General features: G+C 68.9%; 58 protein-coding genes (1 of these 58 only partly in view). 27 read left to right on the forward strand and 31 right to left on the reverse strand.

The window, feature by feature from the left end:
- The coding region (locus tag ABZX92_RS16785; protein ID WP_355559536.1) for a DUF2530 domain-containing protein at positions 1 to 251 on the reverse strand (251 nt) is incomplete at its 3' end.
- Here ABZX92_RS16785 and ABZX92_RS16790 point away from each other — a divergent pair.
- Genes ABZX92_RS16790 through ABZX92_RS16800 form a run of 3 tightly spaced genes read left to right on the forward strand, consistent with a single transcriptional unit; the run spans position 169 to position 3,389 of the window.
- On the forward strand, positions 169 to 1,602 hold the full coding sequence (locus ABZX92_RS16790; RefSeq protein WP_355559539.1) for an NCS2 family permease: 1,434 nt from the start codon (positions 169 to 171) through the stop codon (positions 1,600 to 1,602). The two genes, ABZX92_RS16785 and ABZX92_RS16790, sit on opposite strands and share 83 nt — an antisense overlap.
- A gap of 40 nt (positions 1,603 to 1,642) precedes the next feature.
- Entirely contained in the window at positions 1,643 to 2,068 is a 426-nt protein-coding gene (locus tag ABZX92_RS16795) for a MarR family transcriptional regulator (protein WP_355559542.1), read from the forward strand.
- A gap of 58 nt (positions 2,069 to 2,126) precedes the next feature.
- Positions 2,127 to 3,389 carry an MFS transporter gene (locus tag ABZX92_RS16800; protein WP_355559545.1) on the forward strand — a complete coding sequence of 421 codons (1,263 nt, stop codon included), beginning with the start codon at positions 2,127 to 2,129 and terminating at the stop codon, positions 3,387 to 3,389.
- On the opposite strand, the gene ABZX92_RS16805 is transcribed toward ABZX92_RS16800, so the two are convergent.
- Both ABZX92_RS16805 and ABZX92_RS16810 read right to left on the reverse strand, forming a co-directional pair.
- On the reverse strand, positions 3,355 to 6,129 hold the full coding sequence (locus ABZX92_RS16805; protein ID WP_355559547.1) for a hypothetical protein: 2,775 nt from the start codon (positions 6,127 to 6,129) through the stop codon (positions 3,355 to 3,357). The genes ABZX92_RS16800 and ABZX92_RS16805 overlap by 35 nt on opposite strands.
- Positions 6,126 to 6,863, reverse strand: coding sequence for a DUF3027 domain-containing protein (locus tag ABZX92_RS16810; protein WP_355559550.1), 738 nt, complete (start codon positions 6,861 to 6,863; stop codon positions 6,126 to 6,128). Before ABZX92_RS16810 ends, ABZX92_RS16805 begins: the two co-directional genes overlap by 4 nt.
- A 57-nt stretch (positions 6,864 to 6,920) precedes the next feature.
- Between ABZX92_RS16810 and ABZX92_RS16815 the strand changes: the two genes are divergently transcribed.
- From ABZX92_RS16815 to ABZX92_RS16825, 3 genes are read left to right on the forward strand one after another with little or no spacing between them, the layout of a single operon-like run.
- Positions 6,921 to 7,676 (forward strand): glutaminyl-peptide cyclotransferase, encoded by a 756-nt coding sequence (locus ABZX92_RS16815; protein WP_355559552.1) that lies wholly within the window; start codon positions 6,921 to 6,923, stop codon positions 7,674 to 7,676.
- A gap of 4 nt (positions 7,677 to 7,680) precedes the next feature.
- On the forward strand, positions 7,681 to 9,195 hold the full coding sequence (locus ABZX92_RS16820; protein WP_355559555.1) for an MFS transporter: 1,515 nt from the start codon (positions 7,681 to 7,683) through the stop codon (positions 9,193 to 9,195).
- 10 nt (positions 9,196 to 9,205) lie between these two features.
- The gene (locus ABZX92_RS16825) at positions 9,206 to 9,661 is read left to right on the forward strand and encodes a DUF2771 family protein (protein WP_355559558.1); all 456 of its coding nucleotides are present in this window, start codon (positions 9,206 to 9,208) and stop codon (positions 9,659 to 9,661) included.
- Between the two features lie 65 nt (positions 9,662 to 9,726).
- Here the strand turns inward: ABZX92_RS16825 and ABZX92_RS16830 are convergent, their stop codons facing one another.
- Together ABZX92_RS16830 and ABZX92_RS16835 are read right to left on the reverse strand one after the other, a co-directional pair.
- A complete protein-coding gene (locus ABZX92_RS16830) occupies positions 9,727 to 10,311 on the reverse strand; it encodes an HD family hydrolase (RefSeq protein ID WP_355559561.1) in 585 nt (194 codons plus the stop codon).
- Positions 10,312 to 10,324: 13 nt separating this feature from the next.
- A complete protein-coding gene (locus ABZX92_RS16835; RefSeq protein ID WP_355559563.1) occupies positions 10,325 to 10,714 on the reverse strand; it encodes a cold-shock protein in 390 nt (129 codons plus the stop codon).
- A gap of 124 nt (positions 10,715 to 10,838) precedes the next feature.
- Here ABZX92_RS16835 and ABZX92_RS16840 point away from each other — a divergent pair, with 124 nt between their 5' ends.
- On the forward strand, positions 10,839 to 11,042 hold the full coding sequence (locus tag ABZX92_RS16840; protein WP_355559566.1) for a hypothetical protein: 204 nt from the start codon (positions 10,839 to 10,841) through the stop codon (positions 11,040 to 11,042).
- Here ABZX92_RS16840 and ABZX92_RS16845 read toward each other — a convergent pair.
- A complete protein-coding gene (locus tag ABZX92_RS16845) occupies positions 11,014 to 11,631 on the reverse strand; it encodes an HAD hydrolase-like protein (RefSeq protein WP_355559569.1) in 618 nt (205 codons plus the stop codon). The two genes, ABZX92_RS16840 and ABZX92_RS16845, sit on opposite strands and share 29 nt — an antisense overlap.
- A 52-nt stretch (positions 11,632 to 11,683) precedes the next feature.
- On the opposite strand from ABZX92_RS16845, the gene ABZX92_RS16850 reads away from it, so the two are divergent.
- A complete protein-coding gene (locus tag ABZX92_RS16850) occupies positions 11,684 to 12,226 on the forward strand; it encodes a TetR family transcriptional regulator (RefSeq protein ID WP_355559571.1) in 543 nt (180 codons plus the stop codon).
- Positions 12,227 to 12,263: 37 nt separating this feature from the next.
- Positions 12,264 to 13,469, forward strand: a complete 1,206-nt coding sequence (locus ABZX92_RS16855) for an Nramp family divalent metal transporter (RefSeq protein ID WP_355559574.1) — start codon at positions 12,264 to 12,266, stop codon at positions 13,467 to 13,469.
- Here ABZX92_RS16855 and ABZX92_RS16860 read toward each other — a convergent pair.
- Positions 13,448 to 14,407 (reverse strand): Gfo/Idh/MocA family oxidoreductase, encoded by a 960-nt coding sequence (locus ABZX92_RS16860; protein ID WP_355559576.1) that lies wholly within the window; start codon positions 14,405 to 14,407, stop codon positions 13,448 to 13,450. The two genes, ABZX92_RS16855 and ABZX92_RS16860, sit on opposite strands and share 22 nt — an antisense overlap.
- Before the next feature lie 22 nt (positions 14,408 to 14,429).
- On the opposite strand from ABZX92_RS16860, the gene ABZX92_RS16865 reads away from it, so the two are divergent.
- The gene (locus tag ABZX92_RS16865) at positions 14,430 to 14,804 is read left to right on the forward strand and encodes a YccF domain-containing protein (protein ID WP_355559579.1); all 375 of its coding nucleotides are present in this window, start codon (positions 14,430 to 14,432) and stop codon (positions 14,802 to 14,804) included.
- Between the two features lie 59 nt (positions 14,805 to 14,863).
- Here the strand turns inward: ABZX92_RS16865 and ABZX92_RS16870 are convergent, their stop codons facing one another.
- Complete coding sequence (locus ABZX92_RS16870; RefSeq protein WP_355559581.1) at positions 14,864 to 15,256, reverse strand: VOC family protein; 393 nt, start codon at positions 15,254 to 15,256, stop codon at positions 14,864 to 14,866.
- Between the two features lie 165 nt (positions 15,257 to 15,421).
- Here ABZX92_RS16870 and ABZX92_RS16875 point away from each other — a divergent pair, with 165 nt between their 5' ends.
- Positions 15,422 to 15,904, forward strand: coding sequence for a hypothetical protein (locus ABZX92_RS16875; RefSeq protein ID WP_355559584.1), 483 nt, complete (start codon positions 15,422 to 15,424; stop codon positions 15,902 to 15,904).
- Here ABZX92_RS16875 and ABZX92_RS16880 read toward each other — a convergent pair.
- The 3 genes from ABZX92_RS16880 to ABZX92_RS16890 all read right to left on the reverse strand — a co-directional run bounded on the left by ABZX92_RS16880 (position 15,901) and on the right by ABZX92_RS16890 (position 19,251).
- A complete protein-coding gene (locus tag ABZX92_RS16880) occupies positions 15,901 to 17,496 on the reverse strand; it encodes an AMP-binding protein (protein ID WP_355559586.1) in 1,596 nt (531 codons plus the stop codon). The two genes, ABZX92_RS16875 and ABZX92_RS16880, sit on opposite strands and share 4 nt — an antisense overlap.
- Before the next feature lie 14 nt (positions 17,497 to 17,510).
- A complete protein-coding gene (locus ABZX92_RS16885; protein WP_355559698.1) occupies positions 17,511 to 18,296 on the reverse strand; it encodes a metallophosphoesterase in 786 nt (261 codons plus the stop codon).
- 70 nt (positions 18,297 to 18,366) lie between these two features.
- Positions 18,367 to 19,251 (reverse strand): NmrA/HSCARG family protein, encoded by an 885-nt coding sequence (locus ABZX92_RS16890; RefSeq protein WP_355559589.1) that lies wholly within the window; start codon positions 19,249 to 19,251, stop codon positions 18,367 to 18,369.
- Positions 19,252 to 19,334: 83 nt separating this feature from the next.
- Between ABZX92_RS16890 and soxR the strand changes: the two genes are divergently transcribed.
- Complete coding sequence (gene soxR / locus ABZX92_RS16895; RefSeq protein WP_355559592.1) at positions 19,335 to 19,823, forward strand: redox-sensitive transcriptional activator SoxR; 489 nt, start codon at positions 19,335 to 19,337, stop codon at positions 19,821 to 19,823.
- Here soxR and ABZX92_RS16900 read toward each other — a convergent pair.
- Both ABZX92_RS16900 and ABZX92_RS16905 read right to left on the reverse strand, forming a co-directional pair.
- Positions 19,793 to 20,581, reverse strand: coding sequence for an HAD-IIA family hydrolase (locus tag ABZX92_RS16900; protein ID WP_231114570.1), 789 nt, complete (start codon positions 20,579 to 20,581; stop codon positions 19,793 to 19,795). The two genes, soxR and ABZX92_RS16900, sit on opposite strands and share 31 nt — an antisense overlap.
- Before the next feature lie 4 nt (positions 20,582 to 20,585).
- Positions 20,586 to 21,032, reverse strand: a complete 447-nt coding sequence (locus ABZX92_RS16905) for a MarR family transcriptional regulator (RefSeq protein WP_355559595.1) — start codon at positions 21,030 to 21,032, stop codon at positions 20,586 to 20,588.
- A 115-nt stretch (positions 21,033 to 21,147) separates the two neighbouring features.
- On the opposite strand from ABZX92_RS16905, the gene moaA reads away from it, so the two are divergent.
- On the forward strand, positions 21,148 to 22,206 hold the full coding sequence (gene moaA, locus ABZX92_RS16910; RefSeq protein WP_355559598.1) for a GTP 3',8-cyclase MoaA: 1,059 nt from the start codon (positions 21,148 to 21,150) through the stop codon (positions 22,204 to 22,206).
- Positions 22,207 to 22,217: 11 nt separating this feature from the next.
- Positions 22,218 to 22,466 (forward strand): MoaD/ThiS family protein, encoded by a 249-nt coding sequence (locus ABZX92_RS16915; RefSeq protein ID WP_355559601.1) that lies wholly within the window; start codon positions 22,218 to 22,220, stop codon positions 22,464 to 22,466.
- On the opposite strand, the gene ABZX92_RS16920 is transcribed toward ABZX92_RS16915, so the two are convergent.
- Positions 22,430 to 24,817, reverse strand: coding sequence for a tetratricopeptide repeat protein (locus ABZX92_RS16920; RefSeq protein WP_355559604.1), 2,388 nt, complete (start codon positions 24,815 to 24,817; stop codon positions 22,430 to 22,432). The genes ABZX92_RS16915 and ABZX92_RS16920 overlap by 37 nt on opposite strands.
- A gap of 11 nt (positions 24,818 to 24,828) precedes the next feature.
- Entirely contained in the window at positions 24,829 to 27,447 is a 2,619-nt protein-coding gene (locus ABZX92_RS16925) for a tetratricopeptide repeat protein (RefSeq protein ID WP_355559606.1), read from the reverse strand.
- A 543-nt stretch (positions 27,448 to 27,990) separates the two neighbouring features.
- On the opposite strand from ABZX92_RS16925, the gene ABZX92_RS16930 reads away from it, so the two are divergent.
- Complete coding sequence (locus ABZX92_RS16930; RefSeq protein WP_355559609.1) at positions 27,991 to 28,632, forward strand: transglycosylase family protein; 642 nt, start codon at positions 27,991 to 27,993, stop codon at positions 28,630 to 28,632.
- 105 nt (positions 28,633 to 28,737) lie between these two features.
- On the opposite strand, the gene ABZX92_RS16935 is transcribed toward ABZX92_RS16930, so the two are convergent.
- From ABZX92_RS16935 to ABZX92_RS16955, 5 genes are all read right to left on the reverse strand, one after another.
- The gene (locus ABZX92_RS16935; RefSeq protein ID WP_355559612.1) at positions 28,738 to 29,163 is read right to left on the reverse strand and encodes a molybdenum cofactor biosynthesis protein MoaE; all 426 of its coding nucleotides are present in this window, start codon (positions 29,161 to 29,163) and stop codon (positions 28,738 to 28,740) included.
- Positions 29,160 to 29,630 (reverse strand): MogA/MoaB family molybdenum cofactor biosynthesis protein, encoded by a 471-nt coding sequence (locus ABZX92_RS16940; RefSeq protein WP_355559614.1) that lies wholly within the window; start codon positions 29,628 to 29,630, stop codon positions 29,160 to 29,162. The genes ABZX92_RS16935 and ABZX92_RS16940 overlap by 4 nt, the downstream gene beginning before the upstream one ends.
- Entirely contained in the window at positions 29,627 to 30,100 is a 474-nt protein-coding gene (moaC, locus tag ABZX92_RS16945; RefSeq protein ID WP_045312878.1) for a cyclic pyranopterin monophosphate synthase MoaC, read from the reverse strand. Before moaC ends, ABZX92_RS16940 begins: the two co-directional genes overlap by 4 nt.
- A 47-nt stretch (positions 30,101 to 30,147) precedes the next feature.
- Positions 30,148 to 31,530, reverse strand: a complete 1,383-nt coding sequence (locus ABZX92_RS16950; protein WP_355559617.1) for an NAD-dependent malic enzyme — start codon at positions 31,528 to 31,530, stop codon at positions 30,148 to 30,150.
- A 190-nt stretch (positions 31,531 to 31,720) separates the two neighbouring features.
- The gene (locus ABZX92_RS16955) at positions 31,721 to 31,906 is read right to left on the reverse strand and encodes a hypothetical protein (protein ID WP_045312904.1); all 186 of its coding nucleotides are present in this window, start codon (positions 31,904 to 31,906) and stop codon (positions 31,721 to 31,723) included.
- 85 nt (positions 31,907 to 31,991) lie between these two features.
- Between ABZX92_RS16955 and ABZX92_RS16960 the strand changes: the two genes are divergently transcribed.
- Entirely contained in the window at positions 31,992 to 34,244 is a 2,253-nt protein-coding gene (locus ABZX92_RS16960; protein ID WP_355559622.1) for a helicase-associated domain-containing protein, read from the forward strand.
- A 117-nt stretch (positions 34,245 to 34,361) separates the two neighbouring features.
- Complete coding sequence (locus ABZX92_RS16965) at positions 34,362 to 35,015, forward strand: hypothetical protein (RefSeq protein WP_355559624.1); 654 nt, start codon at positions 34,362 to 34,364, stop codon at positions 35,013 to 35,015.
- A 143-nt stretch (positions 35,016 to 35,158) separates the two neighbouring features.
- On the opposite strand, the gene ABZX92_RS16970 is transcribed toward ABZX92_RS16965, so the two are convergent.
- From ABZX92_RS16970 to ABZX92_RS16985, 4 genes are read right to left on the reverse strand one after another with little or no spacing between them, the layout of a single operon-like run.
- The gene (locus ABZX92_RS16970) at positions 35,159 to 35,764 is read right to left on the reverse strand and encodes an ATP/GTP-binding protein (RefSeq protein WP_093605474.1); all 606 of its coding nucleotides are present in this window, start codon (positions 35,762 to 35,764) and stop codon (positions 35,159 to 35,161) included.
- Complete coding sequence (locus ABZX92_RS16975; protein WP_355559626.1) at positions 35,745 to 36,491, reverse strand: DUF742 domain-containing protein; 747 nt, start codon at positions 36,489 to 36,491, stop codon at positions 35,745 to 35,747. The genes ABZX92_RS16970 and ABZX92_RS16975 overlap by 20 nt, the downstream gene beginning before the upstream one ends.
- A 30-nt stretch (positions 36,492 to 36,521) precedes the next feature.
- Positions 36,522 to 36,941: a roadblock/LC7 domain-containing protein gene (locus ABZX92_RS16980; RefSeq protein ID WP_030470879.1), complete on the reverse strand. Its 420-nt coding sequence runs from the start codon at positions 36,939 to 36,941 to the stop codon at positions 36,522 to 36,524.
- Positions 36,938 to 40,282: a nitrate- and nitrite sensing domain-containing protein gene (locus ABZX92_RS16985; protein ID WP_355559629.1), complete on the reverse strand. Its 3,345-nt coding sequence runs from the start codon at positions 40,280 to 40,282 to the stop codon at positions 36,938 to 36,940. Before ABZX92_RS16985 ends, ABZX92_RS16980 begins: the two co-directional genes overlap by 4 nt.
- Positions 40,283 to 40,765: 483 nt before the next feature.
- Between ABZX92_RS16985 and ABZX92_RS16990 the strand changes: the two genes are divergently transcribed.
- A complete protein-coding gene (locus ABZX92_RS16990) occupies positions 40,766 to 41,743 on the forward strand; it encodes an ABC transporter substrate-binding protein (protein WP_355559632.1) in 978 nt (325 codons plus the stop codon).
- Positions 41,744 to 41,810: 67 nt separating this feature from the next.
- Here ABZX92_RS16990 and ABZX92_RS16995 read toward each other — a convergent pair whose 3' ends face one another.
- The 4 genes from ABZX92_RS16995 to ABZX92_RS17010 form a co-directional block, all read right to left on the reverse strand.
- Positions 41,811 to 42,623: a hypothetical protein gene (locus ABZX92_RS16995; RefSeq protein ID WP_355559635.1), complete on the reverse strand. Its 813-nt coding sequence runs from the start codon at positions 42,621 to 42,623 to the stop codon at positions 41,811 to 41,813.
- A 218-nt stretch (positions 42,624 to 42,841) separates the two neighbouring features.
- Positions 42,842 to 43,348: a hypothetical protein gene (locus ABZX92_RS17000; protein ID WP_355559638.1), complete on the reverse strand. Its 507-nt coding sequence runs from the start codon at positions 43,346 to 43,348 to the stop codon at positions 42,842 to 42,844.
- Between the two features lie 67 nt (positions 43,349 to 43,415).
- Positions 43,416 to 43,895 carry a hypothetical protein gene (locus ABZX92_RS17005; protein ID WP_355559641.1) on the reverse strand — a complete coding sequence of 160 codons (480 nt, stop codon included), beginning with the start codon at positions 43,893 to 43,895 and terminating at the stop codon, positions 43,416 to 43,418.
- A gap of 50 nt (positions 43,896 to 43,945) precedes the next feature.
- A complete protein-coding gene (locus ABZX92_RS17010; protein ID WP_355559643.1) occupies positions 43,946 to 44,671 on the reverse strand; it encodes a hypothetical protein in 726 nt (241 codons plus the stop codon).
- A 109-nt stretch (positions 44,672 to 44,780) separates the two neighbouring features.
- On the opposite strand from ABZX92_RS17010, the gene ABZX92_RS17015 reads away from it, so the two are divergent.
- Complete coding sequence (locus ABZX92_RS17015; protein WP_045312869.1) at positions 44,781 to 46,421, forward strand: DNA repair helicase XPB; 1,641 nt, start codon at positions 44,781 to 44,783, stop codon at positions 46,419 to 46,421.
- On the forward strand, positions 46,418 to 46,846 hold the full coding sequence (locus ABZX92_RS17020; RefSeq protein ID WP_355559647.1) for a hypothetical protein: 429 nt from the start codon (positions 46,418 to 46,420) through the stop codon (positions 46,844 to 46,846). Before ABZX92_RS17015 ends, ABZX92_RS17020 begins: the two co-directional genes overlap by 4 nt.
- A 48-nt stretch (positions 46,847 to 46,894) precedes the next feature.
- On the opposite strand, the gene ABZX92_RS17025 is transcribed toward ABZX92_RS17020, so the two are convergent.
- Together ABZX92_RS17025 and ABZX92_RS17030 are read right to left on the reverse strand one after the other, a co-directional pair.
- Positions 46,895 to 47,536, reverse strand: coding sequence for a phosphonatase-like hydrolase (locus ABZX92_RS17025; RefSeq protein WP_355559650.1), 642 nt, complete (start codon positions 47,534 to 47,536; stop codon positions 46,895 to 46,897).
- Positions 47,533 to 48,279, reverse strand: coding sequence for a GntR family transcriptional regulator (locus tag ABZX92_RS17030; protein WP_355559653.1), 747 nt, complete (start codon positions 48,277 to 48,279; stop codon positions 47,533 to 47,535). The genes ABZX92_RS17025 and ABZX92_RS17030 overlap by 4 nt, the downstream gene beginning before the upstream one ends.
- Positions 48,280 to 48,375: 96 nt before the next feature.
- On the opposite strand from ABZX92_RS17030, the gene ABZX92_RS17035 reads away from it, so the two are divergent.
- The 4 genes from ABZX92_RS17035 to phnE are packed head-to-tail and all read left to right on the forward strand — an operon-like array spanning position 48,376 to position 51,711.
- Positions 48,376 to 49,428, forward strand: a complete 1,053-nt coding sequence (locus ABZX92_RS17035) for an FAD-dependent oxidoreductase (protein ID WP_355559655.1) — start codon at positions 48,376 to 48,378, stop codon at positions 49,426 to 49,428.
- Positions 49,428 to 50,312, forward strand: coding sequence for a phosphate/phosphite/phosphonate ABC transporter substrate-binding protein (locus ABZX92_RS17040; protein ID WP_355559658.1), 885 nt, complete (start codon positions 49,428 to 49,430; stop codon positions 50,310 to 50,312). The genes ABZX92_RS17035 and ABZX92_RS17040 overlap by 1 nt, the downstream gene beginning before the upstream one ends.
- Positions 50,312 to 50,929: an ATP-binding cassette domain-containing protein gene (locus tag ABZX92_RS17045; RefSeq protein WP_355559661.1), complete on the forward strand. Its 618-nt coding sequence runs from the start codon at positions 50,312 to 50,314 to the stop codon at positions 50,927 to 50,929. The genes ABZX92_RS17040 and ABZX92_RS17045 overlap by 1 nt, the downstream gene beginning before the upstream one ends.
- A complete protein-coding gene (phnE, locus tag ABZX92_RS17050; protein ID WP_355559662.1) occupies positions 50,926 to 51,711 on the forward strand; it encodes a phosphonate ABC transporter, permease protein PhnE in 786 nt (261 codons plus the stop codon). Before ABZX92_RS17045 ends, phnE begins: the two co-directional genes overlap by 4 nt.
- Here the strand turns inward: phnE and ABZX92_RS17055 are convergent.
- On the reverse strand, positions 51,602 to 53,146 hold the full coding sequence (locus tag ABZX92_RS17055; protein WP_355559665.1) for a trypsin-like serine protease: 1,545 nt from the start codon (positions 53,144 to 53,146) through the stop codon (positions 51,602 to 51,604). The genes phnE and ABZX92_RS17055 overlap by 110 nt on opposite strands.
- A gap of 129 nt (positions 53,147 to 53,275) precedes the next feature.
- Here ABZX92_RS17055 and ABZX92_RS17060 point away from each other — a divergent pair, with 129 nt between their 5' ends.
- The 3 genes from ABZX92_RS17060 to ABZX92_RS17070 form a co-directional block, all read left to right on the forward strand.
- Positions 53,276 to 53,956: a response regulator transcription factor gene (locus ABZX92_RS17060; protein WP_355559667.1), complete on the forward strand. Its 681-nt coding sequence runs from the start codon at positions 53,276 to 53,278 to the stop codon at positions 53,954 to 53,956.
- Positions 53,953 to 55,326, forward strand: coding sequence for an ATP-binding protein (locus tag ABZX92_RS17065; protein ID WP_355559670.1), 1,374 nt, complete (start codon positions 53,953 to 53,955; stop codon positions 55,324 to 55,326). The genes ABZX92_RS17060 and ABZX92_RS17065 overlap by 4 nt, the downstream gene beginning before the upstream one ends.
- A gap of 80 nt (positions 55,327 to 55,406) precedes the next feature.
- Positions 55,407 to 55,497 carry the 5' end (the start) of a GerMN domain-containing protein gene (locus ABZX92_RS17070; protein ID WP_355559673.1) on the forward strand. It continues 338 nt past the right edge of the window, so 91 of the gene's 429 nt are visible here — the first part of the coding sequence; its start codon is at positions 55,407 to 55,409; its stop codon lies off the right edge, out of view.

Below are 55,497 nucleotides of genomic sequence, written 5' to 3' on the forward strand. Positions count from 1 at the left end.
GTCCAGAGCAGCGTGCTGTTCGAGCGGTCGAGCAGAAGTACCACGAGGAAACCGAGGAACCACAGCGCGGTTCCACCCAGCACGACGGGCACGGGGTCGGCCAGCCGGTGCGGCAACGGCGGCGGGTGCGGGGCGGAGTCGCGTTCGGACACATCGTAAGGAGAGCAGATGCTGGACGGGTTCTTCAAGATTTCCGAGCGCGGGTCGACCGTGGCGCGCGAACTGCGCGGCGGCGTCGTGACCTTCTTCACGATGGCCTACATCGTGGTGCTGAACCCGCTGATCATCGGCAGCTTCGCGCCGACCGGGCCCGGCGCGCACCCCGACGTCCTCGGCAACATCCTCCCGGTCGGCCAGGTCGCGGCGGTCACCGCGCTGGTCGCGGGCGTGATGACCATCCTCTTCGGACTGATCGCCAACTACCCGTTCGCGCTGGCGACGGGCCTCGGCATCAACTCGTTCGTCGCCGTCTCGGTGGCCGCGAAGGTCAGCTGGCCCGAGGCGATGGGCCTCATCCTGGTCAACGGCCTGGTCGTGCTGATCCTGGTGCTCACGGGCGTGCGGACCGCGGTGTTCAACGCCGTGCCGAACGAGCTCAAGGCCGCGATCGCGGTCGGCATCGGCCTGTTCATCACGTTCATCGGCCTGGTCGACGCCGGTTTCGTGCGCCGCCTCCCCGACGCCGCCAACACCACGGTCCCGGTCGGCCTCGGCATCAACGGCTCGATCGCCAGCTGGCCGACGCTCGTGTTCGTGGTCGGGCTCGTGGTCACCGGTGTGCTGTTCGCGCGCAAGATCAAGGGCGCGATTCTCATCGGCATCGTCAGCACGGCGATCTTCGCGATCATCCTGGAAGCGATCGTCAAGGCCGGGCCGTCCGCGGGCACCAACGCCAAGGGCTGGAACCTCGGCTACCCCGCCCTGCCCGACAAGGTGTTCGGCGTGCCGGACCTGTCGCTGCTCGGCGAGGTGTCGTTCGGTGCCTGGACCAGGATCCCTGCACTGGCCGCCGCGTTGATCGTCTTCACGCTCGTCCTCACCGACTTCTTCGACACCGTCGGCACGATGACCGGCCTCGGCAAGGAAGCCGGCCTCATCGACGAGAACGGCCAGCTCCCCAACGTCAGCAAGGCCCTGTTCGTCGACGGCCTCGGCGCCGTGGCCGGTGGTGCCGCGTCGAGCTCGTCGAACACCGTCTACATCGAGTCGGCGTCCGGCATCGCCGAGGGCGCCCGCACCGGCCTCGCGAACGTCGTCACGGGCGTGTTGTTCCTGCTGGCGATGTTCTTCACGCCGCTCTACGAGATCGTGCCGATCGAAGCCGCCGCCCCGGCCCTGGTGATCGTCGGCGCGCTGATGATGATGCAGATCCGCGAGATCGACTTCGCCGACTTCACCATCGCGCTCCCCGCGTTCCTCACCATCGTCGTCATGCCGTTCACCTACTCCATCGCGAACGGCATCGGCGCGGGCTTCGTCAGCTACGTGCTGCTCAGGACCATGACCGGCCGGGCGCGCGGCATCCACCCGCTGATGTGGGTCGTGGCCGTCGCGTTCGTCATCTACTTCGCCCTGGGCCCGATCCAGGGCCTGCTCAACTGACCTTTCGGCAGGAAACTATTTCGTGAGGTATGCTAACTACGTGGCGACCGAACAGCACGGACTGTCGAGCAAGCTCAGGCTTGCCGTGGTCCGCCTCAACCGTCGCCTGCGGGCCCAGCGCACCAACTCGTCGGTGTCGCTGACGCAGGTGTCCGCTCTGTCCACACTGCACAAGTGCGGACCACTGACGCCAGGAGAACTGGCGGCCAAGGAAGGCGTGCAGCCGCCGTCGATGACGCGCGTGATCGCAGCCCTGGAGGAGTTCGGCTTCGCGACGCGCAGCCCGCACCCCACCGACGGCCGTCAAGCCATCGTCGAGCTGACGAGCGAAGGCTTGTCGTACCTGGAAGACGAGATCACCGCGCGCGAGGCGTGGCTGGACAAGCGGCTGGCGGAACTGGAGCCCGGCGAACGGGCCCTGCTCTCCCAGGCCGCCGAGATCATCGACAGGATGGCGGGGCAGTAAGGACGTGGCAGGTTACGCGGGTGGTGGAGCAGACAGTTCGCCACCTCGTCGTACCGGCATGTTCGGATCGTTAGGCATATACAACTACCGCCTCTACGCCTCTGGCCAGATCATCTCGCTGGTCGGCGTCTGGATGCAGCGAGTGGCCCAGGACTGGCTGGTCCTGGAACTCACCAACGGCTCTCCGGTCGCGCTGGGGTTCGCGGCGTCCTTGCAGTTCTTGCCCGTGCTGCTGCTCTCCATGTGGGGCGGCGTGCTCGCCGACCGCATGGACAAGCGCAAACTCCTGCTCTGGCTGGAATCCGCGCTGGGCGTCTGCGCGCTGGCGCTGGGCCTGCTCGACGTGACCGGCGTCGTTCATCTTTGGCACGTCTACGTCCTCTGCTTCCTGCTCGGCTGCTTCTCCGCCGTGGAAACCCCGGTGCGCCAGTCCTTCGTGGTCGAGATGGTCGGCCGCGACTCGTTGACCAACGCCGTCGCGATCAACTCGATGATGTTCAACCTGGCCCGGATCGTGGGTCCGGCCATCGCGGGCGTCACGATCGTCGCCATCGGCACGGGCTGGGTCTTCCTGGCCAACGCCATCAGCTTCGTGGGCGTCGTCCTGGGCATCTACCTGATGCGCACTTCCCAGCTCCTGCGCGCCGATCCCGTGCCACGCGAGAAGGGCCAACTGCTCTCCGGCCTTCGCTACGTCCGGCACCGCCCCGACCTGCTGACAGTCATGCTGCTGGTCTTCTTCATCGCCACGTTCGGCATGAACTTCTACATGACCCTGGCAATCCTGGCCCGCAACGTGTTCGGCGGCGACGCCGACGCCTACGGCCTTCTCTCCACCCTCATCGCAGTGGGCACCTTCGCGGGCGCAACCTGGGCAGCCCGCCGCAAAACCCCGCGCCTAACGGTCTTCATCGGCGCGGGCATCGTCTTCGGCGTGCTGGAAATCGTCTCCGGCCTGATGCCGACGATGCTCCTGACGGGCTTGATGATGATCCCGGTCGGCATCGCGATGATGACCTTCAACACCACCGCGAACGCCACCATCCAACTGGCCGTGGAACCGGAGATGCGCGGCCGCGTGATGGGCATCTACATGCTGGTCTTCCTGGGCGGCAACCCGGTGGGCGGCCCGCTGATGGGGTGGCTGGGCGAGATCAACGGCCGCGCGCCGATCATCGTGGGCGGCGCGGTCTCCATGCTCGTCACCATCACCGCGTGGATCATCCTGGTGAGGCGGGGCGACATCGCGAAGCCCCGCCTGCGCAGGCAGCGAGCGGACGAGCCGGTCAGCCCAGCAGAGTTGCAGCCGTCGGATCGGTGATCAGCGCGGCGAACGTGTGCCGGTCCTCCCACCGCTGCGCCACCCAGGCCAGCGCCCGCGCGAGCCCCTCAGGAGTGTCCGCCGCGTGCGGCACCCCGTCGGCCATCCACCACTCGACCCGCTGCCCGTCAACCACCAGCTGCTCGTGCACCACGACAACCCCGTCGGGCAACGCGACCTCAAGCAGTTCGCAGGCCATGCGAACAGCAGCAAGGTCCTGCCACTGCACCACTTCACCCACGTGGTCGGGCGACCCGTCGAACTCCTCGGAAGCCAACGCCAGGTCCAGCAGGTCCGCCAACTCCTCGGACCCGTCCGCCAGCAACACCCGCGAAGCCGGCACCACCCCGAGCAACCACGGGTGATCAAGCACCACGACGTCGTCCGCGGCCACGACCTCGCCGGACAGCACCCGAACCCGCTCCGGAGGAGCGAAGTCCCCTTCCGGCAAAGCCGCATGCGCTCGCAACACCACGGCATCCGCGATGGCGCGATCAGCATCCCCGAGCCGCTCCAGCACGAACTCGGCGTCATCGTCGTCCCAGATCTCCAACCGGGAACGGACGCCGGCCGCACGCAGGACGTGCTCGGGCAGCTCAAGATCCGGAACGGCGTCGAAGAGCCCGTCCAGCAACGCGGCCTCGGCCAGCCGGTACTCGCGCGGAGCCTTCCCGGCCAGCGTTGCGTGCCGGGCAATCCACCACCCGGTGTACCCGTCAGGCTCCGAAACCGCCCGCCAGGTAACGGGATCCGACGCCAGCAGCCTCAACGCGGCCGGCCAGTCCGCGACCAGATCCAAGTCCCGGACCGCCACCACTCGGCGAGGCTCGTCCGGCACAGACGCCCACCACGCGGCCTCGTCCGGCAAGTCGTGATCCGGCCCGGACGGCTCGTCGTCGACAACTAGTGAGAACCCGTCCACCACGCCAAGAGCAACCAGCGCGGAACGCGGGTACGCCTCCGCGATCTCCTTGGACAGCAACGGAAACGCGTCCGCCTCGACCACACCGACCAGCGGCGAGTCGGGCAGCAGCAGCTCGTCCGCGCGGTGCCATTCGCCGTCGGAGTCGGGCAGAGCCAGCGCACCCAGCCAAGGTTCTTCGCCCGCACGCAAAGCCGCTCGATCGACCAGCCGCAGGACGGTCTCGATCAGGTCGTCCGGATGCAGCCCGGCCTCGGCGTCCTCGATCGACCGAGCCACGTTCTCGCGCAACGAAGGATCGGCGAGCAGCTCGGAAGCCCCTGCCTCGACCGCCCCGAGCCGCACCAGCAACGGGTGCACCGCGTCGGGGTGCACCACCCGCAGTCCGGGCAACGGCTCATCGGCGATCAAAGTCGTGCGAGGCCCGGTGACCGTCCGCCCGTCAGCCAGCGGCACCGGCAACGACTGCAGCGCCTCGCGCACGTCCGGATCGACCTCGGCGAGAGGAGCGAAGGCCGCGTAGACGTCCCTCCACCACCCGGGATCACCGGAAACGCCGGCCAGCGCGGCCACGACCTCGGCGGTCGAAACCCGCGGCACCTCCAGTGCCGCCAAGGCCTTCGCGTGCACCGGCGCGGACAGCTCCGCGTCCAGCAGCCCGGGCAGCGCGTCCTCGACCAGCTCGACGAGCTCCTCGGAACCCACGTCCAGCACCCGAGCCCGCGCGGGCGAGATCCACTCGCCGGAAGCCAGCGGCAGCCAGGAAGCCGCGCGCAGCGAACGAATCACCGCGGTGCGCAGCCGATCGTCCACTTCGGACAGCGGGAAGCCGGGCAACGGCACCAGAGCAGTCCGCTCGACCGCAGGCACCCGAGCGACCAGCGCCGGGTACGCGGCAGCGGCGGCGTCCAGAATCGACCAGGCGGCCGCGCCGGGCAGGATCCGGCGGCGCGACGGCTCGACCGGCAAGGTGGCGATCAGCCGAGCGGGCAACGACAAGCGCTCATCGGTCGGCGTCGGCGCGTGCAGCACGTCCTCGCCGAGCTCCGAGTCCAGCGGGTAGGCCCACGTGACCGTCCACTCAGGACGGTGCTCGACGCCCTGGACGAACTCGGCGGCGAGCTCTCCTGACTCCTGCTCCACCAGCCACCGGGCCGAGCCGATCGTGACGACACCATCGGCGGTGACGAAGCGTTCCCACGACTGCGAGCCGACTTCGATGCGACGCAGGCCGGGCAGAGCCAGCAGCAGGTCCGGCACCTCGGCGGCCAGCTCGTCCAGCGACAGGTCGACCTTCAGCGGCAGCCGCACCTCGGTCGCGAAGCCCTCGGGAGCCGACTCGGCCACCGGCCACACCAGGCGCAGCACCGGCACGTCGCCGCCGCGCTCGGAAGCCAGCTCGGGCACCTCGGCCCGCGTCCGGGCAGCGGAGAACTCCACACCGCCCGACGTCGAAACCACGCGCGGCGCGTCCGAAACGGTGAGCACGGCCGCGAACCCGACACCGAACTGCCCGACCCCGGACTCCTTGGCCGAAGCCCGCAGCGAAGCCAGCGCGGCAACACCCGCGGCGGTCAGCGGAGCACCCGTGTTGGCGGCACGCAGCTCGCCGTCGACGAGAGTGATCCGCAACACACCGGGCTCGGCACCCGCCGCGTCGGACGCGTTCTGGGCCAGCTCGACCAGCAGGCGGTCCCGGTAGCCACCGAGACGGAGGTCTTCCTCGGCGTTCGCGTCTTCGCGGAAACGTGTGGGCGACCCGCGCCACGCGGAAAGGACCGAGGTGCGCAGGGCCTCGGTGCCGAACGGGTCGGTCACTCCGAGACGTCCAGAACGTCCAGCTGCGCGTCGTCGTAGACCAGTTCGGCGACCGGGACCATCGGGCTGATGTCGACCTCGGCCTGCGAGTGCGCGCCGCAGCCGTACTCGACGTGCACGACGTGGCCGTCCGCCGGAGCGATCTCGTTCGCGCAGATGCCGAACGCGGCACCGAACGCGCCGGCCACGCGGGTGTAGAAGCCGCACGTGCCGCAGTGCGCGGGAGCGCTGCGGGCCATGTCGGAGCGCGGGCCGAAGTCGGAGGACACCCAGCGTTCGGCGGCGTCCAGACGGCCCTCGCGGGACAGGACGCGCGTGCGGCCGAGACCGATCTCCAGCGCGACCTCCTCCACGGCCGGGTCGTCGGACTGCACGTACGCCTCGACCAGGCGCGGGTCGTCCTCACGGGGCGGCATCAGGTCGCCCACGCCGAGGTCGCCGGCGCGGACCCGTTCGCTCCACGGCACCCACTCGGGCGCGACGAGCGCGTCCTGGCCCGGCAGCAGCACGACCTCGCTGACCGACACCGGGGTGCCCTCGCCCGCGGAGGCGACGGTCACCGCCCAGTTCCAGCCGCGGTAGCCGGCGTGCTCGGCCTCGAACAGGTGCGTGACGGAGTACTCGTCCTCGCCGTGCACCCCGACGTGAGCGCCGACGCGCTCGACACCCGCCTCTTCCTCCGCGGCGGCGCGGGCGAGATCAACGGCGTCGAGGAGCATCTCAGTCGCGGTCACGGGTGAATTGTGCCGCAGGTCTTCGCCGGGACGAAAACTCGTGCCACCCTCCGTGGGGTGCGCTCACCCGTCTGGCTGGTCCTCGCGGTGGCTCTGGCCGCCTGCTCGACTCAGCAAGAAGCAAAACCGCAGGTAGAAGTCCTGCAGAAGATTCCTCACGACACGTCGGCGTTCACCCAGGGGTTGGAACTGGTCGACGGGGTCCTCTACGAGGGCACAGGTCTGGAGGGTCAGTCGACGATGCGCGCGCTCGACCCGTCGAGCGGCAACGTGCAGAAGAAGGTCGATCTCCCGGAGGACTTCTTCGGCGAGGGCATCACCGTCGTCGGCGACACCATCTGGCAGATCACGTGGCGCAACGGCGTGGCCATCGAGCGCGACCGCAAGACGCTGAACGAGGTCCGCCGGGTCAGCTACGACGGCGAGGGCTGGGGCATCTGCGACGACGGCCGGCGCCTGATCATGAGCGACGGTAGCGCGAAGCTGACCTTCCGCGACCCGAAGTCGTTCAAGGAAACCGGAAGTGTGCAGGTCACGCGCGCCGGCCAGCCGCTGACTCAGCTCAACGAGCTGGAATGCGTCGGCGGCAAGGTGTGGTCGAACGTGTGGAAGACGAACGAGATCGTCCGCATCGACCCGGCCACCGGTCAGGTCACCAACACCTACGACCTCGCGTCGATCAAACCGTCCGATCCGAACATCGACGTGCTGAACGGGATCGCGCACCTCCCCGGTACCAACGAGTTCCTGGTCACAGGCAAGAACTGGCCCACCATCTTCCGAGTGAGGTTCAACGGGATGGGGCAGGATTGAGGGTGTGACCGGCGACCGCGGGTGGAGTGACGAACCGACTCCGAAGCGCTACCCGTGGCAGGACGACGAGTACCAGCCGCGGCAGCGTCGTGAGCCGCCGTCCGAACACGGTTTCCAGGCTCCACCGCAAAGGCCGCAGAACACCCGCCCGCTGCCGAACGAAGATCAGCAGACCACTCCGACGCCGAAGCCGCCGCGCAAGCTCACGGTCACCCGCGTCGCCTGGTTCCGCAGCAAGCAGATCTCGCAGCAGGCGGTCGCGGCGTTCCGGCGCGCGGCCCACGCCGACGGCGCCAAGAAGTCCGGCATGTCGTCGGTCACCTACGCGGTGATGATGAACTACGCCGCCGACGCCGCCATGGCCGTCGCGCTGGCGAACACGCTGTTCTTCTCCGCGGCGTCGGCGGAGTCCAAGACCAAGGTCGCGCTGTACCTGTTGATCACGGTCGCGCCGTTCGCGTTGATCGCGCCGGTGATCGGTCCGCTGCTGGACAAGATCCAGCGCGGCCGGCGGCTCGCACTCGCCGCTTCCTGCGTGGTCCGGGTCGTGTTGTCGATCGTGATGGCGCTGGAGTTCGACAGCTGGCTGCTGTACCCGGCCGCACTGGGCAGCATGGTGTTGTCGAAATCGTTCACCGTGCTCAAGTCCGCGATCACGCCGCGGGTGCTGCCGCCGGAGATCACGCTGTCGAAGACCAACGCGCGCATGACCGTCTTCGGGCTCGCGGCGGGTGCGGTGTTCGGCGCGTTCGCGGCGGGGTTCGCGAAGATCTTCGGCTCGCCGGGCGCGTTGTGGTTCACCGCGGTGCTGTGCCTGGTGAACGCGTGGCTGTGCATGAAGATCCCGGCGTGGGTCGAGGTGACCGAGGGCGAGGTCCCGGCGACGCTGCGATCGAGGCCCGCCAAGCAACGCGTGTCCCGGCACATCGTGGTCGCGTTGTGGGGCAACGGTTCCATCCGCATGCTGACCGGGTTCCTGACGCTCTTCGCGGCCTTCGTGGTCCGCGAGCAGACCGAGGGCGAACCGGTGCAGCAACTGTTGCTGCTGGGCGTGATCGCGGGTGCGGCGGGCATCGGCAGCTTCCTCGGCAACGCGATCGGCGCGCGCCAGCACTTCGACAAACCGGACGAGGTCGTCCTCGCCTGCGTCGGCACGGCCCTGCTGGCGACGATCGTGGCCGCCGCGCTGCCCGGCCTGGTCACCGCCGCGATCGTCGGCCTGCTGGGCGCCACCGCGTCGTCGCTGGCCAAGATCAGCCTGGACGCGGTGATCCAGGACGACCTGCCGGAGGAGTCGCGCGCCTCGGCGTTCGGCCGCTCGGAGACGATCCTGCAGCTCACCTGGGTCTTCGGCGGCGCGCTGGGCGTGCTGCTGCCGGCGACGTTCTGGATCGGCTTCCTGGTGCTGTCCGTCCTGCTCGCCCTGGGCCTCACGCAGACCTGGATGTACCGCAACGGCACCTCGCTGCAGCTGGTCCTGGGCAGGCTCGTCCGCAGGCCGGAAGCGGCGACCCCGTAGGCTGCCTGACGTGCGTCGACTTGCTTCTGTACTGGCTGCCAGCGTTCTCGTGCTGACCGGCTGCGGGCTGCCGCGGCACGATCCCGAGGTCACGTTCTACGCGAACGGCAAGGCCATCCGCGTCGAGCCGACGATCTACTGCGACGTCACCGGCGACAACTGCGCCGAGAAGAACGCGCCCGGCAAGTTGAAGGTGCCGCCGGGCAAGGTCGTGCAGATCTCGGTGGACGGGCAGCTCGCCGACGGCCTCTGGGAGGTCGTGTGCGTGTACGAGAACGCCGCGCGCGTGCAGGAGGGCTGCAGCTCGCCGTTGCTCGGCAAGGGCGACAACTTCTCCTACACGCTGGCCGTGCCGGACGACTCCGACCAGCTGCTGCGCATCGAGGTGCACGAGGCGGCCGGTGCGGTGCTGGAGACCGGCCAGCCGCTGATGCGCGGCTCCTGGGTCGTCGACATCGCTCGCTAGCGACAGTACGCGGGGAGCTTTCGTACTCTCCTGCAGGACGAAAGGGCCCCGCGTGCGGTCAAAAGTCAGCGTTTGCCGAAGGCTTCCCACCATTCGCTGGGGACTGTGCGCAGGGCGGAGTCCAGGAGTGCTTTGCCGGTGTCGGTGACCACGGACGCCTGCATGGTCTGGATGAAGCGCTCCATCTTCGTGATTCCCGCGGCCTGGTACTCCCGCGCCTGCAGCAGGAGCTCCAGCTTGTCGGCGTCACGCGAGCAGCGCGCTTCCGGCGTGTGATCGATCTCCTTGGCCGCCTCGTGCTCGGCGACCAGCGCCTCGATGTGCGCGGCGAGCGGCGCGGGCAGGTGCCGGACCTGGTCCCGTGCCACGGCTTCCGGCGGCATCGTCACGTCGAGGTAGAGCTTGCCGACGTACGGGATGTCGCCGATCCGCGTCTCGGGCACGTCGTGGAACAGGCCCAGCGTCGCCGCCCGGTCCGGGTTCGCCCCCTCCTGCACGGCGATCGCGTACGCCAGAACGCCCACCCGGAACGAGTGAGCGGCCACCGACTCGGGGTTCTGCACCCCGGCGAAGAGCCACCCCGCGCGGGGCAGGCGTTTGAGCTGGCCGACTTCGTACAGGAACTCGACGATCCGGTCCGCTTCAGACATGCTGCCGATCTTTTTACGGATCGAGGTCCCGCGCCACCGCCCGGACGACCTCGGCGACGAGCTTCATCGTCTTCTTGTCGGACGGGTAACGGCCGCGGCGCAGGTCAGGCTGGACCTTGCTCTCCAGGAGCTTGATCATGTCCTCGATCAGGCCGTGCATCTCCTCGGCGGGACGGCGGCGCGCCTCGGCGACGGACGGCGCAGGGTCGACCAGGCGCACGGACAGCGCCTGCGGCCCGCGGCGGCCTTCCGCCATGCCGAACTCGATGCGCTGGCCGGCTTTGAGGCCGTCGACGCCGGGAGGCAACGCCGCTTTGCGGACGTAGACGTCCTCGCCACCGTCCTGCGTGACGAAGCCGAAGCCCTTCTCCGTGTCGTACCACTTGACCTTGCCGGTCGGCACCGCGCTCACCATTCCCTTACTTCTGCACAACGAACGCGCCCCAGGCGTACCCGAGACGCGTCTCACCAGACTAGCCAGAAGACCTTGGGTAAGGCACCTCCGTTAGCGCGACTACGCTGCCGGTATGACCGCTCCGAAGCTGTTCCCGCTGGCCGTCGGCCTGTTCGCCGCCGGCGTGCTCGCGATCATCGCGGTCTTCGTGCTCTTCGCCACTGGCCACGGCGACCTGCCGGTCTGGCTGAACGTCGCCGCCACCTACCTGCCGGCGATCGGCCTGGCGCTCGGGATCATCGCCGTGATCAGGAAATCACGCCAGAAGAAGTCCTGAGCCACTCCGGGAACTCGCGCAGGTCCTCCAGCACCACCGCGGCGCCCGCTTCGGCCAGCTCAGCCCTGGAACAAGGCCCGGTCACCACGCCGACGCCCAGCGCTCCCGCGGCCAGCGCACCCAACATGTCGCCGACGTGATCACCCACGTAGATCGCGGCGCCGTGCAGCTTCAACGACTCGGCCTTGCCCGTCGCCCAGAGCTCGCCGTAGAGGTGGTCGACCTCCCAGCCGAACGCTTCCAGGTGCAACGCGGCGTTCTTGCGGTACTTGCCGGTGACGATCATCGTCTGGCCGCCCAGGTCCCGGACGCACTGCAGCGCCTCGGCGGCTCCGGGCAGCGCGACCGTCGCGGGGATCACGACGTCCGGGTACAGCGCGCGGAACAGCGTGACCAGGTCCGGGATCTCCTCCTCGGGCACGCCCATCTCGCGGTAGGTCATGTCGAGGGGCGGGCCGAGGTTCGACGCGAAGTGGTCGCCGTCGAGGTCGTGGCCGGTGCGCGCGCCCACCTCGTAGAGCACGGCGGCCATGCCCGGTCGCGGGTCGATGAGGGTCATGTCCAGGTCGAAGCCCACGGTGAACGGCACAGAACCCGACTCTACGTCTTTACAGGAATTGTTTTTATGTAAAGCTGGCGGGGTGAGCGACATCACCGAGCTCTTACTGGACGCGGCCGCAGACCTGCTCGCGGCCCGCGGTTTCCACGGTCTGCGCATGATCGAGGTCGCCAGCCGCGCGGGCGTCAGCAGACAGACCGTCTACAACGAGTTCGGCAACAAGGAGGGGCTCGTCCAGGCCGTCGCGGCGCATCAGACCGAGGAGTACCTCTCCGGGATCGTCACGCGGCTCAAGGAGGACCCCGATCCGTGGGAGGCGATGCGGTCCGCGTTCCGCTACACCTTCGAGCGAACCGAGAAGGACCGGCTGGTCTCCGCGGTGCTGACCGGGCAGGACGCCGAGGACCTGTTGCCGTTCCTCACGATTCGCGGCCATCCCGTGCTGTTCCACGCGACGGAGGTGGTCGAGCGGCATCTCAGCGAGCACTTCCCCGGGCGGCACGTGCGACTGACAGCGGAGACGACCGTGCGGCTCGCGTTGAGCCACCTGCTGATGCCGAGCGGCGATCTCGACGGCGCGATCGACGCCGTGGTCCGAGTGGCCCGCGCCACGTTGGAGGCATGACTCTTGTTGCAATAGTTTTGCAGCAAGGGGGTGGCCGGTGGTCGCTGTTTCGGGACGCTTGCGCGCGGGTGCGGCGCTGCTCGGTCCGGCGTTCGTCGCCGCGATCGCGTACGTCGATCCCGGCAACGTGGCCACCAACACCGCGGCCGGAGCACGCTACGGGTACCTGCTGGTGTGGGTGCTCGTCGTCGCGAACGTCATGGCCGGGCTGGTGCAGTACCTGTCGGCGAAGCTCGGCCTGGTCACCGGGAAGTCGTTGCCGGAGGCGGTCCGGGAGCACCTGCCGCGGCCGGTGCGGCTCGCGTACTGGGGCCAGGCCGAGGTCGTGGCGATGGCGACCGACCTGGCCGAGGTGCTCGGCGGGGCGATCGCGCTGGCGATCCTCTTCGACCTTCCGCTGCTGCTCGGTGGCGTGATCACCGGTGTGGTGTCGACGGTGCTGCTGCTGGTCCAGGATCGTCGCGGGCAGCAGCCGTTCGAACGCGTGATCACCACCATGCTGGTCGTGATCGCGGTCGGGTTCATGGCGGGGCTTTTCGTGTCACCGCCGTCGGTTTCCGGTGCTTTCCACGGTCTGGTGCCGCGGTTCGACGGCGCGGACAGCGTGTTGCTCGCGGCGGGCATGCTCGGTGCCACGGTCATGCCGCACGCGGTCTACCTGCACTCGGCGCTGGCACGTGATCGGCACGGCAGGGACCCGTCGGTGCTCGGCGCGACCAAGGTCGACGTCGTGATCGCGATGGTGCTGGCCGGTGCGGTGAACATGGCGATGCTGCTCGTCGCGGCTTCGGCTCTGCACGGTCGCGATGGTGTCGACACGCTTGAAGGAGCGCACGCGGCGGTCGGTTCGACGCTGGGCGGCGGGATCGCGCTCCTGTTCGCTCTGGGTTTGCTGGCTTCGGGTTTCGCGTCCACGGCCGTCGGTTGCTACGCGGGTGCCGTGGTCATGGACGGGCTGCTGCACGTGCGGATTCCGTTGCCGGCGCGGCGACTCGTCACTCTGGTGCCCGCGCTGGCGATCCTGGCGTTCGGTGTCGACCCGACGTTCGCCTTGGTGCTGTCGCAGGTCGTGCTGTCGTTCGGCATCCCGTTCGCGCTCGTGCCTTTGGTGTGGCTGACCGCGCGCCGGTCCGTCATGGGCTCGTATGCGAACCGGCGCGTGGTCACGTTCGCCGCGTGGGTGGTCGCTTTCGCGGTGGTCGTGCTGAACGTGGCGCTGATCTACCTGACGGTGTCCTCGTAGGAGACGCCGACCTGGCGCAGCGCTTCCTCCATGATCCGCATGATCTCGAGCGTCGCCGACCACGGGATGTCGGGGTGCTGGACCTCGCGCCGGCCGACCGCGAGCTCGACCTCGCGGATCTGGTGCTGGTAGCCCAGGTCCTCGGTCTCGTGCTCGACGCCGTTGATGATCACCTTGGTGGGGTTGAACATCGGGTCGGCGATCACGATCCGGCCCTCGGTGCCGACGATCTCCGCCGCGCTGCCGAGGTCGGCGACGAGCGAGCAGCTCAGCAGAGCCTGCGCGCCGTTCTCGTAGCCGAGCAGAATCGACGCGTCGGCGTCCACTTCGGACGGTGCGAGGCTGCCGTGCGCGGCGATGCGGGTCGGCACGCCGAGAAGCCGGTGCGCGAGTGAGATCGGGTAGACGCCGAGGTCGAGGATCGACCCGCCACCGGCTTTCTTGGCCCACAGCCGGTCGTCGTCGTTGAACTCGTGCCGGAAGCCGAAGTCCGCGGTGATCGTCCGCACCTCGCCGATCTCACCGGCCTCGACGGCGTCGACGACCTTGCGGATCAACGGGTTGACGCGCGTCCACATGGCTTCCATCAGGAACTGCGTCTTCTTCGACCTTGCCCGTTCGATCATCTCCTCGGCCTGCGCGACCGTGAGCGCGAAGGCCTTCTCGCACAGCACGTGCTTGCCGGCGTCGAGCGCGGCGAGCGCGACCTCGTGGTGCTGGCCGTGCGGCGTGGCGATGTAGACGATCTCGACGTCCGGGTCTTTCAGCAGCTCCTGGTAGTCGCCGTACGCGCGCTCGATGCCGAACTTGTCGGCAAACGCCTGCGCACGCGTGACGTCGCGCGAGGACACCGCGAGCACCTCGACGTCCGGCACCTTCAGCATGTCGGCGGTCACAGCATTAGCGATTCCGCCGGTAGCGATCACACCCCACTTCATGAGGTGAGCTTAGATTGGATGTATGCGCCTCATCCTGAACGTGATCTGGCTGGTGCTCGCCGGGTTCTGGATGGCCGTCGGCTACGCGGTCGCCGGCCTCATCTGCTGCGTCCTGATCATCACGATCCCCTGGGGCATCGCGTCGTTCCGGATCGCGAACTACGCGCTCTGGCCGTTCGGCCGCGAGGTGGTCGACAAGCCGGGCGCGGGCGCGGGTTCGTTGCTGGGCAACATCATCTGGATCATCGTGGCCGGTCTGTGGCTCGCGATCGGCCACATCGTCACCGGCATCGCGCTGTGCGTGACGATCATCGGCATCCCACTGGGCATCGCCAACTTCAAGCTGGTGAAGGTCTCGCTGGTGCCGCTGGGCAAGGAGATCGTCGACGTCCCATGAGGGTCCCCCGCTCCTCGTCGGGGGCGGGGAGCGGGAGACCTCTCATTCGGCACGCGCGGTCAGGCGTCGTCGCCCAACAGCTCGTGCAGGCACAGGATGTTGCCCTCGGTGTCGTGGAACCAGGCCGCGCGCTCGGTGCCCATCACCGCGATGTGGTTGACGGTCTTGAAGTCGGGCAGGTCGTAGTCCTCGAAGCGCACGCCCTTGCCCTCCAGCTCGCTGATCTCGTCCTCGAGGTTCGGCACCTCGAAGCTGAGCACCGTGTGAGCCGTCTGTGCGCCCTTCTCCGCAGGCATCAGGCCCAGCGCGTCACCCTGGCCGAGCGAGAAGATCCGCGTGCCGTCCGGGGCGGTGGTGATGGGCTTGAGGCCGAGCTTGTCCGCGTAGAAGGTCCCGGCTCGCTCGGGGTCTTCGACGGGCAACATCGTCGTGGTCCTGGTGGCGGTGAGCATGCGCGCCTCCTTCGGGCGGAATCACATGATGTTGCGCGCGTCACACCGTGATCGCAAGAGCCCTTTCACCCCTTCGTGACCTGCGGAGATTCTTGATTCGCGGGACGATTTCGCTCAGTTCTGCCAGCATCACCGAGCGAAGTCAGACCTGGGGGAAGTAGTCCGATGACCACGTTGCGTTTCATGCTGCTCGCCGCCGTTCTCGCACTGTCCGGCTGCGCGTTGGCCAGGCCTCCGATCGAGCCGATCGCGCCTTACACACCCGTGTCGACGACACCGTCGGACACGCCCGCGTGCCGGCTGTTCGACCCGGCCCTGCTCACCGAGCCCAAGTTCAAGAACGGCTACGCCAACGCGTCCGACTGCTTCTGGGGCTCCGACGACGCCGGACCGATGGTGATCGGCGTTCGCGAGAGCTCCACGCCCGAGCAGTACCTGGGGAAGCCGGACGGGTTGAAGACCTCGCCGATCACCATCGGGCAGCACTCCGGCCTGCTCGCCGAGAACAGCTTCGGCAAGGGCACGTGCGGTGTCGTGCTGACCCGCTCCGGTGGCGTGACGTCCGTGCGGATGCTCACCGAGGCGGGCGGCAGGGCGTGCGAGATCGCGCAGTCCGTGATGAAGGTGATCGAGCCGAAGCTGTCCTAGGCGTGCTCGGTGCTGTCGTCGAGGCTCAGCAGCTCGACCGCCTTGGCCCGCATCTCCACCTTGCGGATCTTGCCGGTGACCGTCATCGGGAACTCGTCCACCACGTGCACGTACCGCGGGATCTTGTAGTGGGCGAGCTTGCCGGAGCAGAACTCCCGCACACCTTCCGCGGTCAGCGGCGCGGCTCCCTCGCGCATGCGGACCCAGGCCATCAGCTCCTCGCCGTACCGGGCGTCGGGCACGCCGATCACCTGCGCGTCGAGCACGTCCGGGTGCGTGTAGAGGAACTCCTCGATCTCGCGCGGATAGATGTTCTCGCCACCGCGGATCACCATGTCCTTGATGCGCCCGGTGATGTTCACGTAGTCGTCGTCATCCATCACCGCGAGGTCGCCGGTATGCATCCAGCCCGCCTGGTCCACCGCCTCGGCCGTTTTCTCGGGCTCGTTCCAGTAGCCGAGCATGACGGAGTAGCCGCGCGTGCACAGCTCCCCCGGCACCCCACGCGCAACCGTGAGGCCCGTTTCCGGGTCGACAATCTTGACCTCCAGGTGGGGGCCGACCCGCCCGACCGTCCCAACACGACGGTCGAGTGAGTCGTCGGCGCGCGTTTGCGTTGACACCGGGGAAGTTTCGGTCATGCCGTAGCAGATGGAGACCTCGCGCATGCCCATGCGTTCGACGACCTGCTTCATCACCTCGACCGGGCACGGCGAGCCCGCCATGATGCCGGTGCGCAAGGAAGACAGGTCGTAGCCGTCGATCAGGTCGAGCATCGCGATGAACATCGTGGGCACGCCGTACAACGACGTGCAGCGCTCTTCCTGAACCGCCGCAAGGGTTGCGGCCGGGTCGAACGCCGGCGCGGGGATCACGACGCACGCGCCGTGGCTGGTCGCTGCGAGGTTGCCCATCACCATGCCGAAGCAGTGGTAGAACGGCGGCACCACGCAGATGCGGTCGTCCTCGGTGTAGCTGATCAGCTCGCCGACGAAGTAGCCGTTGTTGAGGATGTTGTGGTGGCTGAGCGTCGCGCCCTTGGGGAATCCAGTGGTGCCGGACGTGTACTGGATGTTGATCGGGTCGTCGCGGTCCAGCTCGACGTCCGGGAGCGCCCCAGGAGTCCACTGTGGATCGTCGACGAACACGACGTGCCGCAACGAAGGACACCGCGGCTGGACCTCGGCGATCATCGCCGCGTAGTCCGAGGTCTTGAACGTGCGTGCGGAGACGAGCGTGTGGATGCCCGCCTGGTTCAGCACGTACTCCAGCTCGTGCACCCGGTAGGCAGGGTTGACGTTGACCAGGATCGCGCCGATGCGGGCCGTCGCGTACTGCACGAAGACCCACTCCGCGCAGTTGGGCGCCCAGATCCCGACCCGGTCGCCCTTGCGCACGCCCAGCGAGTGCAGCCCGGCGGCGGCGCGATCGACCTCGGCGGACAGCTCCGCGTACGTCCACCGGCGATCTGTGGCCTTGTCGACAAGTGCCTCGCGATCCGGAAAGCGCGCGACGGTCGCGGCGAAGTTCGCGTGGATCGTGTCGCCCAGCAGCGGGGCGGCGGACGTGCCCGAGGAGTAGCTGGCGGTCATCCACCAGACGGTAGTCAGGCTTCGGCGTATGGCAAGGGGACGACCAGGCACGGGCCGCCGCTGTAGAGGCCCGCGTCGATCGCCAGGACCTTGTCGTCGGCGTACACGAGCGGCCCGTCGATCTGCTCCGGCGGCACCCCGAGCTGATCGGCGATGACGCTGTGGCCGTGCACGATCGTGGTGCCGCCCAGCGTCGCCAGCAGCTCGTCCGCGATTTCGGGCCCCTGCGGACCGCGGAACGCGTACCGCGTCGTCATCTTGCGCCAGCACTCCCACCAGTCGACCAGGTCGTCGCCCTTGAGCACCTGACGGACGGCCTCGTTCACCTCTTCGATCGAGGCCCCCCATTCGAGGTAGGCCACCGTGTCGGAGTGCATCAGCAGGTGGTCGTCGCGCAGCTTCAGCACCGGGCGGGACGTGAGCCACTCGACGTGCTCGTCGGTCAGCCGGTCCTGGTCGCTGCGCAGCCCGCCGTTGAGCAGCCAGCTGCGCGCGAACGACCGCGGCCCGGCGCTGTCCGGCACCTGCTCGTCGCCGAACCGGTGCATGCCGAGCAGCAGCACCTCGTGGTTGCCGATCAACGAGTTGACCGCGCCCCCGGCCTCGGCCGCCTCCTCGCCCAGCCGCATGACCAGGTCGATCACACCGACGCCGTCCGGCCCGCGGTCCACGAAGTCGCCGAGGAACCACAGCTCGGCCTCACCGCCCGTCCAGTGCCCCTCCTCGTCGCACAGTTCAGCGACGTGCAGGGCTCTGGTCAGTTCGGCGAGGTGCCCGTGCACGTCTCCAACGACGTGCATCGGGCGTCGATCCGTGTCCACGTCCGCGACGATAGGTGATTTGTCCTCGTCCGTCAGTGGCCAGCCCTGTTCACGCTCTCGCCGGGCCGCTCAGGACGCGGTCCCAGTCGACGGTCCTCGCCCACTCGGCGTAGCTGTGCCAGGTCACGCCGGGGTAGGAGGCGTGCAGGGTCTCGATGTCGAGGAAGTCGGTGTTGTCCTCGAACCGCTGGAACATGTCGGCGATCTCGTCACCGGCCCACTGGCGGACCTGGGCCGACGGCATCTGCTGATAGGGGATCTCGCGGCCGAGCACGTCACTGAGGATCCGCGCCGCTTCCGCACCGGTGACCCGGTCGGAGGCGATGTCGATCCGCTTGCCGGCGAACCGGTCCGGCTGCTCGACGGCGTGCACGGCGAGGCCGGCGATGTCCCTCACGGTGACCTGGTCCAGAGGCTTGCCCGCGGACAACGGGTTGGCCAGCACGCCGTCGGTGAGGCGGCTGAACCCGAGGTTGAGGACGTTCTCCATGAAGTAGACAGGCCCCAGAACGGTCGCCCGGACCTGCTGCTCACGCAGGTAGGCCTCCACGAGCTGCTTGCTGTCGGCGTGGTCGATGTCGGTCGCCGTCATCCGGTCGGCACCGCGCACCGACGAGTAGACGAGATGCGCACCGGTCTTCGCCGCGACGTCGACGAGGAGCCGCCCCTGGGCGACCTCCTCGTCCTTGCCTCCCGAGCCGAACGGCACCGAGAGCCCGAAGATCGCGTCGACGCCTCTGGCGGCGCCGGCGAGTGCCTGCGGGTCGGCGAGGTCGCCGGTGACCAGTCGTGCGCCGGCGGCGGACAGGGCCTGCGCGGAGGGTGACTCGGGCGAGCGCACGTAGGCGGTGACGTCGTGGCCGTGGTCGAGCAACAGGTCGGCGACGGCGCCGCCCTGGTTGCCGGTGGCGCCGATGACGAGGACAGAGGTCACGGATGCTCCTTGATCGTGATTGATGAACGATCACGATCGTCTGGCCTCAACTTTGGTTGAGGTCAAGTGTTACGTTCGCGAGCATGCCGAGGGCGCGCACCACGTTCCACGAACTGACCGTCGGACAGGTCGCCGAACGCAGCGGCGTCGCGATCTCCGCGTTGCACTTCTACGAGCGCCAGGGCCTCATCCGCAGCACCCGCACGACCAGCAACCAGCGCCGCTTCAGCCGGGACACCCTGCGCCGGGTCGCGTTCATCAGGACGTCCCAGAACGTCGGCATCCCGCTGGCGACGATCAAGGAAGCCCTGGATCAGCTCCCCAGTGAACGCACACCGACGCGCGAGGACTGGACGCGGTTGTCCAAGGGGTGGCGCGTCATCCTCGACGCGCGCATCGCCCAGCTGCACGCGTTGCGCGACACCCTCGACGACTGCATCGGGTGCGGCTGTCTCTCACTGCGGTCGTGCCACCTGAGGAACCCGCGCGACGTGCTGGGCCGCGGAGGGCCCGGTGCACGCCGCCTGCCGCCGTCCGAACGTCAGCCGGCCCACTCGCCGAACGGGTCCTGAGAGTGACCGACCAGCTCGGCGATCGACTTGAGCACGCGCGTCGGCCGGTACGGGTACATCTCGGCGTGCTCGGCGGTGAAGATCCCGGACAGGACCAGGATCGTGGAAAGACCGGCTTCGAGACCGGAACGCACGTCGGTGTCCATCCGGTCGCCGATCATCAGCGCGTTCTCGGAGTGCGAGCCCAGCGCGCGCAGGGCCGACCGCATCATCAACGGGTTCGGCTTGCCGACGTAGTAGGGCTCACGGCCGGTGGCGCGCTCGATCAACGCGGCTACGGCGCCGGTCGCGGGCAGTGAACCTTCCCTCGAAGGTCCGGTCGCGTCCGGGTTCGTCGCGATGAACTTCGCGCCTTCCTCCACCAGGCGGATGGCCTTGGTGATGGCGGTGAAGCTGTAGGTGCGGGTCTCGCCGAGCACCACGTAGTCCGGGTCGCGGTCGGTCAGCACGTAGCCGATCTCGTGCAGCGCGGTGGTGAGGCCGGCCTCACCGATCACGAACGCCGAGCCGTTCGGGCGCTGCGAGTCGAGGAAGCGGGCCGTGGCCAGGGCAGAGGTCCAGATGGACTTCTCCGGGATGTCCAGGCCGGTGCGCTGCAGACGCGCGCGCAGGTCCCGTGGCGTGTAGATGGAGTTGTTCGTGAGCACGAGGAACGGGGTGTCGGAGGAGCGGAGCTCCGCGACGAACTCGTCAGCGCCGGGGATCAGGTGCTCCTCGTGAACCAGAACACCGTCCATGTCCATCAAGTAGTGCCACATGGGCCTAAGTATCGATCACGCGCTTGCGGAACGTCTCGATCTGGCGCTTGAGATAACGCTCGATCACCTGAAGTTCATCGTCGTCGAAGTCGCTGAGCACCTCGATCAGGCTCAGCCGCGCTGCCTCGAAGAGCTGGCCGAACTTCTCCAGGTCCCCGATCGCGACCTCGACCAACACCTTGCGGCGGTCGTGCGGATCCCGGACACGACGGACGAAACCGGCACGTTCGAGGCGGTCGATGACACCCGTGACGGCACCGGTGGAGAGGCCGGACAGCTCGGCGATCCGGCCCGCGGTGACGGGTCCGTCCGCCCGCATGGCGAGATCGAGGCACTTCTCGTCGGTCGCGGACAGGCCCATCTGACTCGCGACCTTCGTGTGGAACATGACGGTGAGCGCGCTCTGCTCCCGCATGTACCAGGTGAACCTCTCCAGCGCCTCAGGTTCCATGTTGAACATCTTAGCCACTAAGACAATTCCTTGTGACAGTGCTCCAAACGGGCGGAACGTGAGAAACGCTATTTGTAGCGTCATCCACAAGAGGATGTTCATTACCCTGGTCAGGGTGACAGCAGTGGACTTGGGACTACCCGTCGTGCGCGGTACGCCTGACGTGTCGGCACGACCGGACTCGCCGCTGCTCGTCGACAGGTTCGGCCGGGTCGCAAAGGACCTCCGCGTGAGCCTGACCGACCGCTGCAACCTGCGCTGCACCTACTGCATGCCCGCCGAGGGCCTCGACTGGTTGCAGAAGGACGAGCTGCTCACGGACGCCGAGCTGATCCGGTTGATGCGCATCGCGGTCGTCGACCTGGGCGTCACGGACATCCGCTTCACCGGCGGCGAGCCGTTGCTGCGCCGCGGCCTGGAGCAGGTCATCGCCGCGACGGCCGAGCTGGAGCCGCGGCCGCGCATGTCGATGACCTCGAACGGCATCGGTCTCAAGCGCAGGGCCCAGTCGCTCAAGGACGCCGGCCTGAACCGGATCAACGTCTCGCTGGACACCCTCGACCCCGACCGCTTCGCCACGCTGACCAGGCGCGACCGCATCACGGACGTGCTGGACGGCCTGGACGCCGCTCGCGAAGCGGGCCTGGAACCGGTGAAGGTCAACTCCGTGCTGCTGCGCGGCATGAACGAGGACGAGGCCGTCCCGCTGCTGCGGTTCTGCGTCGAGAACGGCTACCAGCTGCGGTTCATCGAGCAGATGCCGCTCGACCCGCAGCACGGCTGGACGCGCACGAACATGGTCACGGCCGACGAGATCCTCACGATGCTCTCGTCCGCCTACACGCTCACGCCGTCGGAGACCCCGCGCGGTGGTGCGCCGGCCGAGCGCTGGCTGGTCGACGGCGGTCCCGCGACGGTCGGCGTGATCGCGTCGGTGACCAGGCCGTTCTGCGCCGCCTGCGACCGGACCCGGTTGACCTCGGACGGCCAGATCCGCAACTGCCTGTTCAGCCAGACCGAGACCGACCTGCGCACGCTGCTGCGCGACGGCAGCCCCGACGAGGCGATCGCCGACGCGTGGCGTGCCACGATGTGGGCCAAGGCGGCCGGCCACGGCATCAACGACGCGGGCTTCCACCAGCCCGACCGTCCCATGAGCGCAATCGGAGGATGAGCGTGACCGGCGTGAAGATCAGGTACTTCGCGGGCGCGCGCGCCGCGGCCGGGGTGGCCGACGAGGACCTCCTGCTCGACTCGCCAGAGCCCACCGTGGCACTCGTGGTGAGCACCATCGGCGAACGGCACGGCGACAAGCTCGGCAAGGTCCTCGCCGCGTCCAGCTTCCTGCTGGACGGCGTCGCGGTGCGCGACACCTCCGTGCGGGTGCCCGCGGGCGCTCAGCTGGACGTGCTGCCGCCGTTCGCGGGCGGCTGAGCGCTCAGGAACGCCTCCGCACGGGCCACCACCGCGCGCTGTTCGCGGGCCTTCGCCAGTTCCAGCGCCTCCTTCGCAACGGCGACGTCCCCGGTCGCCTCCGCCAGCACCAGCAGTGACTTGGACTCCATCAGCAGGGCGTTGTTGTCCCGCACGTCCCGCAGCAGCTCGCGTGCCAGTTCCGGATCGTGCCGCGCGAGTATCAGCTGAGCCCTGCGCCGTCCCATCGGATAGTTGACCCGGTTCGCCAGCTCGACCGCTGCCTCCAGATCCCCCAGCACGACCAGCGCATCGACCTCGACGTGATCAGCGGTGATCTGCCGTGCCCCCTCCAGGGCCCGTGACGCCAACGTCCGAGCGAGCTCGTCGGCACCCGTCGCCGTCGCGATGTCGGCCAAGCTGGTCAGCACGTTCGGCACGGGGTCCGCAGCCTTGGCGTCCTGGTAACCGGCCAACGCGGCCTCCAGATGCCTCCGTCCCTCCTCGTACTGCCCGAGCTCGACGCAGGCGATCCCGATGCACTCCTCGGCCACCGCGATCTTGAGCTTGTACCCGTGCACCTCCCCCAGCCGCACGGCCTCCTCGAAGTACTGGATCGCCTTGCGCAGCTCGGCGCGGGCACCGAGCACCGTGCCCAGGTTGAACAGCACGGTGACGTGCAGAGGTGGCTCTCCCGGCGACAGCGGCAGCGCCTCTTCCAGGTCCGTCAGCGCGCCGTCGAGATCTCCGAGCTCCCTCTTCACCAAGCCCGTGTTGCCGAGGAAGACCGCTTTCATCAGGTCGGACGTGGCCAGCTCGGCGGCGCGGCCGAACACCTCCAGCGCGGCGCTGTGCTCGCCTCGGAACAAGTGGACCTGGCCGCGCCCGTTGAGCATCGCGACCTCGCAGTCGACGTCACCCGCGGCACGCGCCGACGCGAGACCGGCGGTCAGCACCACGTCCAACTCCGGCCGGTAGCCGCCGAAGACGAGGTAGCCGCGCACCGAGTCGGCGAGATGGCTCGCGAACGGGTGCGGCGCGGCCGCCACCGCCGCCACGAGCGTCGAACGCTTCGCGTCGAGCCAGTCCTGCGCCTCCTCGGAGCTCGCGAACCTGCGACCGGTCAGCTCGACCGGCAGCGGGTCGAGCCGCTTGAGCGGGGTGGCGGCGAGGTCGCTGGCATGGCGCGCGGTGTCCAGGTAGTAGGACAACAACCGGCGCAGGGCGGCAGGCCCCTCCGCGCCCATCTGCTCGGAGGCGAAGAGCCGGATCAGGTCGTGCAGCTGGAACCGTTCGCCTGACTGCTGGACGAGGCCTGCCCGCACCAGCACCCCCACGAGCTCCGCACTGTCCTCAAGCGACGATTCAGCGAGCACGGCGGTGTCCGGCAGGTCGAAGTCGGCGCCGGGATGGACGCTGAGCAGACCGAACAGGTGGCGCGCGTCGTCCGGCAAAGCCTTGAAGGACAAGGAGAACGCGGCCCGCACCGCCGCGTCGCCCTCGATCTCCAGCGCGTCCAGTCTGCCGTCACCACGCAGGTCGGCGATGTAGTCGGGCAGGTGGCGATCGGCGAGGTGCGCGCCCGCGATCCGCAGCGCGAGCGGCAGATGCGCGCACAACTCGATCAGCTCGGCGCGGTCCTGCGACGAACCGTCGATCTGCCACCGGTCGAGCAGCTGGGTGGCCTCGTGGTCGGCCAGCACGTCCAGCCGGATCTGACCCGGGAGCTCGTTGCGGCTGGTCACGATGGCCGTGCAGCCGTCGACGTCCGGGACGAGCGGGCTCAGCTCGGTGGCGTTGTCGAGCACCACGAGCACGCGGCGACCACGCAGCTTCGACCGGTACAGCTCGACCTGCTCATCGAGGTCGAGCGGGACCTTCGCGGGCAGCACACCCAGCGAACGCAGGAACCGGCCGAGCGCCTGCTCGACGGTGACCGCCGGTCCCGCCGCGAACCCGCGCAGGTTCACGTGCAACTGACCGTCCGGGAACCGGTCGCGGATCCGATGCGCCAGCCTGATCGCGAGCGCGGTCTTGCCGATGCCCGGCGGACCGGTGATCGCCAGCACCGGAGCGTCCGACGCCGCCAGCGCGGTGAGCTCGTTCTCCCGGCCGACGAAGTCCAGCAGGTTCGCCGGGAGTTGCTGCGGGCCCGGCGCACGCACGACGAGCCGATAGCCGGAAGCGTCGGTGACGATCTCGTCGTCGACGGACCTCCGCAGCCGCTTGACCAGACTGCGCAACGCGGACATCGGATGGGCCGGCGGGGCGTCGCCCCAGACCGCGCGGACGAGATCCCCGAACAACACCGGTTGACCAGCCCCGGCGGTCAGCGCCCTGTGCAGCGCGGCCAGTCTCGACTCCCCACTCATGACGCCATCATCTATCGGCCTCGCGCAACCTCCAGCTTCTCCGCCCACGCTCGGCGTCCGGTCTCGCGGGCGAGCTCCAGCGCGCGCAAGCGGCACCGTTCGGCTTCCTCCTCGTCGCCCATCTCCCGGTGGACCTCGGCCAGTGCGGCCAGCGCGGGCACGAGTCGCACGTTCAACTGCCCGCGTTCGGCCGCGGCGGCAGCCTCGACCGCGTGCTCGAAGGCCGCGCTGAGGTGCCCGAGCGCGCGCTGAGCCGCGGCCAGACCGGTCAGCGCGTCGACCTCGCCGCGCAGGAAGCCGACCTTGCGGGACAGTTCGAGGCCTTGCTGGTGGTGCAGCAGCGCGTCCTCGAACCGACCCTGCCCGTACGAGACCAGGCCGAGGGTGTTGCAGATGTCCGCCTCGGACTTCGGGTCGTCGCACTCGACCGCCATCTCCAGTGCGCGACGTGCACCGGTCTCGGCGTCGGCGAACCGGCCGCGGGCCACGTCCACCAGGGCGCGGGTGTCGAGCGTGCGCGCGACGAACGCGGCTCCCAGCGACGGCTCGTCGATCAGCGACGCGACCGCGTCGAGCTCCTCGGTGGCGCGCTCGAAGTCGCCGACGAGCAGGTAGCCGTCGGCGAGATGCGTCCCCGCGAACGCCCGACCAGTGGGGATGCCCTGTTCCGCGGACATCCGTGCGACGTCCCGCGCGTAGGACAGGGCGAGGTCGAGGGGCCCGAGATCCATGTGGATGCCACTGAGGTTGTACAGGGCGGGCGGGTTCTCCCCGATGATCCGCACCGCCTCGCGCAGCGCGTCGGCCGCCGCGGCGAGACGGCCGTACTCCCAGTTCACGATGCCGAGGTTGATCAGCGACGAACCGAGCGCCTGCTCGTCGCCGATTTCCCTCGCCACCCCCACCGCCGACTCGAACTCGGTCAGCGCCTCGGCGAACTGACCACCGCGCCAGTGCGCGAGGCCGAGTGAGCCGCGCATGGTGGCCTCGGCGGTGCGGTCCTGGTGCAGCCGGGCCGCGCTCAGTCCCGTCCTCGCCGTGGCGACCCAGTCGACGAGATGGCTGTGGAAGTAGAAGTAGGCCCGCATGGCGTCGGCGAGCAGCCACGTCACCGGCTGGTCCGGCGCCGCGAAGATCGCCGCCACGACGTCGGCCCGTTCCGCGTCGAGCCAGGCGAGCGCTTCTGGCGTGTCCTTCATGTCGTGCCGCGGCACCCCGTCCGCGATCTGCGGCAACGGCAACCTGCTGAACTCCGGGTGCAGCGCGCGGCCCGCCGCGTCCGCGTTGACGAGGTAGTAGTCGTGCAGGCGGCCGAGCTCAGGTGGGGCGAGCCTCATCGCGTAGATGCGGAGCAGGTCGTGCAAGGAGTACCGGTCCTGCGCGCGGTGCACGAGGTTCGCGTCGACGAGCTGGCCGAGCGGACTCGTCGCGTCCTCGCCGAGCAACGCCGTCGCGCCGCCGACCCCGAAGTCCGGTCCCGGCACGTGCCCGAGCAGCCGGAACAACCGTTGCGCCGCAGGGGTTTGCGCGCGGTACGAGAGCTCGAAGGTCGCCCACACCGCCGCGTCGCCTTCGATCTCCAGCGCGCCCAGCCGGTCGTCGCCGCGCAGTTCGGTCAGGTAGTCCGGCAGGTGGCCGTCCGCGACGTTCGCGGCAGCGATCCGCAACGCCAGCGGCAGGTGCCCGCAGAGCCGCGCCAGCTCGGCCCGTTCGGCCCGGCTGCCACCGATGTGCAGGTGCGACAACAGGTCCTGCGCCTCACCGTGCCCGAACACACCGAGCCGGAGCTGTTCGAACTCCGGCAGGTCGGTGCGGCTGGTGACGATCACCTTCGTGCGCTCACCCGCCGGCAGCAACGGGCCGAGCAGCTCACGGGTGGCGTTGTCGATCACGACCAGCACCGCGCGATCCGCGGTCATCTGCCGGTACAGCTCGGTTTGCGCGGCCAGGTCGACCGGCACCTCCTCGGCACCGAGCGCACGCAGGAACCGCGACACCGCCTGTTCCGGCGTGACCGGCGCTCCCGGCGAGAAGGCGCGGAGGTTCACGTACAGCTGGCCGTCGGCGAACCGGTCGTGCAGCTGATGTGCGATGTGGACGGCCAGCGAGGTCTTGCCGACACCGGGCGGCCCGGTGATCGCCAGCACCGGTGCCACCGAGCCGAGGGCCTTCGCGATCTCGTCGGCGCGGCCGACGAAGTCCGGGAGGTCGGCCGGCAGCTGGCGGGGGCCGGGCTTGCGCAGCACGAGCCGGTAGCCGGACGGCTCGGTGACCACCTGGTCGGTCGCGCGCAGCCGCTGCACGAGGTTGCGCAGCGCGCCCCTGGGGTTCGACGGCTGATCGTCACCCCAGACGGCGTCGACCAGCTCGTCGAACGGCACCGGCTGACCCGGCCTGGCCGCCAGCGCCGCGCGCAACGCCTCGATCCTCATGCGTTCATCGTGCCGAACCCGAAGCTGCGCGCGTTCGGCGCGTTGGTCGGCCTCGGTGGCGTACCGGAGGGCGGCCAGCCCGACGAGCGACTGGACCTCACCCCTGGCGAACCCCTCCTGCTGCGAGACCGCCAACGACCGCTCGTGCTCGTCGGCGGCCTCCGCGAGGCGCCCTGTGTTCGATCCGCAGGAACGCACGGCTTTCGAGCGCGTCGGCGTCGAGGTGCTCCAGCTCCGCAGGCGTGCGCGCCATCGCCTCGTCCAGATAGTTGCCGATGCCGGGCGCCCGGAGATCGAGCACCAGGGCGTTCGACGCCGAGAGCGCGGCCAGTTCCGCTCGAAACCCGTCCCTCGACCGTGAGGAGAGCGTCTCCGATGGCCCAAAGGCCGTGAGCCACGCCTCACTTTCCGTAATAGATCTCGGCCGATCTCAGAACGGATACGGACCGATAACGACGGTCCTGAGCTGCAGTTTTGTAGGCTCCACACAACGCTCCAAAACGTTACTGTGATGCGCATCACAGCTTGATACGTTTGGTGAGCGCCTCGCCGGTTACGTACCGTCGCTCCTCGGCTGGCCCCGAACCGGCCACGAGCACGACCGGAGGACCAACACCGAACCCAGTCCGAGGGTTCTCCGGAACAAACCCCGAGCGAGAGATACCGCCGGACTGGGACGCAGGGACGTACCGGGCCCCGAACCCGAGTTCCTGACCGCAGGTGTGGTGGACCGAGAGGCACATGGCTTTCAACCGAGGCAAGCAGGGCAAGCAGGGTTCCGCCGCTCGCACTATCGCCAAGGTCGCGGCTGCCGGCATCATCGCCGCAGCCCCTCTGGGCCTGGCCGTTGGCACCGCCAACGCTCAGGGAATGGACTGGGACGCACTCGCGCAGTGCGAGGCCAGTGGCAACTGGGGTGCCAACACCGGTAACGGCTACTACGGCGGCCTGCAGTTCACGCAGGGCACCTGGAACGCCAACGGTGGTTCCGGCAACCCGGCCAACGCTTCCCGCGCGGAGCAGATCCGCGTCGCTGAGAACGTGCTCCGCACGCAGGGCGCCAAGGCGTGGCCAGTCTGCAGCCAGCGCGTCGGCGCCTACGCGGGCAAGACCGCGCCGGCCCCGCAGCAGGCTCAGCCGCAGCGCAAGGCTGCGCCGCAGCAGCGCACGGCCGCCGCGCCGGTGCAGCAGGCGCCGGTTGTCGCGCTCCCGGGTTCGAAGTCGAACCCGAACGGCAACTACGAGATCAAGGCCGGCGACACGCTGTCCAAGATCGCCGACGAGAACAAGGTCGCCGGCGGCTGGCAGGCCATCGTGGAGAAGAACAAGGACTTCCTCACGAACCCGGACCTGATCTTCCCGGGCGCCAAGATCCAGCTCTGATCTGGGTTTCCGCCTGAATTTCGGTCAGCCCCGGGTGTGTCCGGGCTGACGCAGGACCAGGGATCTCACCGTTACCCCCCGACGGTGAGGTCCCTGCCTGCGTTTTCAGGGGCAGTTGACCCATTCGTCCTTGCCGTCGGCGAAGACCTGGCGCTTCCAGACCGGAAGCCGGGCCTTGACCTCGTCGACGAGGTCCGCGCACAACGAGAACGCTTCCTGGCGGTGTTCTGCCGCCACGGCACAGGCCAGGGCCACGTCGCCGATCTTCAGCGGGCCCACCCGGTGCGAGACGGCGATGCCGTGCACGCCCGAGTACTTCTCGGCGAGCGACTCGACCACCTCGGCCACGACGTCGGCCGCGGAGGGGTGGGAGTGGTATTCGAGTTCCAGGACGCTGCGGCCGCCGTCGTGGTCGCGGACCACGCCCGAGAAGGTGACGATCGCGCCTGCCCGGTCCGAGGTGACCAGGGCCTCGTGTTCAGCCACCGAGAGGGGCTCTTCGGTCACTGCTGCTCTCAGCACGACGCTCATTTGTGGTCACCTCCGCGCAATTGGTCCAACGCATGCTCTACGACGGTGGCCAGAACGTCCAGGCCGTCCCGGACTCCGCCGGTCGAACCCGGCAGGTTGACGATCAGGGTCCGGCCCGCGACACCGGCCACGCCGCGAGACAGAACCGAACCCGGTACGCGGGGCCAGCCGGACATCCGGATGACGTCGGCCAGGCCCGGAATCTCGTAGTCCAGGACCGCGCGGGTGGCTTCCGGGGTGCGGTCGGTCGGGTTGATGCCGGTGCCGCCGGTCGTCAGCACGAGGTCCGCGCCCTGCGAGACGGCCGTGCTCAAAGCCTCGCGGACGGGTTCGCCGTCCGGCACGACGACCGGTGAGGAGACCGAGAAGCCCCGGTCGGCCAGCCAGGTGGTGATGATGGGGCCGCTGCGGTCGGCGTAGACGCCGGCGGCGGCGCGGTTGGAGGCGGTGATGACCACTGCCTTCACGGACGCTCCCACAGGCCCGACTTGCCGCCTTCCTTGCGTTCGACGCGCACGGCGTCCAGGGTGGCGGCCGGGTCGACGGACTTGACCATGTCGTGCAGGGTCAGGCCCGCCACCGAGACGGCGGTGAGGGCTTCCATCTCGACGCCCGTGCGGTCGGTGGTGCGGACCGTGGCGGTGATCAGGACGGCCGAGTCGGCCAGTGCCAGGTCCACGACCACCGACGACAACGAGATCGGGTGGCAGAGGGGGACGAGCTCCCAGGTGCGCTTGGCGGCCATGATGCCCGCGATCCGGGCGGTGGCCATGGCGTCACCCTTGGGCAGGCCGTCGGCGCCGAGCAGTTCGACCACCTCGGCCGTCGTGTGCAGGACACCGGTGGCCACGGCCGTCCGGGTCGTCTGCTCCTTGCCCGAGACGTCGACCATGCGGGCCGCGCCTTGTGAGTCCAGGTGGGTGAACTGCTTGGTCATACCGAGATCGTATGCCTGGTCCAAGGCGACGGCCCGTGCCGAACTACCTACGAAGTGGCCGCTTTCCGGACTGCCTCGGCCACGGCCGGAGCAACCGTGTTGTCGAAGACCGACGGCACGATGAACGACGCGTTGAGGCGGCTGCCGTCCACCACGTCCGCGATGGCCTGCGCGGCGGCCAGCAGCATCGCGTCGGTGATGGTGCGAGCGTGCGCGTCCAGGAGGCCGCGGAACACGCCGGGGAACGCCAGCACGTTGTTGATCTGGTTCGGGAAGTCCGAGCGGCCGGTCGCGACGACGGCGGCGTGCTGCTGGGCCTCCATCGGGTCGATCTCCGGGTCCGGGTTGGCCAGGGCGAAGACGATGGCGTCCTTGGCCATGGTCGCGACCTGCTCCGCACCGAAGAGATTGGGAGCGGAGACGCCGATGAAGACGTCCGAGCCGACCAGGGCGTCGTGCAGGCGGCCGGACTGGTTGTCCTTGTTCGTGGACGCGGCGATGGACTTCAGGTTCGAGTCCAGGCCGGGGCGGTCGCGGTGCACGATGCCGTCGACGTCCACGGCGATGATGTCGCCCGGCGTCTGGGCCTGCAGCAGCCGGATGATCGCGGAACCGGCCGCGCCGACACCGCAGACCGTGATGCGGCAGTCCTTGATGTCCTTGTTCACGACCCGCAGCGCGTTGCGCAGCGCGGCCACCACGACGATGGCGGTGCCGTGCTGGTCGTCGTGGAACACCGGGATGTCGAGCTTCTCGCGCAGGCGGGCCTCGATCTCGAAGCAGCGCGGCGCGGAGATGTCCTCGAGGTTGATGCCGCCGTACACGGGAGCGATGAGCTCGACCGCGCGGATGATCTCCTCGGTGTCCTGCGTGTCCAGGCAGACCGGCCAGGCGTCGACGCCGGCGAACTTCTTGAACAGCGCGGCCTTGCCCTCCATCACGGGCAGTGCGGCGGCGGGACCGAGGTTGCCGAGGCCCAGCACGGCCGAACCGTCGGTGACGACGGCGACGGTGTTGCGCTTGATGGTCAGGCGGCGCGCGTCGTCCGGGTTCTTGGCGATGGCCTCACACACACGGGCAACACCCGGCGTGTACGCGCGGGAGAGGTCGTCACGGTTGCGGAGCGGGACCTTGGACGCGATCTCGATCTTGCCGCCGAGGTGCACCAGGAACGTGCGGTCCGACACCTTGCGGACGACGATGCCGGGCAGCGTCTCCAGCGTGTCGGTGATGTCCTTCGCGTGGTTCGCGGAGAGGGCGTTGCAAGTGAGGTCGATGACGACGCGGTCGTTGTGCGACTCCACGACGTCGAACGCCGTGATCACCCCGCCGGCGCGGCCGACGGCCGTCGTGAGGTCACCCGCGGCGCTCGCTGACGGCGGCGCCTCCAGGCGAACGGTGATCGAGTAACCAGGGCCGGGGACCGGCATCGTCTTCCTCCCACTACTTGCTGCTCACGCGGGAAACGAGCCTATCCCCGGCCTCTTTCCGGTACTAACGCGACTCGACACTCTTAAGCCTCGCCTGACAAACGCACGCGGGGAGCTTTCGTTTGGCAGGACCACACGCGGGGGCCCCGCGTACGGTCCTGCAGTACGAAAGCTCCCCGCGTACTGAAAGTCAGGACTTGTTGATCTCGGTTACCGGGTGGGTGTAGCCGAGGTCTTCTGCCGACAGCGGGAACGTCACCGAGCCGAACGGGGAGAGCGCACCCTGCGAGTCGCTCGTGAGCTCGGTGACCGGGTGACCGCCGTCGGGGCCTTCCGGCCAGTGCGGGTCGACCCGTCCAGGGCGTCCTTTCGCCACGTTCTCCTCCTCGGTGGTGCCCAATGACGCGACAAGTGTGACAGAGCACGACGAGTTCTCGACCGGCCCATATACCGTGGTGAGAATGTCCGGCATCACTCTCGCCGACTGGCTGCGCGCCCAGGACGACGCCGCACTCGTGGCACTCCTGCGCGCGCGTCCTGACCTGGCAACGCCCCCACCTGCCGATATGTCCGTGCTCGCGACACGGGTCGGCACCAGGGCGTCGATCGCGCGCGCCTGCGAGGACCTCGACACCTTCACGCTGGCCGTGCTCGAAGGCCTGGTCGTGCAGGGCGCGGACACCGAGCCCGTGGCGTTGGCCACACTCGCGCAGGTGCTCGGGCCGGACGTGAAGCCCAAGCCGCTCAAGCTGGCCGTCGCGAAACTGCGCGCTCTCGCGCTCGTGTGGGGCGATGACGACGCGATGTCGGTCCCTCCGGTCACCCGGGAGGCGTTCGGCACGTACCCCGGCGGGCTGGGCCGGGCGACCGGGCAGACGTACGACCTGCTGGGCATCACCGAGGGCGAGCAACGGGTCCTGCAGAAGCTCGCCGCAGGGCCGCCCATCGGCGACACCAAGGACGCTTCCCGCGTCGTGCCGCTGGAAAAGGCCGAGACTCCGGTGCAACGGCTCCTCGCGCGCGGTCTGCTGCTGCGACGCGACCCCGGCACCGTTGAGCTGCCACGAGAGATCGCACTCCAGTTCCGCGGTGAGCGCCCGCTCGGCCCGATCCAGGTCGCCGAGCCGAAGCCGAAGACCACGAGCCTCCAGCCGGTCAGCATCGACGCCACCGGCGGCGGTGAGGCGCTGGAGCTCGTCCGGCACGTCGAGAACCTGATCGCGAGCTGGTCCGCCGAACCGCCGGGGGTGCTGCGGACCGGCGGGCTGGGTGTGCGCGAGCTGCGCAAGGCCGCCAAGGACCTCGACGTCGACGAACGCCGCGCCGCGCTGCTGATCGAGCTCGTGGTCGGCGCCGACCTGGCCGCCAACACCGAGGCCGCCGAGCCCGAGTGGGTGCCGACGACCAAGGCCGACGTGTGGCTCGCCGCGACCACCGAGGTCCGCTGGGCCACGATCGCGCACGCCTGGCTGGAGCTGCCGCGGCTGCCCGCGCTGATCGGCCGCCGCGACGAGAAGGACAAGCTCTTCACCCCGCTCACGGACGAGATCCGGCGCGCCCAGGCGCCCCGCGACCGCCGCTGGGTCCTGGAGGCGCTGGCCGCGTTCCCCAAGGGCACGGCGATCGCGAACCCGGCGGACCTGGCCGCACTGCTCGGCTGGCGTGCGCCGCGCAAGGGCGGCCGGCAGCGCGACGAGCTCGTGCGCTGGACGATCGAGGAGGGCACCGCGGTCGGCGTGCTGGCCCTCGGCGGGATCACCAGTGCGGGCCGCGTGCTGCTCGACGAGGGCCCCGGCCACGCCGCCAAGACCCTCGGCGACGCGTTGCCCGCTCCTCTCGACCACGTGCTGGTGCAGGCCGACCTCACCGTCGTCGCGCCCGGCCGGCTCGAACCCGAGCTCGCGGACGAGATGGCGCTCGTCGCGAACGTCGAGTCGGCGGGCAGCGCGACCGTCTACCGGATCAACGAGGCCACCGTCCGCCGTGCGCTCGACTCCGGTCGCACCGCCGATGAGCTGCAGGAACTCTTCAAGATCCGCTCGCGCACGCCCGTTCCGCAGTCGCTGAGCTACCTGATCGACGACGCCGCGCGCAGGCACGGCAGGCTGCGCGGCGGCGCGGCCGGCTCGTTCCTGCGGTGCGACGACCCGGTGCTGATCAGCGAGGTCCTCGCGCACCCCGAGGCCACCCGGCTGGAGCTGCGCCGGATCGCGCCGACCGTGCTGGTCAGCCCGTTGCCACTGGCAGACGTGCTGGAGGGGCTGCGCTCGGCCGGGTTCGCCCCGGCGGCGGAAGGCCCCGACGGCCAGGTGCTCGACCTGCGACCGGGCGGGCGCCGGACCACGCCGAGGCAGCGGACGGCACGGAAAGTCGCGTCACCCCCTGTGCCCGCCGACGAGCGGTTGGGTGAACTCGTCCGGCTGGTCCGAGCCGGAGATCGCGCCGCCGCGACACCACGGGGTGAACGCGTGGCCGTCCCCGGACACCTCGGCGCCGGGCCGTCCGCCACCCTGTCGTTGCTCCAGCAGGCCGCACGGGCGCGACGCAGAGTGCTCGTCGGGTTCGTCGACTCCCACGGCACGGCCGCGCAGCGCGTGATCGAGCCGCACGTGGTCGGCGGGGGCGTGTTGGAAGGCTACGACCACAGCTACGGAGAGGTGCTCAGGTTCCCTCTTCATCGCGTCACGTCCGCCGCATTGGTGGACGAGGACTGACGGACGGTCATCCCCCGGTAGGAACGCACGTCCACCCTTGCGTGTGTGCGTCGCGACCTAGCGTCGAGTGGCGTGAGCGTTTCACGACGCCCACTCGACGAAGGAGGAGCAGCGCAAATGGCCATCAACCGGTGGGCGCGTAGAGCCGTCCTCACCGCAACGGCATTGGCGTTCGCCTTGCCGTTCACAACCGGAACAGCCCAGGCCGACCCGATCATCGAGATCCTCGCGGACAACAACGTCAACGTGACCGTTGGTGCTTACAACAACAACGTGGACTCGATCCCGGTCAGTCTGGGCGCGGGCGCGAGCCTCAACACCGGCAGCGGCATCACCCTCGACCTCGACGAGAACGAGGGCATCCAGCTGGCGATGGACATCGGCCACGCGGAGATCTGGGCCGGTGCGTCGGTCGGCGTGCCGTTCACGCACATCGGTGTCGAGGCGGCCGCCGCAGCCGCAGTCGACCTGCCCGCGGCGCACGTCGCGGTCGCCCCACCGCCGGCCGAACCCGAGGTGGCACCGCCGCCTGTGGTCGAAGCCGCACCCGTGCTCGAGTCCGCGGTCACGATCACCGACGCCGCACCCGCTCAGCAGGCCGTGCCGGCGACCGTCGCCGACGACACCGCGGCGCTGACCGACGAGCCCAAGGGCGACGACGAGGAAGAGGACTGCCCAGGAGAAGTCGAGCCATCGGGCTGCCCCAACATCACCGCGCTGGGAATCCTCAGCGTCTGCCTGCTGCCGAACCTGGTCCAGCTGCACATCTGACGAACCCGCACACCGACCAGGAGGAGGCCATCAGGACGACGTGACCCAGAGCTGAACCAGATGTGCAACGACGAGGCGAGCGCCGCACCCGAAGGTGGCGCTCGCCTCGTCACACGTTCTGCAGTTGTCCCCGGCGCGGGAGGTCAGCCGGCGCGGACGGACATCCACTGGCGCATCGCGTGCTCCACCAGCGTGATGAGCGTCTGCTTCGTCGACTGCCGGTTCCGGGCGTCGCACGTCACGATCGGCACGGACTCGTCGATCGTCAACGCCTCGCGGACGTCCTCCAGTCTGTGGTGGAGGAGGCCGTCGAAGCAGTTGACACCCACGACGTACGGCAGCTGCCGGTCGTCGAAGAAGTCGATCGACGCGAACGCGTCGGCGAGACGCCGGGTGTCGACCAGCACGATGGCGCCGATGGCACCCCGCACCAGGTCGTCCCACATGAACCAGAACCGGTGCTGACCCGGTGTACCGAAGAGGTACAGGATCAGGTCGCTGTCGAGCGACACGCGGCCGAAGTCCATCGCGACCGTCGTGGTGACCTTGTTCGGCGTGGCGGAGAGGTCGTCCACCCCCGCGCTGGCCTCGGTCATCACCGCCTCGGTGGTCAACGGGACGATCTCGGACACCGAGCCGACGAACGTCGTCTTGCCCACACCGAAGCCACCCGCCACCACGATCTTGGCAGACGTCGTCGGCTTCCGTGCGCCCTCGGCGCCCTGGGGACTAGAGCTTGCGAAGCCCACTGAGCACCCTCTCCAGGAATTCCATGGAAGGCCGGTCCCCCACGACCAGACCGCCCTGGTGAATCAAAACCAATCCCATGCTTGCCATGTCGCCGATCAACACCCGCACGACGCCAAGTGGCAAGCGTAGGAGTGCCGCGACCTCGGCCACCGACCGCGTGTCCACACACAGCCCGCAGATCGACCTGTGCTCGGGAAGAACTGCGGCATCCCGTTCAAGGCCACGCTCGCTGGTCGAGATCAAAGCCTCGATGGCGAGGTCGTAGTCGGGTCGTGTGCGTCCACCGGTGCGTGTGTACGGCCGCACCAGTGAACCCGAGTCCGCAGAAGAAGTTTCCTCCGGACGCACAGCGGACTGCGCACCGGTGCTGTACACCGGCTGCGGCCCGGTGGTGTACGGCAGCTGTTCCGGCACGGCGTCCGGCATCTCGTGCTGGCCGAAGAGGTCCGCACCGGGGCCACCGAACAACCCGGTGCCGTACCCGTCTATGTCGAACCGGTTCGGCACGTCGTCGTACGGATACGACGACGAGTCATCCACCTCACGCTGAGACATATCGCCTAGCCCTTGCCCTGTAACCCGCTCATCGTGGGGTGCGTCCTCGGCTTCCTCTGGTTCTTGGGGTATCGCGTCAGGCTCGTCGAACTGGAACCCACCAGAAGCCCACTCCTGGTAGTTGAAGTTCCTACCGAAGCCACGGCCTCTAGCGCCAGATCTCCCAGCCATTTGTTCTCACCCCTGAACTTCAAGTGAGGTCTAGCGACGGACCACGCCCTGAAGCTGCGCGCGCAGCTCAGGGGTGAGTTGTTGACCGACTCTCTCCACCAAAAGCGTCATCTCGTAGGCCACCAGACCGATGTCACAGTTTGGTGCAGCGAGGACGGCAAGGCACGAGCCGTCACTGATCGACATGAGGAACAGGTAGCCCCGCTCCATCTCGACCACGGTCTGGTTGACCCCGCCTGCCTCGAAGCAGCGGGCAGCACCCTGTGTGAGGCTGACCAGCCCTGACGCGACGGCGGAGAGCTGCTCTGCACGGTCCCGGGGCAGACCCTGGGACCCCGCGAGCAACAGCCCGTCCGCGGACACCACGACGGAATGTGCCACGCCGGGCACCCTCCGCACGAAGTCGGTGATAAGCCAACCAAAGCTGCCTGGCTGCGCTGCGGTCGTCACTCCTGCTCCTCGTTCTGCCGGCTCGATTGGTCACCAGCGTATGCCTCGATCAATGCGTGCCGGCCTCGCTTGACACCACTCTGCAGGCTCGACATCCGTCCGCGTACCGCATCCGCAGAGCGCGGAGGCAGCGGCGGGCGCTGGGCCGTCTGCGACAGGGACTGCGGTTTGGGTGCCGCCGAACCTGGCACTAGTTGAGCCTTCGGTGTCCGTTTTGGCAATCCTGCCGTTGTCTTCGTCTCCGGCGCCTTGTTCAACAACGCCTGAGCCGCGTGCCATCCCTCATCGGCAGGTGATTGCCAAGCCGACTCAGAAGTGGGTGCCGCCGCTGGAGTCTCCTCCACAACGGGCTCCGGTTCCACAACTCGCTCCTGCTCGGCGGGTGCGGTCACAGGTTCTTCGACCACAGGCTGCACCTTCGCGCGCGGCGGGCGCACGGGCAGACCGGCAGCCGACGTGGTGGTGGGTGCCACCGCCGGTACAGGCTTCGGTTTGCGGGTCGGCAGCTCCGGCTCAGGCCCGTCCGAGAGCGGAGGGGTCGTCACCGGCTCGTCGATGTACTCGACCCCACCCTTGTCGGTGTTGCCGAGGCGGTCGACGCTGCTGCCGAGCCTGGACTCGACACGTCCGTTGGACTCCGCGGGTTCGGGCGAGCTCTCCGCGGCAGGCGGGACCGGCGCCGCGGAGGACGCCGAGGTCTCGCTGCCGACGGCCTGGAACCACTGCGACAGAACGGCCTCGTAGATCGGGAGGCGTTCGGTCGGGGCGTCCAGGTCGTGCTCGACCTTCTTGCGGGAGGCTTCCGAGGTGCCGTTGCGGTGCGCGAGCTCGGTCTCGACCGGGGCCCGCGAGACGCCGTTGCTCGCGGCCGGTTCCGCGTCGAGCGGAGGGATCGGCACGAACTGCGTGGTCTCGTAGCCCGGCTCGAAGGAGATCTCGCCGCCGTCGTCTTCCTGACGGTCCTCGTAAGCCGTGAAGAGGGTCGGTTCGCCGAAGGAGCCCTCCGGCTCCACGGCCGCCAGCTGGTCTCGCCGCCACCGCTCGGACGGCGTCGAGTCCTCGATCGGCGTCTCGTTGTAGACGGGGATCCCCGTGGCGCCCGCACCGGTGTCGGTGAGTGCGCTCGGGACGAAGCTGACCGGGATGCTCGGGTTGCTCGGGCTCGACTCGTCGATCCTCGGCTGGGTGCCGGTGGCACCGCCGAACGCGCCCGCGATGCCGCTCGCCCTGGTGGCCGTGGTGCCGATCTCGGTGGTGAGCTCGGCGGACGCCAGGCCGGGGGCCGGGGTCGGCATGCCGAACGCCGAGGCCAGCGAACCCGAACCCGAGGGCGGGGTCGACGGCATGGCCTGACCGGGGATCGCGATGAGCGTCTCCGGCACGATCACGAGTGCGGTCGTACCGCCTTCGATGTCCTCGTTGCCCCGCAGGCGGACCTTGATGTCGTGGCGCTTGGCGAGCCGCGCGACCACGTACAGGCCCATTCGGCGGGAGACGGCGACGTCGACGTCCGGCGGGTCGGCCAGACGCTCGTTGGCGTCGAGGATCTCCTGGTCGCCCATGCCCACACCGCGGTCCTGGATCTCGATCGCCAGCTCGCCCTTGCGGGTCTTCGCCGTGCGAACGGTGACCTTGGTGACCGGGTCGGAGAACGCCGTGGCGTTGTCCAGCAGCTCGGCGATGAGGTGCACGAGGTCGTTGACCGCGCGGCCCTGGACGGTGAGGTCCGGGGTCTGACCGACCTGCACGCGGGCGTACTGCTCGACCTCGGAGACCGCGGCGCCGAGAACCTCGGCAGCCGGGACGGGACGGGTCAGCCGCCGCGAGAGGTCCGTGCCCGAGAGAACCAGCAGGTTCTCCGAGTTGCGGCGCATACGAGTGGCGAGGTGGTCCAGCTCGAACAGCGAGGCCAGCTGGTCCGGGTCCTGCTCGTCCTGCTCGAGCCGGTCGATCAGGTTCAGCTGGCGTTCGACCAGCGCCTGCGAACGGCGGGACAGGTTGACGAACATCGCGTTGACGTTGTCACGCAGGAGGGCCTGCTGGGCGGCCAGTCGCACCGCTTCACCGTGCACCGCGTCGAACGCGCGCGCCACCTGACCGATCTCTTCACGCGTGTGCACCGGCACCGGCTCGACTGCGGTCTTGGCCGCGTCCTCCGGGTTCGGGTCCGCGAGGATCCGCTCGACCGCGTCCGGAAGACCGTGGTCGGCGACGTCGAGTGCGGCGCGGCGCAGCGTGCGCAGCGGGTTGAGGATCGAGCGGGCGACGAACAGCGCCATCAGCAACGCGAGCGCGAGGACCAGCAGCACGACGCCGGACTGGATGTAAGCACTGCGGCGGGCGTCGCCGGCGGCGATGTCCGTCTTGTTCTGCAGCTGCTCGACCAGCAGGTTCTCCACGTCGCGGGTCAGGTTGACCGTCAGCGTGGCGGCGATGTCCCACTTCTCGGACGTCAGCTGGGTGAAGTCCTTCTTGCCCGTGCCGGACTGCTGGTTGATCGCCGATTCCTGCATGTCGTTCGCGGTGTCGACGATCAGGCCGGTGACGGTGTCGTCGTAGATCTTGGCCTGTTCGGGCGTCGCGGACTTGCGGAAGTCGTTGCGGGCCGCTTCGAGCTCGGCGTCCGCCGCCTGCAGGGCACGCAGCTGGGACGGCGTGAACGCCTTGCGCTGGAAGACGTCGAGGAGAATCGCCCGCTTGAGGGACTCCTGCTCCTTGATGCGCGCGATGGCGTTCGTGGTCAGGTGCAGTCGCACCAGCTCGGGGTCGTTGATCTCGGAGATCGTCTGCTCACCGAGGTTGATGAGCGTCTCGATGGACTCCGAGTAGGTCCGCTGCACGGCTTCCGCGGGGTACTGGGTGTCGCGCACCGAGTTGCGGAGGCTGTTGAGGCGGTTGAGCTGGTTGAACGCGACCTGGAACCGCTCGACGGCGGCCGGGTTCAGGTCGGAGCTCAGCTCGGCGATCTTGTTGCTGAACGCCTCGCTGGTGTCGTTGACGCGGCGCAGCTGGCGCTCGAGGACGACGCGGTCGACCTTCTTGTTCGACGCGACGTAGCTGACCGACAGGTCTCGTTCGCGCTGCAGCTGCTGCACCAGGTCCGCGACGGCTGTCTCCAGGCGGATCTGGTTCGCGAGGTTGTTGAACTCCGTGGCGTCCTCGAGGTCGGTGCGCACACGCAGGCCACCCAGGGCAAGCGCACAGACCGTCGGGATGAGCAGCACGGCGAGCAGCTTCGTGCGCAACCGCCAGTTGCGCAGGCGCCAGGGCGCGGATCGGGCGGCAGGTCCTGATCCGGATCCGGTTCCGTCGGCCTTCACCACGTCCGGTGTCGCCGTCACGGTTCCGTTACCCAGCGCAGCCAGTCCGTCACCCGATTCGGGCCTTTCGGAGCGTGTGGTGTCACCCACGCCAAACTGGCTGGGACCTCTCTCACGTCGGGCCACTCTGGGCTTCCTCTTCCAGCAGCAGTGTCCCGGTCTCTCCCCAGGACCGAGCATGGACTCGTCAAACGGGCCGAATTGCAGCACAGGGGCCGTGCGCCCGGTGAGGCGCCCTACCCCGTTCTGAAGACACGATCCTCTACTGCGACCTGTGCCACCCGGCGGGGAGCGTAATGGCCACCCCCTCCTCGGGGGAAGTCTCCAGAAGCACTCACCGTATCGAGACGGGGTGTCGTTTCATACGTTCAGGTGGTTAACATCCCCGGTTGTCGGCACGCCCCATGTCCGTCCGAACGCGCAGTTGGGACTGCGGACTACCTGGTCTGTGGCGACACTCACTGATCATTTGATGCTACTCAAGGCCTACCGGCGAGAGGTGCCATGGCTACCCGAGCCAAAGCTCTGCGGCTTGCCGCAGTGCTCATCACGTGTGTTCTGACCGCGAGCTGCAGCCTGTTCGGAACTTCGTCGAACGGCGGCAACGCGGACGTGGAGCGCAACATCCTGCGCATCGGCGTGCTGCCGGTCGTCGACGTCGCCCCGTTGCGGATCGCACTGACCGAGAAGCTGTTCGAGAAGGCCGGTCTGCAGGTAAACCTGGTCACCCAGCCCACCGAGGCCGATGCCATCAAGCAGCTGGACACCACGCTCGACATCACGTGGGCGACGCACGTCAGCCTCTTCCGGTCCGTTGCCGAGGGCACCGAACTGCAGCTGCAGGGCGAGGCCTACCAGGCAGGCCCGAACTCGATGGCGCTGGTCACGTCCGCGGCGTCGGACTACGACGACCCCGGCAAGAAGCCTCAGCCGACCATCGCCGTGAACAGCGACACCGACATCGGCGCGCTGACCACGCGTGCCGTGCTGGACACCGCAGCGGTCGAGAAGCAGAAGATCAAGTTCCGGCCGATGCCCTTCGGCGACATGGAGAAGGCGCTGAAGGACGGGTCCGTCGACGCGGCCTTCATGATCGAGCCGTTCATCACGAAAGCCCAGCGCAACATCGGTGCGAAGATCCTCACCGACACCGCGCGCGGCCCGACACTCGACTTCCCGATGTCCGGTTACGCGGCGACGAAGAAGTTCGCCGAGGCGAACCCGAAGACGCTCAAGGTGTTCCGGGAGGTGCTGCGTGAGGCCCAGCAGCGCGCACAGGCCAACAAGCTGGCCGTGCAGGACTCGCTGACCAGCTACGCGGACGTCGACCAGCCGACCGCCGCGCTCGTGTCCGTGGGCACGTTCCCGCTGTCGCTGAACCCCATCCGGCTCCAGCGGGTCGCCGACATGATGGACACCGAGGACGTGTTGTCCGGTCGTCTGGACGTGCAGCAGCTTTTGCCGCCAGGTACGACGAATTAGTTGTCGCAGTACATGAGTTGTCGCAGTACATGAAAAAGGCGGGCCGCTTTTCACGGCCCGCCTTTTTTCACTTGCCCTCTGCGACACTCACGCAGTACGTGATTCCGGGCGCCGGTTCGGCGTAGGAGATGGCGGTCGCCTCGCCGCACTCAGCGGTCGCGGCCTTCACCGACTTCTCGATCTTGAGAACCTTCGTGACGGCGAACTCGTTGGGGGTCGCCGGGCACGCGATGGGCTTCATGCCGTCCATGTTGATCTTGACGAGCTCCTCCCGGTAGCACTTGCCCTCGTCGAGCTTCTCGACCAGGCAGAGCTTCAGGTTGGAGCCGCGACCACCGGACTCGGTGTACTCCGCGTAGTCCTCGCTCGGGCAGGCTTCCGTGGTGCTCTTGGTGACCTTGGCGATGATGTAGTTCGCGTCGGTCGCACCGCAGTCGACCTTCTTGTACTTCGGGCTCATCGTGGTGCCGGTGACGCTCGCGCACTCACCGGGCTTCTCGTCCGGCGTGGAGATGGCATTGATGCCGCTGCCGATGCCGAACTTCACGACCGCGATGACGCCCGCGATCAGCAAGAACCCGAGGATCGAGCCGATGATCTTGCCGGCGCCGCCCTTCTTCGGCGGCTGCGCGTACGGCATGGGCTGGCCGGGCGGCATCCCACCGGGCGGCATCCCACCGGGCGGCATCCCACCGGGCGGCATTCCTCCGGGCGGCGGGCCGTAGGGGTCGCCACCGGGAGGCGGGCCGTACGGGCCTGGCTGACCTGGCTGCCCCGGCTGTGCGTAAGGCTGCGGTTGCTGACCGTACGGCTGCTGCGGCTGCCCACCGGGAGGCGGGCCGTAAGGCCCAGGCTGCTGAGGGTAGTTGGGGGTGGTCACTGGATTCCTCTCCGATGGGGCGTGCGAAAGACGGCAAAACCGGAGCCGTGGGACCGGCTCCGGTTTCGGGAAAGCTGACTGGCCGGGCCATTCGCGCAGCTGGGTGCGCCGAACGGCCCACGCCCCCCGACACGGCCGGAGGCTGAGATTGCCACGCGCGCCAGAAATCCGCCGGGGCTTTACGGAAAAGTTACGACCGCTTGGTGACGAGGTGGTCGCTAGGCGCGACTGAGGCAGTAGGTGAGCTTCACGGCGGGGTATGAGCGGGTCTCCTCGCCCGGCCCGCACGACGGTGCCGGCGCGTCCCGGCCGCCTTTGGTCACCTTGAAGACGTCCTGGTCACCGCAGTCCACGGCGTCGAGGTCGTAACCGGACCTGGCCTCGGGGTAGCACTCGCCCACGTCGTAGAGCGGGGCCAGGCAGAACCGGACCTTCGGGTCGATGCGCCGCACGGGCACCCAGCTCATGTCCGCGCCGTTGGGGCAGGACTGCGCCGCGGCGACGGTGCCCTCGACCACGTAGTTCGCGTTCGCCGAGCAGTCGGCGGCCTCGTAGCGGCCGACGTCGCCGGTGAGGGAGACGCAGTCACCCTGCTTCGGCGGCTGGACCGGGGTGAGGAACTCGGAGATGCCGTAGATCGCGATCGCGGCGACGACCAGCGTGACCCCGTAGGTCAGCACCCGCTTCACCGCGCTCGTCCTGGGCGCGGCCTCCTCGTTAATCACGCCGCAGAGGTTCCCATGTGGACTCCGGCGGCGTGACGGCGTTAGGAGAAAACGGCCGCCGGGAAGATCACCGCTTGTCGCCGCGCTCGAGGCAGAAGGTGACGGCGGGTTCCGGGAAGACCGCCGCGCGCGCGTCTCCGCAGGCGCCGCGGTCGGTCTTGCCGGTGAGCACCTTGGCGACCTTCACCGAGTCCTTGGTGGTGCAGTCGACCTTGGCGATGCCGCTGTCGGAGTTCTGCCCGTAGCAGGCGCCCTCGACGAAGTTCGGCATCAGGCAGAACACCGAGTCGCCGGTGTAGGTCGAGTAGTCCATGCCGCCGGACGGGCACTTCTGCTCGTTGAACGGCAGGATCTTGGCGATCTTGACGGTCGCCTGCTCAGAGGCGCAGTCGAGCGCCTGGTAGCTCGGGTTGTCCTGGGTGCCGGAGATGCGCGCGCAGTCGCCGACCTGGGCCGCCTGCGCCGCGCCGCCGAGCTGGTTCAGCACGAACCCGCCGAGCAGGACGAGCACAACGACAACACCGATACCCAGGCCGACCTTCTTCATGGCCTGGGTATCGGTCTCAGCGGGTGGTCAACTCAACCGAGTTCACCCGATCAGGAGCCTTCGTGGACGCCCATGCAGTACACGGAGGCCGGCTCGCTGAACCGCAGCTCGCTCGAACCCTCCGGGCAGACCGTGCCCTCCTCGGGCAGGCCGTCGACCTTCTTCACGATCTTCACCGGGGACTCGGTGGTGCACGCCTCCGCCTTGAACGCGCCGTCGTCACCCGAGGTGTAGCACTTGCCCTCGGCCAGGTTCGGCATCAGGCACAACGAGTCGCCACCGTCCTTGACCGGCTCGTAGATGCCCTCGTCGGGACACGGGTCGTCGGCCTTCTTCAGCACCTTGGCGACCTTGTGCGTGGCAGCCGCGTCGCCACAGCTCTTGGACGAGACGTTCCAGTCGCCGTCCGGCTTGTCCGCGTCCTTGGGCGAGGCGCTCACGCAGTCGCCGACCGCGGTGCCGCTGAGCGAGGTGACCGCCCAGGCGCCGACGCCGACCAGGACGATCGCCAGCACGGCGATGATGACCGGCTTCAGCCACTTGTTCGTCTTGGGCGACTCGTCGGGGCCGCCGAAAGCCGACGAGACCACGGCCGGGGGCTCCTCGGCCTCGGTCTCGATCTCCTCGGGCTCGGTCTCCTCCGCCTCGGCCTCGGCGGTGTCCGGCGCGGGCTCTGCCGCGGTCTCCGCGACCTCGGTGTCCGCGGTCCCGGTCTCCTCGGGAGCCGGTGCTGCCGACGCCTTCGGCTCGACGGGATCGGTCGACTCGGTGCTCATGCGCGAGAACGTACGACACACGGTGTTGGCTGCGTGTGTCGCCTCACACTTGTTGTCGCCAGTTGACGCAGGTCGAACGCGTTTGGCGTCGTCAGGGAGACTTGTACCCGTGACCGATGGCCCCCTGATCGTCCAGTCGGACAAGACGCTGCTGCTCGAGGTCGACCACCCGCTCGCCGACGACGCGCGCACGTCCATCGCGCCGTTCGCCGAGCTGGAGCGCGCACCCGAGCACGTGCACACGTATCGCGTGACGCCGCTGGCCTTGTGGAACGCCCGCGCGGCAGGCCACGACGCCGAGCAGGTGGTGGACGCGCTGGTGCGGTTCAGCCGCTATCCGGTGCCGCAGCCGTTGCTGGTGGACGTGGTCGACACCATGAGCCGGTTCGGGCGGCTGGTGCTGACGAACAACCCGGCGCACGGGCTCGTGCTGCACTCCAACGACCGCGCGGTGCTCGAAGAGGTGCTGCGCAACAAGAAGATCGCGCCGATGTTCGGGGCGCGGATCGACGACGACACGGTGATCGTGCACCCGAGCGAGCGCGGGCGGCTCAAGCAGCTGCTGCTCAAGGTCGGGTGGCCCGCGGAGGACCACGCCGGGTACGTCGACGGCGAGGCGCACGCGATCGAGCTCGACGAGACCGACTGGAAGCTGCGCGACTACCAGCGGCTCGCGGCCCAGGCGTTCTGGGCCGGTGGCTCGGGTGTGGTGGTGCTGCCGTGCGGCGCGGGCAAGACGCTCGTGGGCGCGGCGGCGATGGCCGAGGCGCAGGCGACCACGTTGATCCTGGTCACGAACACCGTGGCCGGGCGGCAGTGGAAGCGGGAGCTGATCGCGCGCACGTCGCTCACCGAGGAGGAGATCGGCGAGTACTCGGGTGAGCGCAAGGAGATCCGGCCGGTCACGATCGCGACCTACCAGGTGATCACCCGCAAGTCGAAGGGCGAGTACAAGCACCTGGAGCTGTTCGACTCGCGCGACTGGGGCCTGATCGTCTACGACGAGGTCCACCTGCTGCCGGCGCCGGTGTTCCGGATGACCGCAGACCTGCAGAGTCGTCGGCGGTTGGGGCTGACGGCGACGCTGGTGCGCGAGGACGGGCAGGAGGGCGACGTCTTCTCGTTGATCGGGCCGAAGCGGTACGACGTGCCGTGGCGCGACATCGAAGCGCAGGGGTGGATCGCTCCCGCCGAGTGCACCGAGGTCCGCGTGACGCTGACGGACAACGAACGGCTGCAGTACGCGACGGCCGAGCCCGAGGAGCGCTACAAGCTCTGCTCGACCGCGCGGACCAAGATTCCCGTGGTCCGCCGGGTGCTCGAACAGCATCCCGACGAGCCGGCTCTGGTGATCGGTGCTTATCTGGACCAGCTCGACGAGCTTGGCGAGGAACTGGGGGCGCCGGTGATCAAGGGATCGACGAAGAACAAGGAGCGCGAGGAGCTGTTCGACAAGTTCCGCCGCGGCGAGCTGCGCACGCTCGTGGTGTCGAAGGTGGCGAACTTCTCCATCGACCTGCCAGAGGCCTCGGTCGCCATCCAGGTGTCCGGCACGTTCGGCTCGCGGCAGGAGGAGGCTCAGCGCCTCGGCCGGATCCTGCGGCCCAAGGGTGACGGGCGGCAGGCGCACTTCTACTCGGTCGTCGCGCGCGACACGCTCGACACCGACTACGCGGCGCACCGGCAGCGGTTCCTGGCCGAGCAGGGCTACGCGTACAAGATCGTCGACGCGGACGACCTGGTCGGATGACGTTCTGGTGGATGTGGAACCCGGCCGGGACCGTGCCGGTGCGGCGGTTCCGGTCGGAGGAGTCGCTCGCCCGGTCGGCCCCGGAGGGTCAGGTGGTCCGGTCGGACGACTTCTCCGACCCCTCGCAACGCCGCCGGGCCACGGCCGTGCGTGCCGACTTCCTCCGGGTCAGCGGTGATCCCGTCCAGGTGGCGCTGGTCGAGCAGCGGCTGTGGACGCTGCTGATCGCGCTGCGCCGGTCCCAGCCGTTGAGGAACGCGCTGTCCACTGCGATCCCCAAGGCCGGGCGGGCTGCCCTGGTCGCCGAGCCATCGCGCGAACTGGCCGAGTTCGACCGGCGCTTCGACCAGTTCGCCGCAGCACTCCAAGTCTTGGTCACCGACCCGACCCCAGAACAACTCCGCCACACCGCGGCACTGGATTAGGCGTCTGCAAGTACCACCAACTCGCAGTTGGTGGTACTTGCAGACGCCTCAAGCCAGCAGGGCCGGGAGGTTGGCGACGCCGGGCAGCAGGTGGGTGTGCGGGACCGCGGCGAGCTCGGCCTCGGTCTGGCTGCCGCTGAGGACGCCGACCACGAAGCCCGCGCCCGCGTTCGTGCCCGCTTCCAGGTCGCGCACGGTGTCGCCCGCCGTCAGCACGCGCCGCACGTCGCGGGCGCCGGTCAGCTCCATCGCCTTGAAGATCATGTACGGCGCCGGGCGGCCCGCCGACACGTCGTCCACGCAGACGACCGCGTCCAGCAGACCCTCGCCCCAGCCCAGCACTTCGAGCAGGCCGTCCACGATCGGCCGGTCGAAGCCGGTCGTCAGCGCGACCTTCACGCCGTTGGAACGCAGCTGCACCAACGCTTCCGGCACGCCGGGGATCGGCGTCGGCGGCGTCTCGGCGTAGTACGCTCCGAGTCGCTCGTGGAAGTCCTTGAACTCCACGTCCACAATGGACTTGCCGAGCATCGACGAGATCGCCTCGTACTTGTCGGCGCCCATCCAGTCGCCGACGTCGCTCGCGTCGCCGCCTGCCGCGATCACGGTGTCCGCCAGCGCTTTGTAGACCAGTCCGTGTTCCTCCACGGTGGTGCCGGCGATGTCCAGCACCACCAGGTCGACCTTCACGAGGCCCTCCAGTCCCGCAGCAGCGCAGGGTGCGCCTGCTGGGAGTTCTCGATGGAAAAGCTGACCATGTCCGGGCGGTAGCGGTCGTCGGAGTACTCGACCGGCCGTCCGTCCACACCGGACGCCCGCCGCCGTTCCCGCAGAAGTGGTGCGCCCAAAGCGACTTCGAGCAGTTCGCTGTCCTGCTCGTCCGCCGCGACGGCGTCGATCTGATGCCGGGCGATCGTCATGTCGACGCCCTGCTCCCCCAGGTACTGGTAGAGCGAGCCGCTGTCGCAGTCGAAGTCGAACAGCAGGCGCCCCACCGGTTCCACGAACGTCGTGCGCTCCAGCATCGTCGGCCGGCCGTCGATCAGCCGCTGCCGGAGGAGCTGCACGACCGGTGTGCCCTCGTCGAGCTGCAGTGCGTCGGCGATGTCGGCGTCGGCCGGACGGCGGGCGATCTCCAGAGTTCGTTGTCCTGGAACATGTCCGAGGCCCGCGGCCCAGCTGGAGAACGACAGGAACGTCTCGAACGGTTGCGACAGCGTGTGCCTGCGCACCACCGCGGGCTTGCCGCGACCGCCGCCGATCATGCCCTCCGCGCGCAGCGTCGTGAGCGCCTGCCGCACCGGCGCGCGCGAGGCTTCCCACTGCGCACACAGCTGCGATTCGGACGGCACGGGATCACCGACGGCCAGCTCACCCGAGGCGATGCGGCGGCGCAGATCGGCCGCGATGCGCTCGTGCAGGGGCATCTCCATGCCAGCAACCATACATGTCATAACAAGTCTGAACACCAAGTGAACACATCAGAACAGCCATTGCTTCTGCCGTGGAGGTTGCTCATCGTTCTTGTCATGACAAGTGTGGACCTGGTGGTCGTCGGCGCGGGCGTCGTAGGCCTCGCGCACGCCTGGCACGCGGTGCGGCGGGGTCTCTCCGTCACCGTGGTCGAGCGCGACGAGCACGCGGCCGGGGCGTCCGTGCGCAACTTCGGGCACGGCTGCTTCACCGCTCAGGACGGAGTGGCGTTCGAGTACGCGATGACCGCGCGCGAGGAGTGGCTGAAGCTCGCTCGCGAGGCCGGTTTCTGGCTGCGCGAGTCGGGCACGCTCGTTCTGGCCCGGCACGACGACGAACGCGCTGTTCTGGAGGAGCTCGCCTCCGTCCGGGAGATCGAGCTGACCGGCGAAGGCGCGTTCCTGCCACTCGACATCCGCGTCAACCCGCGCGAGGCCGTGCACTCGATCGCGGCGCTGCTGGCCTCACGCGGTGTCACGTTCCACTGGTCCACCAACGTGTTGACGGTCGAGCCTGGCCTGGTCCGCACCTCTCGCGGCGAGATTCCGTGCCACGCGGCGGTGGTCGCGGTCGGGCACGACGTCGACAGGTTCTTCCCGGACATCGCGGAAGAACGTCAGATCCAGCGCTGTCAGCTGCGCATGCTGCGCGTCGCGCACGGCGGCGTGATCGACCCGGCCGTGCTGACCGGGTTCTCGATGCTGCGCTACGAGGCGTTCGCGCGGTGCCCCAGCACCCAGCTCGTCCGCGAACGCCTCACGAACGACCACCCCGAGCTGGTCGAAGCCGGGCTGAACCTGATGTTCACCCAGCTCCCCGACGGCTCGCTCACCATCGGCGACACCCACCACTACAGCCGCACGGTCGACCCGTACCGGCCGGAGGACCTCGACGACCTGGTCCTCACCGAGACGGCTCGGCTCCTCGGCGTGCCCTCGCTGCAAGTCCTCGAACGCTGGCGCGGCATCTACGCGTCGGCCCCGGCCCCCTTCCTGACCGCGACGCCCGCTCCCCGCACCAGGGCCGTCTCGGTCACCTCCGGCATCGGCATGACCACCGCGCTCGGCCTCGCCCCGGCCGTGCTCGACGACCTCCTCCAGGAGCTGTGATGAGAGCCATCAGCGTCGTCCTTGCCGCGACACTGACCCTGACCGCCTGTGGTTCTGCGACTTCCACTTCAAGTAGGGAGTGCCCGAACAACGGCCACGTGCGCTTCGGCGTCGAACCCTACGAGGCCCCCGACAAGCTCAAGCCCGCCTACGAAGTGCTCGCGAAGGCGTTGACGAAGAAACTCGGCTGCGAGGTCGAGCTGCAGATCGTCGACGACTACGCCGCCGAGGTGCTGGCGATGCGCAACGGCAAGCTGGAGCTGGCCGAGTTCGGCCCGCTCGGCTACGTCTTCGCCGCGCAGAAGGCCAAGGCCGAGCCGCTGGCGTCGTTCGCCGACGGCACCGGCAAGCTCACCAGCTACACCGCCGGCATCTGGGTCAGGAAGGACTCACCGCTGCAGAAGATCGAGGACCTCGCCGGGAAGTCGCTGGCGCTGAGCAGCGTCGGTTCCGCCTCCGGTGACGCGCTTCCCCGCTACGGCCTCAAGAAGGCCGGCGTGAACGACGTCAAGCTCGACTACGCGGGCGGCCACCCCGAGGCGATGCTCGCGCTGATCAACGGCAAGGTCGACGCCGGCGAGATCAACAGCCAGCAGCTCGCCAGTGCCAAGGCCGCGGGCACGTTCGACGAGTCGAAGTTCCGCCAGATCTGGAAGTCCGAGCCGATCCCGAACGACCCGATCACCGTGCGCGGCGACCTCGACGCATCGTTCAAGGACAAGGTGCGCAAGGCGTTGCTGGAGCTGGAGACAGCGGACGTGGCGAAGGTCGGCGCGTTCCTCGACGTCACCCCGCCCGGACCGCTGGTGCAGGTGGACAACAGCACGTACGAGGTGCTGTTCGACCTCGCGACGACGTTGGGCCTCAAGGAAGAGGACGTCTGATGCTCGCCATCCGCGGCCTGCGCAAGTCGTTCGGCGGCCGCACCGTGCTGGACGGCTTCGACCTGCGGACCGAGGCCGGGGAGTTCGTGGCGCTGCTCGGGCCGAACGGCTCGGGCAAGTCCACGGCCCTGCGCTGTGCCGTCGGGCTGGAGACCCCGGACGGCGGTTCGGTCGACGTCGACGGGACCGCCGCCATGGTGTTCCAGAAGATCCACCTCGTCGGCCGCCGCAACGCGTTGGACAACGTGTGCTCCGGCGCTCTGGGCCGGCTTCCGCTGCACCGCTCGTTCTTCTTCCCGCACCAAATCAGGGAAGAGGCCATGCAGTGCCTCGACCGGGTCGGGCTCGCGGATCGTGCGCTGGATCGGTGCGCACGGCTTTCCGGTGGACAGCAACAACGTGTGGCGATCGCACGGGCGTTGTGCCAGCGCGCCAACGTGATCCTCGCGGACGAGCCGGTGTCGGCGTTGGATCCGCAAGCAGCCGTGCAGGTCATGGAACTGCTGGTGGACCTGGCTTCTGCAGGGCTGGCGGTCGTGGCCGTGCTGCACCAGCCGGAACTTGCGCAGAAGTACGCCCATCGGATCGTGGAGATGCGAACGGCGGTAGCGGCATGACGATCGCAGTTCCGAAACGACGTTGGCCGTCGGCCGTCGTGTGGATCGTTGTGGCGGTCGCGGTGGTCGTCCACGTGCTCGCGTGGCAGGCGACCGAGTTCTCCCCCGCCGCGCTGATCGCCGGCTGGGAGGGCATGGCGGACTTCCTGGCCGAGTCGCTGCCACCGGACTTCTCGGTGCTCGGCGAGTCGCTCCAAGCTGCCGTGATCACCCTGTACATCGGACTGCTCGGCACCACGTTCTCCATCCCGTTCGCTCTTGCGCTGGCGTTGTTGGCTTCCCGCGCAACGACTTCAGCGGTGTGGGCGCAACAAGCGGCCCGCGCGGTGCTGTCGTTCCTGCGCTCGGTGCCGGACGTGGTGTTCGCGCTGATCTTCGTCACGGCGGTCGGGCTCGGGCCGTTCGCGGGCGTACTGGCCCTGGTGTTCCACAACACCGGCGTGATGGGCAAGCTCTGGGCCGAGGCGATGGACGAGAGCGACCGCGGGCCGCGCGATGCGTTGCGGGTGACCGGTGCGTCCGGTCCGCAGATCGCGCTGCACGCGGTGCTCCCGACCGTTCTGCCCTCTCTGGCTGGACTTCTGCTCTACCGGCTGGACGTGAACGTGCGGTCGTCGCTCGTGCTCGGCCTGGTGGGCGCGGGCGGGATCGGCTTCCTGATCAACCAGTCGATCAAGCTGTTCCGGTTCGACGAGATGGTCGCGCACATCCTCGTGGTGCTGCTTCTCGTTGTTGTGGTCGACCAGGCTTCGGCGTTCGTGCGCAAGCGGCTAGGTGCGTGATCTGCTGGCCGTAGCGGGCACCCTGGTGCACGGTCACCGTGCCGTCCGCTGCGACCTCGCAGGGGTTGTTGGCCGTGCACTGCTCACCGCTGTCGTTGCCGGTGCTGTGCACGCCGACGACCGTGACGCCGTCCTTGAGCACGATCGGTGAGCCGGAACCGCCGTGCGAGGGCTTGCAGTCTTTGTCGTAGCGGTAGGCGTTGTCCTGCGTGTAGCCCTCTTCGCGCAGATGCGGGACCACGGCGTCGATCGTGCACTTGAAACGGTCACCGTTGCCCCACGAGATGATGTCCACGCGTTCACCCGGCTTGGCATTTCGTTGGGCCAGCTTGAAGATCTTCACGCCCTTGGCCCGCAGCTGGGCGTAGGTCTGGTCGAGGCGGTAGAGCGCGGTGTCCGTGCCGGTCATCGTGGCGTAGACCAGGTGGGTCGTGTTCGCCTTGGCCTGGAGGTAGCCCTGGCGGTCGCCGATGGTCACCGGAACCGCGACGGCGACCTCCTTCAGCGTCTGGCCTGGCGCCGGGCGTTCCGGAACGCAGTGGCCGTTGGTGAGCAGGAGCGCCGGGTCGTTGTACTTGGTGCTGTTGGTCTTCACCACGGACGCTGAGCAGACACCGGCGAGCGACGCGGCGCCTTCGAGGTTCGGCACCGGGGTGTCCGGCGGATCGATCTTGCCGGTGACGACGTCGTTGATCCAGCCCTTGAAGTGGTTGAGGTCCGTGTAGAGGACGGGCTGGTCGTCGCCGTTGCTGCCGCTGACGACTCCGGCGATCACCCAGTGGTCGCCGGCGCGGACGAGTGCGGGGCCTCCGGAGTCCATGTTCGTCGCGGCGACGCTGCCGTCCGTCGCGCCGATGCAGATCTCGCGTTCTTCCTTGATCCCGCTGAGCACGCACTGCGCGGCGGGCTGGATCACGGTGTCGGCCTCGCGCAGCTTCTTCGGGTAGCACTCGGGCTGACGTTTGTTGCACGTCATGCCCCAGCCGAGGATCCGGGTCTTCGTGCCGTCGGCGGGCCGCGCGTCCGGCAGTGCGACGGGCTTGGTCTTCGCCGGCTTCGTCAGCTTCAGCAGGCCGAGGTCGCCGTCCTGCACCGGGTACTGCGTGTAGGTGATGAACCGCTCGACGGCGATCACCTCGCCGCCACTGCCCGCGTCCGTGGTGCCGAGCCGCACGGTCCAGTTCTTCGGGCGGCCGACCTGGGCGCCGCTGGGGTTGTTCTTGGTGCAGTGGCCCGCGGTGACGGCCCAGCTCGGGGCGATCAGCGTGACGCCGCAGGTGTGGCCGTCCTCGCGCGGTGAGTCCGGCCGCTGCAACGAGCCCGAGAACGGGTAGGGCTCGGGAGCTTCGACGCCGCCGCGAATGGCCAGGGCAGGGGTGACGGAGGTGATCGTCGCGGTGAGCGCGACGGTCGCCGTCAAGAGCACTTTTCGCATGTGGACGAGGCTTTCGAACCCGTGTCCGCGCTCGATCATGGCTGTGCAACAACTGCGCACGGGCGGTCGTTACGCAACGATGACGTGGCAAGGACGTCCTCATGAGACCCGTCGGGAAGGCTGGAGGTCATGCCGCGCGTACTGCTGATCGAGGACGACGAGGCGGTCCGCGAGGGACTGTCGCTCGCCCTGACCTACCAGGGACACACCGTGGACGCGGTGCGCACGGGCGAGGAGGGCCTCGAACTGCTGATGAGCGTCGCGCCGGACGTCGTCGTGCTCGACCTGATGCTGCCGGGCGTGGACGGGTTCGAGGTGTGCCGGCGGATCCGGGCGTCCGGCGACCTCCCGATCATCATGCTGACCGCGCGCAACGACGACATCGACGTGGTGGCCGGGCTGGAGGCCGGTGCCGATGACTACGTGGCCAAACCCGCGCAGGCTCGGGTGCTGGAGGCTCGCATCCGGGCGGTGCTGCGGCGATCTTCTGTGTCCGCTCCTGAGGTCGTGGCCGAGCGCTACGGCGACCTGACGATCGACCGCGACGGGCTCGTGGTGACCCTGCTCGGGCGCCCGGTGTCGCTGGCGCCGACCGAACTGCGGCTGCTGCTGGAGCTCTCGTCGTCACCCGGTCGCGTGATGTCGCGGCAGCAGCTGCTGGAGTCGGTGTGGGACCAGGGCTACCTCGGCGACTCGCGGCTGGTCGACGCGTGCGTGCAGCGGCTGCGGTCGAAGATCGAGAACGACCCGGCCGCCCCGGTGTACGTCCAGACCGTGCGGGGCTTCGGCTACCGCTTCGGGCCGCTGTGACGCTGCGCCTCCGGCTGCTGCTCGCCTTCGCGTTCCTGAGCATCGTGACCGCCGTGGCGGTGTCGGGTGCCGGGTACGTGCGGGCGCGTGACGCGATCGTGCAGCGGGCGCAGGACAACGCCGTGATCGAGACGACCGGCCGCGTGGAGCAGCTGTACCCGTTGCCGGCTCGGGTGCCTGACGCCGCTTTGCTTGAGCGGATCGCCGGCAAGGTGTCCGGTCGCGAGGGGGTGGCGCTCGTTCGGGCTCCGGGTGTGTCCGCGGGCTCGATGGATCCTTCAGTCATCACGGCTGACCTGCGGTCGCTGGTGTCGTCCGGGCAGGTGGGCTGGCAGCGGGTGCCGTACCAGGGCGGGGTGTGGCTCGTCGTGGGCATGCAGATGCGGATCTCCGGCGGCGGCGCGTCCGGGATCGAGGTGTGGGTGCTGCGGCCGTTCACCTCGGAGATCGAGGTGGTCGACGAGCTGGCTCGGAACGCGTGGCTGATCGGCGGTGCCGGGCTGCTGCTGGCCTTGGCGATGGCGTTCTTCGCGGCTCGCGGGGTGTTGCGGCCTGTGCGCGAGCTGCGGATGGCGGCGTTCCGGCTCGGCCAGGGCGATCTCGCGGCGCGGGTGCCGGTGCGGGGACGGGACGAACTGGCCGCCGTGGCGACGACGTTCAACACCACGGCGTCCTCTTTGGAGCACCACGTCGGTGAGCTGCGGCGGATGGAGGCTGATGCCCGTCGGTTCGTGGCGGATGTGTCGCACGAGCTGCGGACTCCTCTTGCCGCGATGACCGCCGTGACCGATGTTCTGGACGCCGAGACCGCTTCCCTGCCTGGTGTGGCCGGCCAGGCCGCGCGGCTGGTGAACCGGGAGACTTCGAACCTGACCCGGCTGGTCAACGACCTGATCGAGGTCACCCGGTTCGACTCGGGCACGGCGGCGCTGGCGTTGGACGACGTCGACGTGGCCGAGGTGGTGTCGCGGACGCTGCGGATGCGCGGCTTCGAGGTGTCGGAGTCGCTGCCGGACGGCGTGCGGGCCCGACTGGACCCGCGGCGGCTGGACGTGATCGTGGCGAACCTGGTCGGCAACGCCCTGCGGCACGGTGCGCAGCCGGTGACCGTGACGCTGTACGTCGAGGGGTCGTCGCTGGTGATCGTGGTGGCCGACGCGGGGCCGGGGCTTTCCGCCGACGTGTTGCCGCACGTGTTCGCACGCTTCTACAAGGCCGACTCGGCGCGCGGCCGGTCGGAGGGATCGGGGCTCGGGCTCGCGATCGCCTGGGAGAACGCCCGGCTGCACGGCGGCACCTTGACCGCTGCGAACCGACCCGGTGGCGGCGCTCTGTTCACGCTGCGGCTGCCTCTGGGCGGTGACCTGTGACGCCCAAAACTGTCGGTGCTGCCTGGGACAATGGATTCAGGGGGACCCCCTGGAGGGGACCCCTGCGCAAGCTTGGCCTCGTGCTCCTGCTCGTCGTGGTCTCCGCCTGCGGGATCCGGCCGACCGACCCCATTCCCGGCTTGGAGGCGCCGAGCGGACCGGTCGAGAACA

The sequence above is a fragment of the Lentzea sp. NPDC006480 genome, assembly GCF_040611995.1.
In the GTDB taxonomy this organism is placed as follows: Bacteria; Actinomycetota; Actinomycetes; order Mycobacteriales; family Pseudonocardiaceae; genus Lentzea.

Bases quoted from the DNA above. Each gene is read 5' to 3' on its own strand.
- ABZX92_RS16790 (WP_355559539.1), top strand. From the start codon at position 169: ATGCTGGACGGGTTCTTCAAGATTTCCGAGCGCGGGTCGACCGTGGCG.
- ABZX92_RS16800 (WP_355559545.1), top strand. From the start codon at position 2,127: ATGTTCGGATCGTTAGGCATATACAACTACCGCCTCTACGCCTCTGGC.
- ABZX92_RS16830 (WP_355559561.1), bottom strand. From the start codon at position 10,311: ATGTCTGAAGCGGACCGGATCGTCGAGTTCCTGTACGAAGTCGGCCAG.
- ABZX92_RS16840 (WP_355559566.1), top strand. From the start codon at position 10,839: ATGACCGCTCCGAAGCTGTTCCCGCTGGCCGTCGGCCTGTTCGCCGCC.
- ABZX92_RS16860 (WP_355559576.1), bottom strand. From the start codon at position 14,407: ATGAAGTGGGGTGTGATCGCTACCGGCGGAATCGCTAATGCTGTGACC.
- ABZX92_RS16865 (WP_355559579.1), top strand. From the start codon at position 14,430: ATGCGCCTCATCCTGAACGTGATCTGGCTGGTGCTCGCCGGGTTCTGG.
- ABZX92_RS16870 (WP_355559581.1), bottom strand. From the start codon at position 15,256: ATGCTCACCGCCACCAGGACCACGACGATGTTGCCCGTCGAAGACCCC.
- ABZX92_RS16875 (WP_355559584.1), top strand. From the start codon at position 15,422: ATGACCACGTTGCGTTTCATGCTGCTCGCCGCCGTTCTCGCACTGTCC.
- ABZX92_RS16880 (WP_355559586.1), bottom strand. From the start codon at position 17,496: ATGACCGCCAGCTACTCCTCGGGCACGTCCGCCGCCCCGCTGCTGGGC.
- ABZX92_RS16885 (WP_355559698.1), bottom strand. From the start codon at position 18,296: ATGCACGTCGTTGGAGACGTGCACGGGCACCTCGCCGAACTGACCAGA.
- soxR (WP_355559592.1), top strand. From the start codon at position 19,335: ATGCCGAGGGCGCGCACCACGTTCCACGAACTGACCGTCGGACAGGTC.
- ABZX92_RS16900 (WP_231114570.1), bottom strand. From the start codon at position 20,581: ATGTGGCACTACTTGATGGACATGGACGGTGTTCTGGTTCACGAGGAG.
- ABZX92_RS16905 (WP_355559595.1), bottom strand. From the start codon at position 21,032: ATGGAACCTGAGGCGCTGGAGAGGTTCACCTGGTACATGCGGGAGCAG.
- ABZX92_RS16920 (WP_355559604.1), bottom strand. From the start codon at position 24,817: ATGAGTGGGGAGTCGAGACTGGCCGCGCTGCACAGGGCGCTGACCGCC.
- ABZX92_RS16930 (WP_355559609.1), top strand. From the start codon at position 27,991: ATGGCTTTCAACCGAGGCAAGCAGGGCAAGCAGGGTTCCGCCGCTCGC.
- ABZX92_RS16935 (WP_355559612.1), bottom strand. From the start codon at position 29,163: ATGAGCGTCGTGCTGAGAGCAGCAGTGACCGAAGAGCCCCTCTCGGTG.
- moaC (WP_045312878.1), bottom strand. From the start codon at position 30,100: ATGACCAAGCAGTTCACCCACCTGGACTCACAAGGCGCGGCCCGCATG.
- ABZX92_RS16950 (WP_355559617.1), bottom strand. From the start codon at position 31,530: ATGCCGGTCCCCGGCCCTGGTTACTCGATCACCGTTCGCCTGGAGGCG.
- ABZX92_RS16960 (WP_355559622.1), top strand. From the start codon at position 31,992: ATGTCCGGCATCACTCTCGCCGACTGGCTGCGCGCCCAGGACGACGCC.
- ABZX92_RS16965 (WP_355559624.1), top strand. From the start codon at position 34,362: ATGGCCATCAACCGGTGGGCGCGTAGAGCCGTCCTCACCGCAACGGCA.
- ABZX92_RS16975 (WP_355559626.1), bottom strand. From the start codon at position 36,491: ATGGCTGGGAGATCTGGCGCTAGAGGCCGTGGCTTCGGTAGGAACTTC.
- ABZX92_RS16990 (WP_355559632.1), top strand. From the start codon at position 40,766: ATGGCTACCCGAGCCAAAGCTCTGCGGCTTGCCGCAGTGCTCATCACG.
- ABZX92_RS17005 (WP_355559641.1), bottom strand. From the start codon at position 43,895: ATGAAGAAGGTCGGCCTGGGTATCGGTGTTGTCGTTGTGCTCGTCCTG.
- ABZX92_RS17010 (WP_355559643.1), bottom strand. From the start codon at position 44,671: ATGAGCACCGAGTCGACCGATCCCGTCGAGCCGAAGGCGTCGGCAGCA.
- ABZX92_RS17020 (WP_355559647.1), top strand. From the start codon at position 46,418: ATGACGTTCTGGTGGATGTGGAACCCGGCCGGGACCGTGCCGGTGCGG.
- ABZX92_RS17030 (WP_355559653.1), bottom strand. From the start codon at position 48,279: ATGGAGATGCCCCTGCACGAGCGCATCGCGGCCGATCTGCGCCGCCGC.
- ABZX92_RS17035 (WP_355559655.1), top strand. From the start codon at position 48,376: ATGACAAGTGTGGACCTGGTGGTCGTCGGCGCGGGCGTCGTAGGCCTC.
- ABZX92_RS17040 (WP_355559658.1), top strand. From the start codon at position 49,428: ATGAGAGCCATCAGCGTCGTCCTTGCCGCGACACTGACCCTGACCGCC.
- ABZX92_RS17045 (WP_355559661.1), top strand. From the start codon at position 50,312: ATGCTCGCCATCCGCGGCCTGCGCAAGTCGTTCGGCGGCCGCACCGTG.
- phnE (WP_355559662.1), top strand. From the start codon at position 50,926: ATGACGATCGCAGTTCCGAAACGACGTTGGCCGTCGGCCGTCGTGTGG.
- ABZX92_RS17055 (WP_355559665.1), bottom strand. From the start codon at position 53,146: ATGCGAAAAGTGCTCTTGACGGCGACCGTCGCGCTCACCGCGACGATC.
- ABZX92_RS17060 (WP_355559667.1), top strand. From the start codon at position 53,276: ATGCCGCGCGTACTGCTGATCGAGGACGACGAGGCGGTCCGCGAGGGA.